At 57.2% G+C, this 57671-nt stretch carries 50 protein-coding genes, 3 tRNA genes and 1 pseudogene (1 of these 54 running past the window's edge); 20 read left to right on the top strand and 34 right to left on the bottom strand.

Features of this window, described 5'->3' with window-relative positions; genetic code table 11:
* A protein-coding gene (locus tag ABIE32_RS19370) for a sensor histidine kinase (protein ID WP_429018535.1) crosses the window boundary here: on the bottom strand, window positions 1-807 show its beginning. 849 nt of this gene lie to the left of the window's left edge; the window shows 807 of its 1656 coding nt (coding positions 1-807); the start codon lies at window positions 805-807; its stop codon lies beyond the left edge, outside the window.
* A gap of 677 nt (window positions 808-1484) precedes the next feature.
* Here ABIE32_RS19370 and ABIE32_RS19365 point away from each other — a divergent pair.
* Together ABIE32_RS19365 and ABIE32_RS19360 are read left to right on the top strand one after the other, a co-directional pair.
* On the top strand, window positions 1485-1610 hold the full coding sequence (locus ABIE32_RS19365) for a hypothetical protein (protein WP_429018544.1): 126 nt from the start codon (window positions 1485-1487) through the stop codon (window positions 1608-1610).
* A gap of 11 nt (window positions 1611-1621) precedes the next feature.
* Window positions 1622-2874 (top strand): IS3 family transposase gene (locus ABIE32_RS19360; protein ID WP_429018532.1). Its coding sequence is split into 2 segments (ribosomal slippage): window positions 1622-1889 and window positions 1889-2874, totalling 1254 coding nucleotides; the frame shifts between segments, so codons are not numbered across the junction.
* On the opposite strand, the pseudogene ABIE32_RS19355 reads toward ABIE32_RS19360, so the two are convergent.
* The 3 genes and pseudogenes from ABIE32_RS19355 to ABIE32_RS19345 form a co-directional block, all read right to left on the bottom strand.
* Window positions 2819-3156: pseudogene (locus ABIE32_RS19355) on the bottom strand (IS3 family transposase); the annotation flags it as partial. The gene ABIE32_RS19360 and the pseudogene ABIE32_RS19355 overlap by 56 nt on opposite strands.
* Window positions 3157-3262: 106 nt before the next feature.
* Window positions 3263-3339 (bottom strand) — tRNA-Arg (locus tag ABIE32_RS19350).
* 171 nt (window positions 3340-3510) lie between these two features.
* A tRNA-Ser gene (locus ABIE32_RS19345) sits at window positions 3511-3600 on the bottom strand.
* 688 nt (window positions 3601-4288) lie between these two features.
* Between ABIE32_RS19345 and ABIE32_RS19340 the strand changes: the two genes are divergently transcribed.
* From ABIE32_RS19340 to ABIE32_RS19300, 9 genes are read left to right on the top strand one after another with little or no spacing between them, the layout of a single operon-like run.
* The gene (locus tag ABIE32_RS19340) at window positions 4289-5278 is read left to right on the top strand and encodes an FAD-binding oxidoreductase (RefSeq protein ID WP_429018529.1); all 990 of its coding nucleotides are present in this window, start codon (window positions 4289-4291) and stop codon (window positions 5276-5278) included.
* A gap of 12 nt (window positions 5279-5290) precedes the next feature.
* Window positions 5291-6064: a glucose-1-phosphate cytidylyltransferase gene (gene rfbF / locus ABIE32_RS19335; RefSeq protein ID WP_429018526.1), complete on the top strand. Its 774-nt coding sequence runs from the start codon at window positions 5291-5293 to the stop codon at window positions 6062-6064.
* A gap of 7 nt (window positions 6065-6071) precedes the next feature.
* On the top strand, window positions 6072-7157 hold the full coding sequence (rfbG, locus tag ABIE32_RS19330) for a CDP-glucose 4,6-dehydratase (RefSeq protein ID WP_429018523.1): 1086 nt from the start codon (window positions 6072-6074) through the stop codon (window positions 7155-7157).
* 28 nt (window positions 7158-7185) lie between these two features.
* A complete protein-coding gene (gene rfbH / locus ABIE32_RS19325; RefSeq protein ID WP_429018520.1) occupies window positions 7186-8499 on the top strand; it encodes a lipopolysaccharide biosynthesis protein RfbH in 1314 nt (437 codons plus the stop codon).
* A 3-nt stretch (window positions 8500-8502) separates the two neighbouring features.
* Window positions 8503-10212 (top strand): thiamine pyrophosphate-binding protein, encoded by a 1710-nt coding sequence (locus ABIE32_RS19320; RefSeq protein WP_429018517.1) that lies wholly within the window; start codon window positions 8503-8505, stop codon window positions 10210-10212.
* The gene (locus ABIE32_RS19315; RefSeq protein WP_429018514.1) at window positions 10209-11144 is read left to right on the top strand and encodes an NAD-dependent epimerase/dehydratase family protein; all 936 of its coding nucleotides are present in this window, start codon (window positions 10209-10211) and stop codon (window positions 11142-11144) included. The genes ABIE32_RS19320 and ABIE32_RS19315 overlap by 4 nt, the downstream gene beginning before the upstream one ends.
* Window positions 11131-11535 carry a GtrA family protein gene (locus ABIE32_RS19310; protein WP_429018513.1) on the top strand — a complete coding sequence of 135 codons (405 nt, stop codon included), beginning with the start codon at window positions 11131-11133 and terminating at the stop codon, window positions 11533-11535. Before ABIE32_RS19315 ends, ABIE32_RS19310 begins: the two co-directional genes overlap by 14 nt.
* On the top strand, window positions 11528-12493 hold the full coding sequence (locus ABIE32_RS19305) for a glycosyltransferase family 2 protein (protein ID WP_429018510.1): 966 nt from the start codon (window positions 11528-11530) through the stop codon (window positions 12491-12493). Before ABIE32_RS19310 ends, ABIE32_RS19305 begins: the two co-directional genes overlap by 8 nt.
* Complete coding sequence (locus tag ABIE32_RS19300; RefSeq protein WP_429018507.1) at window positions 12480-14768, top strand: DUF7024 domain-containing protein; 2289 nt, start codon at window positions 12480-12482, stop codon at window positions 14766-14768. Before ABIE32_RS19305 ends, ABIE32_RS19300 begins: the two co-directional genes overlap by 14 nt.
* A gap of 221 nt (window positions 14769-14989) precedes the next feature.
* Here the strand turns inward: ABIE32_RS19300 and ABIE32_RS19295 are convergent.
* The 6 genes from ABIE32_RS19295 to ABIE32_RS19270 form a co-directional block, all read right to left on the bottom strand.
* A tRNA-Ser gene (locus tag ABIE32_RS19295) sits at window positions 14990-15074 on the bottom strand.
* Between the two features lie 328 nt (window positions 15075-15402).
* Window positions 15403-17337 carry a hypothetical protein gene (locus ABIE32_RS19290; RefSeq protein ID WP_429018505.1) on the bottom strand — a complete coding sequence of 645 codons (1935 nt, stop codon included), beginning with the start codon at window positions 17335-17337 and terminating at the stop codon, window positions 15403-15405.
* 301 nt (window positions 17338-17638) lie between these two features.
* Window positions 17639-18703, bottom strand: coding sequence for an ACR3 family arsenite efflux transporter (gene arsB / locus ABIE32_RS19285; RefSeq protein ID WP_429018502.1), 1065 nt, complete (start codon window positions 18701-18703; stop codon window positions 17639-17641).
* A 5-nt stretch (window positions 18704-18708) separates the two neighbouring features.
* On the bottom strand, window positions 18709-19215 hold the full coding sequence (locus tag ABIE32_RS19280) for an arsenate reductase ArsC (protein ID WP_429018499.1): 507 nt from the start codon (window positions 19213-19215) through the stop codon (window positions 18709-18711).
* 6 nt (window positions 19216-19221) lie between these two features.
* Window positions 19222-19719, bottom strand: coding sequence for an ArsI/CadI family heavy metal resistance metalloenzyme (locus ABIE32_RS19275; RefSeq protein WP_429018496.1), 498 nt, complete (start codon window positions 19717-19719; stop codon window positions 19222-19224).
* A gap of 11 nt (window positions 19720-19730) precedes the next feature.
* Entirely contained in the window at window positions 19731-20054 is a 324-nt protein-coding gene (locus ABIE32_RS19270; RefSeq protein ID WP_429018494.1) for an ArsR/SmtB family transcription factor, read from the bottom strand.
* Window positions 20055-20403: 349 nt separating this feature from the next.
* On the opposite strand from ABIE32_RS19270, the gene ABIE32_RS19265 reads away from it, so the two are divergent.
* On the top strand, window positions 20404-20628 hold the full coding sequence (locus ABIE32_RS19265) for a hypothetical protein (protein WP_429018491.1): 225 nt from the start codon (window positions 20404-20406) through the stop codon (window positions 20626-20628).
* Between the two features lie 28 nt (window positions 20629-20656).
* Entirely contained in the window at window positions 20657-20923 is a 267-nt protein-coding gene (gene infA, locus ABIE32_RS19260) for a translation initiation factor IF-1 (protein WP_429018488.1), read from the top strand.
* A gap of 232 nt (window positions 20924-21155) precedes the next feature.
* Here infA and ABIE32_RS19255 read toward each other — a convergent pair whose 3' ends face one another.
* Window positions 21156-22541, bottom strand: a complete 1386-nt coding sequence (locus tag ABIE32_RS19255; RefSeq protein WP_429018542.1) for a PLP-dependent aminotransferase family protein — start codon at window positions 22539-22541, stop codon at window positions 21156-21158.
* Window positions 22542-22717: 176 nt separating this feature from the next.
* Between ABIE32_RS19255 and ABIE32_RS19250 the strand changes: the two genes are divergently transcribed.
* Complete coding sequence (locus tag ABIE32_RS19250) at window positions 22718-22951, top strand: hypothetical protein (protein WP_429018485.1); 234 nt, start codon at window positions 22718-22720, stop codon at window positions 22949-22951.
* A 477-nt stretch (window positions 22952-23428) separates the two neighbouring features.
* Window positions 23429-25906, top strand: coding sequence for an autotransporter outer membrane beta-barrel domain-containing protein (locus ABIE32_RS19245; RefSeq protein WP_429018483.1), 2478 nt, complete (start codon window positions 23429-23431; stop codon window positions 25904-25906).
* A gap of 168 nt (window positions 25907-26074) precedes the next feature.
* On the opposite strand, the gene ABIE32_RS19240 is transcribed toward ABIE32_RS19245, so the two are convergent.
* Complete coding sequence (locus ABIE32_RS19240; protein ID WP_429018481.1) at window positions 26075-28846, bottom strand: hypothetical protein; 2772 nt, start codon at window positions 28844-28846, stop codon at window positions 26075-26077.
* 1259 nt (window positions 28847-30105) lie between these two features.
* Here ABIE32_RS19240 and ABIE32_RS19235 point away from each other — a divergent pair.
* Window positions 30106-30762 carry a uracil-DNA glycosylase family protein gene (locus tag ABIE32_RS19235; RefSeq protein WP_429018479.1) on the top strand — a complete coding sequence of 219 codons (657 nt, stop codon included), beginning with the start codon at window positions 30106-30108 and terminating at the stop codon, window positions 30760-30762.
* Window positions 30763-30806: 44 nt separating this feature from the next.
* Here the strand turns inward: ABIE32_RS19235 and ABIE32_RS19230 are convergent, their stop codons facing one another.
* The 12 genes from ABIE32_RS19230 to ABIE32_RS19175 form a co-directional block, all read right to left on the bottom strand.
* A complete protein-coding gene (locus tag ABIE32_RS19230; protein WP_429018476.1) occupies window positions 30807-32306 on the bottom strand; it encodes a LamG-like jellyroll fold domain-containing protein in 1500 nt (499 codons plus the stop codon).
* 136 nt (window positions 32307-32442) lie between these two features.
* Window positions 32443-33558, bottom strand: coding sequence for a YeeE/YedE family protein (locus ABIE32_RS19225; protein WP_429018473.1), 1116 nt, complete (start codon window positions 33556-33558; stop codon window positions 32443-32445).
* Between the two features lie 62 nt (window positions 33559-33620).
* Entirely contained in the window at window positions 33621-35348 is a 1728-nt protein-coding gene (gene soxB / locus ABIE32_RS19220; RefSeq protein WP_429018471.1) for a thiosulfohydrolase SoxB, read from the bottom strand.
* 80 nt (window positions 35349-35428) lie between these two features.
* Window positions 35429-36082 (bottom strand): sulfur oxidation c-type cytochrome SoxX, encoded by a 654-nt coding sequence (gene soxX / locus ABIE32_RS19215; protein ID WP_224151587.1) that lies wholly within the window; start codon window positions 36080-36082, stop codon window positions 35429-35431.
* Between the two features lie 12 nt (window positions 36083-36094).
* The gene (soxA, locus tag ABIE32_RS19210) at window positions 36095-36910 is read right to left on the bottom strand and encodes a sulfur oxidation c-type cytochrome SoxA (protein ID WP_429018469.1); all 816 of its coding nucleotides are present in this window, start codon (window positions 36908-36910) and stop codon (window positions 36095-36097) included.
* Window positions 36911-37051: 141 nt separating this feature from the next.
* Window positions 37052-37363, bottom strand: coding sequence for a thiosulfate oxidation carrier complex protein SoxZ (gene soxZ, locus ABIE32_RS19205; RefSeq protein WP_224151585.1), 312 nt, complete (start codon window positions 37361-37363; stop codon window positions 37052-37054).
* A gap of 23 nt (window positions 37364-37386) precedes the next feature.
* Window positions 37387-37842, bottom strand: a complete 456-nt coding sequence (gene soxY / locus ABIE32_RS19200; protein ID WP_224151584.1) for a thiosulfate oxidation carrier protein SoxY — start codon at window positions 37840-37842, stop codon at window positions 37387-37389.
* 69 nt (window positions 37843-37911) lie between these two features.
* Window positions 37912-39018, bottom strand: coding sequence for a c-type cytochrome (locus ABIE32_RS19195; RefSeq protein ID WP_429018465.1), 1107 nt, complete (start codon window positions 39016-39018; stop codon window positions 37912-37914).
* Window positions 39002-40351 (bottom strand): sulfite dehydrogenase, encoded by a 1350-nt coding sequence (gene soxC, locus ABIE32_RS19190; protein WP_429018462.1) that lies wholly within the window; start codon window positions 40349-40351, stop codon window positions 39002-39004. Before soxC ends, ABIE32_RS19195 begins: the two co-directional genes overlap by 17 nt.
* Window positions 40352-40406: 55 nt before the next feature.
* Entirely contained in the window at window positions 40407-40709 is a 303-nt protein-coding gene (locus ABIE32_RS19185) for a c-type cytochrome (RefSeq protein WP_429018459.1), read from the bottom strand.
* A 220-nt stretch (window positions 40710-40929) separates the two neighbouring features.
* Window positions 40930-41418 carry a hypothetical protein gene (locus ABIE32_RS19180; protein ID WP_429018458.1) on the bottom strand — a complete coding sequence of 163 codons (489 nt, stop codon included), beginning with the start codon at window positions 41416-41418 and terminating at the stop codon, window positions 40930-40932.
* Window positions 41415-42281 carry an MBL fold metallo-hydrolase gene (locus ABIE32_RS19175; RefSeq protein ID WP_429018539.1) on the bottom strand — a complete coding sequence of 289 codons (867 nt, stop codon included), beginning with the start codon at window positions 42279-42281 and terminating at the stop codon, window positions 41415-41417. The genes ABIE32_RS19180 and ABIE32_RS19175 overlap by 4 nt, the downstream gene beginning before the upstream one ends.
* A 320-nt stretch (window positions 42282-42601) precedes the next feature.
* On the opposite strand from ABIE32_RS19175, the gene ABIE32_RS19170 reads away from it, so the two are divergent.
* Complete coding sequence (locus ABIE32_RS19170) at window positions 42602-43018, top strand: DsrE family protein (protein WP_224151579.1); 417 nt, start codon at window positions 42602-42604, stop codon at window positions 43016-43018.
* Window positions 43019-43084: 66 nt separating this feature from the next.
* Here the strand turns inward: ABIE32_RS19170 and ABIE32_RS19165 are convergent, their stop codons facing one another.
* The 4 genes from ABIE32_RS19165 to ABIE32_RS19150 all read right to left on the bottom strand — a co-directional run bounded on the left by ABIE32_RS19165 (window position 43085) and on the right by ABIE32_RS19150 (window position 46942).
* Window positions 43085-43390 carry an ArsR/SmtB family transcription factor gene (locus tag ABIE32_RS19165; protein ID WP_429018455.1) on the bottom strand — a complete coding sequence of 102 codons (306 nt, stop codon included), beginning with the start codon at window positions 43388-43390 and terminating at the stop codon, window positions 43085-43087.
* Between the two features lie 169 nt (window positions 43391-43559).
* Window positions 43560-45074, bottom strand: coding sequence for a tripartite tricarboxylate transporter permease (locus tag ABIE32_RS19160; RefSeq protein WP_429018452.1), 1515 nt, complete (start codon window positions 45072-45074; stop codon window positions 43560-43562).
* Entirely contained in the window at window positions 45074-45664 is a 591-nt protein-coding gene (locus ABIE32_RS19155) for a tripartite tricarboxylate transporter TctB family protein (protein WP_429018450.1), read from the bottom strand. Before ABIE32_RS19155 ends, ABIE32_RS19160 begins: the two co-directional genes overlap by 1 nt.
* Window positions 45665-45979: 315 nt before the next feature.
* On the bottom strand, window positions 45980-46942 hold the full coding sequence (locus ABIE32_RS19150) for a Bug family tripartite tricarboxylate transporter substrate binding protein (RefSeq protein WP_224151575.1): 963 nt from the start codon (window positions 46940-46942) through the stop codon (window positions 45980-45982).
* 158 nt (window positions 46943-47100) lie between these two features.
* On the opposite strand from ABIE32_RS19150, the gene ABIE32_RS19145 reads away from it, so the two are divergent.
* From ABIE32_RS19145 to ABIE32_RS19135, 3 genes are all read left to right on the top strand, one after another.
* Entirely contained in the window at window positions 47101-47796 is a 696-nt protein-coding gene (locus tag ABIE32_RS19145) for a response regulator (protein ID WP_429018447.1), read from the top strand.
* Window positions 47797-47943: 147 nt separating this feature from the next.
* Window positions 47944-49323: a sensor histidine kinase gene (locus ABIE32_RS19140; protein ID WP_429018537.1), complete on the top strand. Its 1380-nt coding sequence runs from the start codon at window positions 47944-47946 to the stop codon at window positions 49321-49323.
* Window positions 49324-49333: 10 nt separating this feature from the next.
* On the top strand, window positions 49334-49726 hold the full coding sequence (locus ABIE32_RS19135) for an RNA-binding S4 domain-containing protein (RefSeq protein WP_429018444.1): 393 nt from the start codon (window positions 49334-49336) through the stop codon (window positions 49724-49726).
* A 98-nt stretch (window positions 49727-49824) separates the two neighbouring features.
* Here ABIE32_RS19135 and ABIE32_RS19130 read toward each other — a convergent pair whose 3' ends face one another.
* From ABIE32_RS19130 to ABIE32_RS19105, 6 genes are all read right to left on the bottom strand, one after another.
* The gene (locus ABIE32_RS19130) at window positions 49825-50268 is read right to left on the bottom strand and encodes a type IV pilin protein (RefSeq protein ID WP_429018442.1); all 444 of its coding nucleotides are present in this window, start codon (window positions 50266-50268) and stop codon (window positions 49825-49827) included.
* Window positions 50269-50282: 14 nt separating this feature from the next.
* Complete coding sequence (locus tag ABIE32_RS19125) at window positions 50283-53903, bottom strand: pilus assembly protein (RefSeq protein WP_429018439.1); 3621 nt, start codon at window positions 53901-53903, stop codon at window positions 50283-50285.
* Window positions 53904-53999: 96 nt separating this feature from the next.
* Window positions 54000-54833, bottom strand: coding sequence for a pilus assembly PilX family protein (locus tag ABIE32_RS19120; protein ID WP_429018438.1), 834 nt, complete (start codon window positions 54831-54833; stop codon window positions 54000-54002).
* Window positions 54834-54853: 20 nt separating this feature from the next.
* Window positions 54854-55816, bottom strand: a complete 963-nt coding sequence (locus ABIE32_RS19115) for a PilW family protein (protein WP_429018436.1) — start codon at window positions 55814-55816, stop codon at window positions 54854-54856.
* Window position 55817: 1 nt separating this feature from the next.
* Complete coding sequence (pilV, locus tag ABIE32_RS19110; RefSeq protein ID WP_429018434.1) at window positions 55818-56486, bottom strand: type IV pilus modification protein PilV; 669 nt, start codon at window positions 56484-56486, stop codon at window positions 55818-55820.
* Window positions 56474-57031 (bottom strand): GspH/FimT family pseudopilin, encoded by a 558-nt coding sequence (locus ABIE32_RS19105; RefSeq protein WP_429018431.1) that lies wholly within the window; start codon window positions 57029-57031, stop codon window positions 56474-56476. Before ABIE32_RS19105 ends, pilV begins: the two co-directional genes overlap by 13 nt.
* Between the last annotated feature and the right edge of the window lie 640 nt (window positions 57032-57671).

The raw sequence follows: 57671 nt of genomic DNA, 5'->3' as shown, positions 1-57671 counted from the left end.
GGATATCAGATATTTTCTTTGTGCATCCGTAGCATCATTGAGTAGCAGTTCGGCATATCCAGAGATAGTTGCGAGGGGTGCCCGAAGATCATGACTAATAAAACCCAAGGTTTCTGTCTTTTGTTGATCTTTCACCTGGGCATCGACAATCGATTTTTGCTGTAGTAAATAATTTCCGTTGATCATTAAACAGATGGCGGTGATTGGCATCACTGCGCAAAAAACAAAAACGTAAACAATTTGAATATAAGAAGATTCCCTTGGGTCGGAGGGTATCAGGTCAGGTATAAATAAAGTGACAAATCGAATCAAATAAATCAAGCTTTCGATGGCAAGCGAGGTCGCAAGTAAGCGATTAACGAAAGACTTTTCACCATATCGAATAACGGTGATGAATTGAATAAAGACAAATACAAACAAAAAAGAAGTAAAGCTCATCAGTCTATACTGATAATTCGCATTACCCCACATAAACCAAAGAACCAAGATCTCAGAAATTAGCATGCAGGGTATGATAAAATACCCTATCAAAGGCCGGCCATAAAACCTTCTGATGCCAAGGGTTTGCACGGCCACACCTAGCGTCAATAAGCCATTTCCAGCAGAAGAGTAAATTGTTGGATTATCACCAAACCAGCCGACATATAAGCACACTGCTAAAGTAGCAATTAAAAAACCAAGTGTGTATAGCCCAATTCTCTTAATGCCAATTTGGCGAGTATGGTTGGACAAAAGCAGAGGAATAAGTGCGAGCCCTGAAACGAAGGCGGACGTGGCAAAGAATAAATTGTAATTAATCGCGATCATCTTGGACCCGTTATCAGACCACCCTCAACACATTCTAATAATGCCAATAGCCATTAATGGGCGCATGGAGTCCATGCCAAGTATGAAATTGACACCGACTATGCGTCGTCACCAGACATGCACAGGGGCTGCCACACATCGGCATTTGGATGCGCCCATGCAAGGCCCCTGATTGGGACACACTCATAAATAGGAATCCTTGCCATTGGTGCAGGTGGATGGATGGCTGCTTAGCGATCACGAAGGACACAACTGTTCTTATTGCTAGCAGCATCACATTGTCGCTTGGACGATGCGGCCTGCATAAATGGGCATTCCCTTACTGAGCTTGTTGTGACAGACATACAACGCCGGGGGTAGATCGCTAAGCCCGCTGATGAAGGCTCAGTGGTGGCATGTCATGCCTTGACTATAGAACGGTCACGCGTCAGGAGAGTGAGATGTGAGGTGCATCTAGAAGGCGACCGTTCAAGGCAAGTCATGTCCCTGATAGCTTGAAGGGGGCTATGCATCAAGGATGCATTTAGGAATCGACTGCTACTTGCAGGTAACGCTGCAAAGCAAGCATTGACTATCGAGCCACGAACGACAGCAACGGGTCGAGGCTGTGTGAAAACGCTTGGCCGCTCACGCTTCAAAATTTAAAATCACAGCACCCAGTTTTAGCGAGGTGACCCATGAAGCGATTCATTGAAGGCCAGGCCCGCGAGCAAGTGACCTTGCTGCCCGAGTGTCTCGATGACTTTGTGGGCGCTGAAGTTGAAGTTCCCCCATTTGACCGGACACCTTATATTTCTAGATAAAGGAGTCCACCATGCCAATCAAGCAGGGAGCCTATCCGGCGGAGTACCGCCAACAAATCGTGGAGCTGGCCAACGCCGGACGCAGTCATTCAGACCTTGCCAAGGAATTTGGCTGCCACGCCACCAGCATCGGCACTTGGGTACGCCAAAGCAAAATTGATGCTGCAGGTGATGTCAGTCCAGATGCACCACTGACGACCGCCGAGCGCCAAGAACTAGCAGCCCTTCGTCGTGAACTGCGACAGGTTAAGCAGGAGCGCGACATCTTGGCAAAGGCTACGGCCTGGTTTGCACACAAAAGCGAAGCAGGCACGCCGTCTACACGCTGATTGCTGCGAACCAGGCCGCCTTTCCCATCGATGCCATGTGCAAGCATCTGCAGGTGAGCACCAGCGGCTATTACGAGTGGCGCAGCCGCTCGCCCAGTGCTCGTCAACTTGCCAATGCTGCCCTGTGTGCGCAAATCACGCAGATTCACCAAGCCAGTGATGCGACTTACGGAGCCCCGCGTGTGCACGCACAGCTGGGCCACATGGGGCAACGGGTCAACCTCAAAAGGGTTGAGCGCTTGATGCGCGTGATGGGCTTGCAAGGCGTTAGCCGCCGCCGGGGCTTTGTGGTGACCACCAAGCGCAACCCAAGTGACAGACCTGCGCCGGACTTGGTGCAGCGCTGTTTCACCGCAGCTGACATCAACCAGCTGTGGGTGGCTGACATGACCTATATCCCGACATGGCAAGGTTTCTTGTATCTGGCAGTTGTCGTTGACGCATGCAGTCGCAAGGTCGTTGGCTGGGCCTTTGGCACAAGAATGACAGCGGACTTGGTGATTGCAGCGCTCAATATGGCGCTGTACACCAGGTGCCCCGAGCAAGTCATTCACCACAGCGATATGGGCAGCCAATACACCAGCATCGCCTTTGGCAAGCGCCGCGAGCAAATGAAGGTTCGCCCCTCCATGGGTTCGGTGGGCGACGCGTATGACAACGCCATGGCTGAAAGCTTCTTTGCCACGCTCGAGTGCGAACTCATAGACCGCAGAAGCTGGCCCACCAAGGCGCAGGCGAGGCTGGATATCTTTAGCTGGATTGAATCTTGGTACAACCAGCACCGGTTGCATTCGGGGCTGGGATACCTGTCACCTGCAGAGTTTGAGAGAAGGAGGAAAGACGTCCAACCAGACACCGTTAAACCAACACATCAAATCATCTGCCAACCAGAGCCCTTCTGGCCTCAGGGAATGCCTCACGCACCCAATTGGTAAGCGTTCCACGACCGGGGTAGCCCAACGCCCTCATGGTGGCCGCGATGCATCGGTCATGGGTGAGGTAGTGCTCGATGGCTGCGGCCTTCTGCGCCTGCGAGAACTTTGATATGCGGCCTGCATAGCCCGTCGGTAGGTCTAAGCGCTGCAGATACTCGCGATGCCAGCCCTTTAGGGCATTCTTGCTTGGGTAACCCAACTGCCTGATCGTGGGCCTGACTCGCAAGCCTAGCTTTATGTATATAGCTCAACAGCTCGGATTCTGTCTTCGTAGGAATACATGAACTACCTCCTGGTAGTCCAAGTTTTTGTCCGCATCCCCCTTACAGTCCAAGACATCAAAACGAAAAAGCCTCAGAGCATTGCTACTCTGAGGCTTGACGTGTTTTGGTGCGGCTGGCAGGAATCGAACCCACGACCCCTTGGTTCGTAGCCAAGTACTCTATCCAGCTGAGCTACAGCCGCTAATTTAGCAATTCATCATCAGCTTATGATGAATGCATTTCGACAGTTTAAAAAGAACCATACCATTCCCACTTTAGCTCCATCGCCAAACAACACAAGGATGTTTTTTGTGGTACTTTATGTGGTACAGATTTTAAATTCTCCTGGAACCCATTGATTTTCAATGAAACTTGGCGGAGAGGGAGGGATTCGAACCCTCGGTACGCTTGCACGTACGCCTGATTTCGAGTCAGGTACATTCGACCACTCTGCCACCTCTCCGCAGCGCCGAAGCTGAGATTATAGCAGGCAATTTGAGGGTCTCGGGAAGAAACGTGGGTTTCTGAAAAATTGATGTGCTGGAGGGCGATCAGCCCGCTCATACGCAGCATCTTTGTCTCTGCAATCACCGCCCGACTTGTGGGGAACTCCCGGGGTGGGTAGCAAGAAAGGGCGGAGCTGAGGGGCGCCGCAAGCAGCAACAAACAGTGCCCGCCCCCAATGGATTCTTCTACTGCGGACCCAAATAGCAACTAAGCCGCCCAACACCAACGTCTTACCTTGTGCTGATCTAAGGCGGAAGGTCAATGGGGGAGAGCACGAAAGCGTTCCCTCTGAGCTGATGAAGTGGGTGGTCGACTGGGAAAGGCTACCGGGGTTGGTTCAACGGAGGAAAGCGGAGACCTTAGCCTACTTCTCCGAGTCGCCTGTGGGCGCAGAGATGCGCAAAGATAATGGCGAAAGCATGCAGAAAAGGTGACGCCCGCACGCAGCATATAATTTATGTTTACAGAATGAACTTACCCACAGCAGCGACCTGGTGCCGTTATCACCTCCTAGGCTGCAAACTACACATATCCAGGAGTGCAAGGGCTCCACGTGTCAGTCATGATGTCCGCGACTGACAGTGCGTCGCCTGCGGCCTGGCGACTTATCGTATTCAGCATAGGCAAGCACTTCAGCGCGATAAATGGCTTCAGTAAAACTTCAAAACGGTAAGACATTCAGTTCCGAATTTGGCATCTCACTGCTCGACAGTGCCAAGGCCGTCGGCATCACCCTGGAATACAGCTGCCGCACCGGCCGTTGCGGCATTTGCAAGACCACCGTCGTATGCGGCAAAACTGAAGCCTTCCGTGAAGAAACCTCGCTGACCGCCGAAGAGCGGGCTGCCGGGATGATCCTGACCTGCTGCCGCCACGCCACCAGCGACGTGGAAATCGACGCCGAAGACCTCGGCGCCCTCAGCAACATCGTGGTCAAGACCGTCCCTTGTCGTATCGACAGTCTCACCCGCTTGGCCGACAACGTGGTCGAAGTGGTGCTGCGCGTACCGCCCACCGGCAAGCTCAACTACCTGCCGGGCCAGTACCTGGACGTGATCGGCGAAGGCGGCCTGCGCCGCAGCTACTCCATCGCCAACGCCCAGCGCGAAGACGGCAAGCTGGAGTTGCAGATCCGCGAAGTCGAACAAGGCATGATGTCCCAGTACTGGTTCGGCAGCGCCAAGCACAATGACCTGCTGCGCCTGGAAGGCCCACTGGGCACCTTCTGCCTGCGCGATAAGGACGTAGGCACTATCGTCTTCCTTGCCACCGGCACCGGGATCGCACCAGTCAAGGCCATGCTCGAGCAACTGCTGGGTAACCCGGAACTGGCCGCTGGCAAGAAAATCTACGTCTACTGGGGTGGGCGTCATCCCGGCGATATCTATTGGGCCCCTCAGCTCCAGGGGCTCAATGCCGAATTCATCCCGGTATTGTCGCGCGCCCACGCCGACTGGCAGGGGCGCACCGGCTACGTGCAAAAGGCACTGCTCGAGGACGACATCGAGCTTGCTGATGCGGTCATCTATGCCTGCGGCTCGGAGGATATGATCCACTCCGCCCGTATCGCACTGACCGCCGCCGGCTTGCCGACCAAGCACTTTTACTCCGATGCTTTTGTAAGCTCAAACTAACAAGGATAAGTCATGAAAGCAGTCATTTTGGCAGGGGGGCTGGGCACGCGGTTGAGCGAAGAGACCGGTACTCGCCCCAAGCCCATGGTCGAAATCGGTGGCAAGCCGATCCTCTGGCACATCATGAAGATGTACTCCTCCCATGGCATCAATGACTTCATCATCTGCTGCGGCTACAAGGGCTACATGATCAAGGAGTACTTTGCCAATTACTTCCTGCACACTTCGGACGTCACCTTCAACATGCGTGACAACAGTATGGAAGTGCACGACAAGCGTGCCGAAGACTGGAACGTGACCCTGGTTGACACCGGCGAAACTTCGATGACCGGCGGTCGCCTGCGCCGCGTGGCCAACTATGTGCGCCACGAAGAAGCCTTCTGCTTCACCTACGGTGATGGCGTCGGCGATATGGACATCAGCGCCACCATCGCCTTTCACAAGCGTCACGGCAAGGACGCAACCCTGACCGCCACTTACCCGCCAGGGCGTTTCGGTGCGCTGGACATCAGCAACGGCCAGGTCCTGAACTTCAAGGAGAAGCCTAAGGGCGACGGTGCCATGATCAACGGCGGCTTCTTCGTGCTTTCGCCGAAGGTGCTCGACCGCCTGAGCGCCGACAGCACCGTGTGGGAGCAGGAGCCGCTGATGGGCCTGGCCGACGACGGTCAGCTGATGGCCTTCGAGCACGCCGGTTTCTGGCAGCCGATGGACACCCTGCACGACAAGAACCTGCTGGAAAAGCTGTGGCAGAATGGCGCCGCGCCGTGGAAATCCTGGGAATAACGCGAACATGAAAGCTTCCGTCTCTGCCGCCTTCTGGCAAGGCAAGAAGGTCTTCCTCACCGGCCACACCGGCTTCAAGGGCAGCTGGCTGGCCCTGTGGCTGCAGGGCATGGGCGCGAAGGTAAAGGGCTTTGCCCTGGCTCCGCCAACTTCCCCTTCGCTGTTCGAACAGGCGCAGGTCGAGCGCGGAATGCACGCCTCGCAGATTGGCGACATCCGCGACCTGGCGGCCATCACCGAGAGCATGACGGCGTTCGACCCGGACATACTGATCCATATGGCGGCTCAGCCGCTGGTGCGCCTGTCTTATCGTGAACCGGTGGAAACCTACGCCACCAACGTGATGGGCACCATCCACGTGCTGGAAGCCGCGCGCCAGTGCCCGAGCCTGCGTGCAATCGTCAATGTCACAACCGACAAGTGCTACGAAAATCAGGAATGGGAATGGGGCTACCGTGAAAACGAGCCCATGGGTGGCCACGACCCCTACAGCAACAGCAAGGGCTGCGTCGAGCTGATCACTAGTGCCTACCGCAACTCGTTCTTCAACACCGAACACGCAGCGGCCATAGCCTCGGCACGCGCCGGCAACGTGATCGGTGGCGGCGACTGGGCTGATGACCGGCTGATCCCCGACATCCTGCGCGCCGTGGCGCAGGGCGAGCCGGTGGTGGTGCGCAACCCCAAGGCTACCCGCCCTTGGCAGCATGTGCTGGAGCCGCTCAGCGGTTACCTTGTGCTGGCCCAGCAGCTATCGGAGCATGGCCACGCCGTCGCGCAGGGCTGGAACTTCGGGCCGCGCGACGAAGACGCCCGCTCAGTCGAATGGATCCTCGACCACATGGTCCAGGCGTGGGGTGATGGAGCTCGCTGGCGGCTGGACAACGACCCGCAGCCGCACGAAGCCCGTTACCTGAAACTGGACATTTCCAAGGCCCGCACCCACCTGAAGTGGGAGCCGACCTGGAACCTTGAAACCACCTTGACCCACATCGTCAACTGGCACCGCGCCTGGCTTCAGGGCGCTGACATGCACACCCGCTGCGTGGACGAAATCAGCAGCTACATGGCCGCCATGGCTTCTGGCGCCTAAACAACTATCAGCTTGAGCAGGAACTACTATGACCCCCGATATGCTCCGTCAGGAAATCAGCCAGCTCGTCGAGCGCTATGCCCAGATGGCCCTGGCGGCCAAACCTTTTGTTGGGGGCGAAACCGTCATCCCTCCTTCGGGCAAGGTGATCGGCGCCCGTGAACTGCAATTGATGGTCGAAGCGTCACTGGACGGCTGGCTGACCACCGGCCGTTTCAACGCGCAGTTCGAGAAAAAACTGGCGGAATTCCTCGGCGTCAAATACCTGATCACTGTCAACTCGGGTTCGTCTGCCAACCTGGTAGCCTTCAGCACCCTGACTTCACCCAAGCTGGGTGAGCGCGCCATCAAGAAAGGCGACGAAGTGATCGGTGTGGCCGCCGGCTTCCCGACTACCGTCAACCCGATCGTGCAGTTCGGCGCCATCCCGGTGTTCGTCGACGTCGACATGGCCACCCACAACATCAATGCCGACCTGATCGAGGCCGCCATCACCCCGAAAACCAAGGCCATCATGCTCGCCCACACCCTGGGCAACCCGTTCAACCTGGCCAAGGTCAAGGCGATCTGCGAGAAGTACAACCTGTGGCTGGTCGAGGACTGCTGTGACGCCCTGGGCGCCACCTACGACGGTAAGCTGGTCGGCACCTTTGGCGACATCGCCACCCTGAGCTTCTACCCGGCGCACCACATCACCATGGGTGAAGGCGGTGCGGTGTTCACCAACAACGCCCAGCTCAAGCTGATTGCCGAGTCGTTCCGTGACTGGGGTCGTGACTGCTACTGTGCCCCAGGTTGCGACGACACCTGTGGCAACCGCTTCGGTCAGAAGTTCGGCAGCCTGCCGCAAGGTTACGACCACAAATACGTGTACGCCCACCTGGGCTACAACCTGAAGATCACCGACATGCAGGCCGCCTGTGGCCTGGCCCAACTGGACCGTGCACCGGAGTTCATCGGAACCCGCAAGCGTAATTTCAAGCTGCTCAAAGAGCGTCTGTCGAGCCTGAGCGACTTCCTGGAAATCGCCGAGCCAACCCCGAACAGCGAGCCGTCCTGGTTCGGCTTCCCGGTCACTCTGAAGGAAAGCGCCGGGGTCAAGCGTGTCGACCTGCTGAAGTTCCTCGATCAGCACAAGATCGGCACCCGCCTGCTGTTCGCCGGCAACCTGATCCGCCAGCCATACTTCCACAACGTGGAATACCGCGTGGTCGGCGAGCTGACCAACACCGACCGAACCATGAATCAGACCTTCTGGCTAGGCGTGCAGCCTTCGCTGGGGCAAGAACACTTCGACTTCGTCGGTGAAAAGCTGGAAGAATTCTTCGGGATCGGTTTCTAACTTATGAAAGCTTCAGATGCAGTAGCAAAAGTTCTGGCGGACCACAACGTCCTCTATGGTTTTGAGCTCATCGGTGGAATGATCGCCCATCTGGTGGACAGTATTAACTTGCTCGGCAAGACCAAGTTGGTATCCATGCACCATGAGCAAGGCGCGGCCTTCGCTGCATCTGGGGTCGCCCGTGCGACCCACCACAAGGTTATGGGCGTGGCACTGGGCACCAGCGGCCCAGGCGCCACCAACCTGATCACGGGCATTGCCGACTGCTGGCTGGACAGCCATCCATGCGTGTTCCTCACCGGGCAGGTGAACACCCACGAGCTCAAGGGCGACCGCCCTATCCGCCAGCAGGGTTTCCAGGAACTCGACAGCGTGGCACTGGTGAGCAGCATCACCAAGTACGCACACCAGATCACCCACGTCGACGAACTCATTCCGAGCCTGCTCAAAGCGCTGCGTATTGCGCGAGAAGGCCGTCCAGGGCCGGTCCTGCTGGACATCCCCATGGACATCCAGCGCGCCGAAGTCGATGAGGTGGTACTCGACCAATTGATCAAAGCCAGCCTGGCCGTCCCCGTGGCCGAATCCCAAGGCTCGTTCGGCGAGGTCTGGGCCGCGTTGGCCAAGGCGCAGAAGCCGCTGTTCCTGATCGGCGGCGGCGCTGTCAACTGCCCTAACTTCAGCCGTTGGCTGAGCCAGATTGGCAAACTGGGTATCCCCCACGTCGCCAGCCTCAAAGGCGCTGAAAAGCTCACCGCCAGCGAGCATTACCTGGGCATGCTCGGGGCCTATGGCACCCGCGCCGCCAACCATGCGGTGCAAAACTGCGACCTGCTGATGGTGTTCGGCAGCCGTATGGATGTGCGCCAGACCGGCGCCAAGACCGAAACCTTCGCCGCCAATGCACAGGTTATCCAGTTTGACCTGGATGCCGCGCAGTTGGACAACCGGGTCAAGGCGCAGCAGTCGATCCAGGCCGAACTCGACAGCGTATTCGTCGACTTCATCAGCCATGCCGCCACGCTGCCAATGGCGCCAGCGGCCTGGCGCACGTACCTGGCCAAGGTGTTCGCGCAGTCGTTCGCCGATGAGTATGCGGACTGGAGCGTCAGCCCGTTCGCCCTGTTCAGCACACTCAACGAACTGACCGCTGACCGCACCTTGGACTACGTTGCCGATGTCGGCAACAACCAGATGTGGGCAGCGCATACCCTGCGCCTGGGCCCCAATCAGGCTATGCACCACTCCGGCGGCCTGGGCACCATGGGCTTCGCCATCCCGGCCGCAGTTGGGGTGAGCATCGCCGGTGACAAGCCGGTCATCGTCATCACCGGTGACGGCGGCGCGCAGTTGAACATTCAGGAACTGGATATCATCGCCCGCGACCAGTTGCCGATCCTGACCATCGTCATGAACAACCACTCACTGGGCATGGTGCGTGGCTTCCAGGAAATGTACTTCGAGGGGCGCAACTCGTCGACCTACTGGAACGGCTACACCTCGCAGTTCAAGGCCTTGGGCGAGGCGTACGGCATCCCGTCGCACAGCGTTATCGACCTGGCTGCCTTCAACGCCGCGGTGACCGAGTTCCTGGCCAACGGCAAGCCGATGTTGATCGAAGTGTTGATGCCCGATGCCCGCGAATGCCGCCCTCGCCTGGAGTTTGGTCGGCCGATCAATGAGCAGTCGCCGCTGATGGACCTGGGCCGATGAAGCTGGCGATTCTCGGGGCCAGCAGCCACATTGCCAAGGACCTGGTTGCCAGCATTGCCGCACACACCGCTTACGCCTGCACCTTGTTCGTCCGCGCGCCTGGCGCGCTGGATGCCGAGCTGCGGGCCATCGCAGCGCGTAAGGGCTTTGTCGTCAGCGACTATGCCGGCTTCGACGCCAGCTGCCAGTTTGACGCGATCATCAACTTCGTCGGCGTTGGTGACCCGGCCCGCGCGGTACAGATGGGCAAGGAAATCTTCACGGTCACCGACCAGTACGACAACCTGGCGCTGGATTACCTGCGCAGCCGCCCGGCGTGCCGCTACATCTACCTGAGCAGCGGCGCGGCCTACGGCAGCAACTTCGCAGCCCCCGTCACTGAAGCTTCGCACGCGGTCTTCCCGATCAACGGCCTGCGCCCGCAGGACTGGTACGGTGCGGCCAAGTTCCAGGCCGAATGCCGCCACCGCGCGGTGCCTGAGGCGGCAATCGTCGATGTGCGAGTGTTCAGTTACTTCAGTCACCGACAGGCCCCGCAGGCACGCTTCTTCCTCAGCGATATCCTGCGGGCGCTGCACGCTGGCAGCGTGCTGGAAGTGGCGCCGGACGACATGCTGCGCGATTACCTGACGCCGCCCGACTTTCTGCAGTTGATCGACCGCATCCTGCAAGCGCCGCCCTACAATGCCGCCATCGACTGCTACAGCCAGGCGCCGGTGGGCAAGTTCGAGTTGCTCGCAGCACTCGGCGAAACCTTCGGCCTGCGGCACAGCGTCGCCGGTGACCTGGCGCGAGTCAACGCCACCGGCCCTAAGGCCCATTACTACTCCCACAACCGTAGAGCCGAGCAGTTGTTCGGCTATGTGCCAGGCGATTCGTCGCTCAGCGGTGTGGTACGCGAGATCAGGCAGCAGCTCAATGCAAGACACTGACCCGTCACTTCCCTGGATACGCCGCCTGCTACAGGTGAAGCTGTTTCGCTTCCTGCTGGTGGGCGCGATGAACGCGGCGTTCGGCTATGGCTGCTTTGCCGGTTTCCTGTACCTGGGCCTGCACTACAGTGCCGCCCTGCTGCTGGCCACCGTGCTGGGCGTCGCCTTCAACTTCAAAAGCACCGGGGCCCTGGTGTTCGGCTCGAAGAACAACAAACTGATCTTCAGGTTCGTGGCCGGGTATGGCGTGGTCTATGGCACCAACGTGGTCGGCATTGCGGCGCTCAAGCTGCTGGGTGTCGACCCCTACCTGGCAGGCATGGCATTGATCGTGCCCATGGCCCTACTCTCTTTTGTCATCAATAACAGGTTCGTTTTCAATTATGCGTAAGCTGATCAGCATAGTGACTCCCTGCTACAACGAAGAAGCCAATATCGATGAGCTTTACCAGCGCATCGTCGAGGTCATGTCACGCCTTGATTACGATTACGAACATGTATTCATCGACAACTGCTCGACCGACGGCAGCCACGCCAAGCTGCACGCCCTGGCCGCGCAGGACAAACGCGTCAAGGTGATCTTCAACGCACGTAACTTCGGCCATATCCGCTCGCCTTACCATGCCCTGCTGCAGGTCAATGGCGACTGTGCCGTGCTGATCGCCTCCGACCTGCAAGACCCGCCCGAGATGATCGAAGAGTTCGTCAAGAAGTGGGAGGAAGGCTTCAAGACTGTCATGGCGGTGAAGCCGGAGAGTGAAGAGTCGCGCGTGATGTTCCTGGTGCGCCGCGCCTACTACCGCTTCGTCACGCGCATTTCAGAAGTACCGCTGGTGCAGAACGCTACCGGTGCCGGCCTGTTTGACCGTGCGGTGCTGGACATCCTGAAGAAGATCGACGACCCGTATCCGTACTTCCGCGGCCTGCTGTGCGAAATCGGCTTCCCGATCGCCACCGTTCCGTTCAAGCAGCCACGCCGTCAGCGCGGCATCACCAAAAACAACTTCTACACCCTGTACGACATCGCCATGCTGGGCATCACCAACCACTCCAAGGTGCCCCTGCGCCTGATGGTAATGGGCGGTGGCTTGCTCGCGGGCCTGAGCCTGCTGGCCGCGTTTGGCTTCCTGCTGGCCAAACTGCTGTTCTGGAACTCGTTCCAGATGGGTATCGCGCCGTTGCTGATTTCGCTGTTCTTCTTTAGCTCGGTGCAAATCCTGTTTCTTGGCATGCTGGGGGAATATCTGGGGTCGGTGCATACGAAAATGCGCAATATGCCGTTGGTGGTGGAAGCCGAGCGCTTGAACTTTGACCAGTCGGGCGGAGCCGAAGACCATGACCGCACGTAATTCGGTACCTGCAGACGAGACACTGGAAGCCGCACCACCACTGACCTTGCGCGAGATAGTGGTAGCTGACTGGAAACTGATCCTGCTCGGTGCGCTGGCATCGTTCTTTCTCGCCAGCATTCTGACAAGTGGGATACCCGAGGGGCTGGTCCCCAACCTCTCAGCGCCATACAGCTATGGCGGCGATGGACTGTTCCATGCCTGGATGGCCCAGCGCGTTCACGAAGGCTGGTTGTTCGAGAACGCTCGCAGCGGTTATCCGTTCGGCTCGAACTTCTTTGACTTCCCAGGCTCCGACGGCGGCGATCACTTGATCGTCAAGTTGACCGCCCTGCTGACTGGAGGCTGGGTTGGCGGCGTCAACCTCTTCTACCTGCTCGGCTTTGCCACCTGTTTCATCGCCACCTATGTAACGGCGCGCGGTTTCGGACTGAACCGCAGTTTTGCGATGGCGACCGGTGCGCTCTACACTTTCGTGCCGTTTCACTTCCTGCGCTTGCCGCATCTTTTTTATACGTGGTACTTCGTTGCGCCTTTGTTCTTCTACCTGGCGTTGACTATCTACCGTACCCCCGCCAAGGTGCCTGGCGCCCGAACAACCTTGGGCAAGCTGGCACTCGCTGCCCTCTGGATGGTGGTACTGGCATCGTTCGGTGTCTATTACGCTCTGTTCGGCATCATCATGCTGGCGCTGGCTGGCATCCTCAGCGCGGTGCGCTCCGGGCATCTTCAAGGTACGAAGAAAGCTGCGCTGCTGTGCACGTTCGCCGTGGCAGGGGTACTGCTCAACGTTGCACCTAACTTGGTCGGCAACTTCACCGAAGGCAGGAACCCGGAGGCCGCCCAACGCTTGCCGCTGGAGTCTGAAATTTACGGTCTGAAGTTGATGCAATTGCTGATACCCAGGGGAGACCACCGTTCTTCGACGCTGCGAGAGGTGGCTCGGGAGTACAGCAATTCGCCGCTGAACAACGAAAACTCCACATCCTCTCTAGGCATTATTGGCTCAGCAGGATTCATGCTCTCCTTACTGCTGGTGGCACTCGCCCCAGCACGCCTGAAGGTCGATGAACGGCTGCGTTTGCTGGCGGCCATCATCTTTGTACTGTTCATGTTTGCCACCATTGGGGGCCTGGGCTCGCTGTTCGCGCTGGTGGTGTCGCCGTTGATCCGAGGTTGGAACAGGATCAGCATCTTCATCGCCTGCGGGTCGATACTGTTCTTCTTCGTGGCCCTGCAATGCCTGCTGCACAAACGCCCACACTACACGCGCTATAGCGTGGCCATTGCCTCGGTGCTGGTGCTGTTTGGCCTGTCTGACCAGACTGCTTCTGTGTGTCAGGACTGCAATGCCAAACAGAAGGTCGCGTTCGAAAACGACCAGCAGTTTGTCCAAAACATCGAGAAGGCGCTACCCGTAGGCGCGGCCATCTACCAATTGCCCTACATCGGCTTCCCAGAAGTGCCAATCATGCACCGACTGCTCAATTACCAGATGATGACCGGCGTGCTGCATTCCTCGGCACTGCACTGGAGCTTCGGAGGTATGAAAGGCCGCCCGGGGGATCTGTTCTATCGGTCTCTGGCCAAAGAGCCGCTGTCGCACCAGCTTGAGGTCATCCGTCGGCTTGGATTTGATGGTATCTACATTGATCGCCGTGGCTATGAGGATAACGGTAATGCCGTGACCGAAGAGCTGACGCAGTTGCTGCACATGCCGCCAACACTTGAGCATGCCAGCAAGGAGATCGTGTTCTTCAAGCTCAACGACCGTGCACATCCGCCCATCTCTGGCCTGACGCCGAAGCAGATCATGGCGAAAGCCCATTATTTTGCGGACGCCTTCGGGGCGCGCTACCCCGGTGACATGGCCAGCGGCATCGACTTCTCCAAGCCCGGCCTGCCTGACTTCATCGCCAGCACCAGCGGGCTTTCTGGCGTCGAGCCGTGGGGACGCTGGTCCGATCAGGGCAAGACCACCTTCGAGTTCGTCCAGTCGCTGCCGCAGCGGTTCACCTTGGTGCTAAAGGCCCACGCGTTTGCCTCCAACGCTAGCAAACCGACAAAGGTCGAAATCGGTCGTCATACTTACGACATTCAAGTGACTGCGGGTGATTCAGAAATACGACTGGTCGTCGACCTGCAGGGTGAGAACACCAACCGCATCACCTTCATCCCGCCGGCCCCCATTCCGCCGCACAAGGTGGACAAAAGCAATAACGACCAGCGGACCATCGCTCTTGGTTTCGTGTCGATGAGCATCGACATCCAATAGTCGGCGGTAATCTGTAAGGTGGCGCAGCCCATGCACCACCTTAGAGGCTCAGCCAGACCTTTCACAGCAACTCGCAAGTGGACTGCCCCTGGTCAGAGGCAATCCAGACACCGTGGTTGCCAGCATGGGAGCCCCGCATACACCCAGAGCTACGGCAGGTAAAACGCAAGATAGAAATGCAAAACGGGCCACATGGGCCCGCATTTCATGAATTCTTAACCAGGAGGGAGGGATTTGGACCCTCGGTGCGCTTGCACGTACGTCTGATTTCGAGGCAGGTACATTCGACCACTCTGCCACCTCTCCGCAACGCCAAAGCTGAAGTTATAGTAGGCAATGTGCGCCCCTCAGAAAGAAACGCAAATTTCTGAAAACAGGATACCGCGGACCTGCTGCAATGTCCCAAAACATTTGACTTGTGGCGTCATATGGCTATCTTTGCGCATCTGGATTCTCGCGTTCATCGTCTGGCAGTTGAAGTTCGTGTCGCATAGCCAATGCGGCTCGGGCCGCATTGGGCTGAAGTCGTCGAGCATCTAAAGTAGCCGGGCTTGGTATATCACTGCAGCCAGTCAGTGGCTTCACTCCGGGCCTCACACCTGGTCTTGAAACGCTGCCCATGCAGTCGCTCGACTCAACGTCTGCGCAGCGCACCTGGTGAGCACGTTGCAGCGAATGTGACCAAGACAACGGAGAGCAGCATCAGCGCCCACTGACCCATTGATGAAACGGGTACCGCATCGCCAGGGTGGGCAGTCACATCATCCGTAACCTGCGCCTGACATGCACCCAGACAACCGCCTTGAGCGGGCGGAGTCACTATCGCAACATTGGTGACGGATCCAGAGGCAGACGGCAGTAGCCGCGCAGTCACGGTATACACCAGTTGCGAGCCTGCAGGAAAGGTCGTCACCTGCTCATTCAAAGCAGCGACACCGCTGGGCGCAGGACACAGTGCGCCACCTGCGGCCGCGCAAGTCCAGTCCCAGCTTTCGACACCTGCAGGCATTGCGTCGTTGAGCAAGGCGCCACCCGCAGATGTCTGGCCCGTGTTCGCCACGGTCACTGAATAGATAGCCGAGCCACCAGGGATGAGAGCAGCACCCAAGCGACTCTTGGCGACAGAAATCTGCGGCACCCGTACCACTGGGGCCTCCGACACGATCAGCGTTGCCTCGGCGTCTCGCACAGGCGTCAGATTTTGTGCATTCGTTACCACTGCTGCTGCAATGCGGTCGTCATAGCTGCCGGGCTCGATACCCCGTACTTCCAGGACGGTGGTGCAACTCTGTCCTGCAGCCAACTCCACGCCAGACAGACTCAGTGAGCTTCCGGCGGGCGAGTTCAACACACCCGCGCAGCTGTTACTTACAACAACTCCCGTGAACTGCAGGTTCGCAGGAAGCGAATGGGCATAGGCCAGATCCGTAATAACAGGTGTCGTCGCGAGAGGGTCACAACCTTGCGGCCCCTGCAGCGTGACAGCCCACTGTGTGGTTTGACCGGCGACGATGCTCGAAGGACTGAATTGCATGCTGACGCTCAGGCTCGGATCGTCGCTGTCGCCAGGCGCGGTGACCATGACGCTGTTGTTGCATGCGTCGCGTGTCAGGAAATAGCTGCGGCCGTCCGAGGTGACCTCTGGAGCACTGAAATTGCCTCCATTAGGCAATCCGTTGACCAGTACATTGACGCCTCCTGGGCCATAAATGCGAGCCGGAGAGCTCCAGCTGACTCCGCCATCAGCAGACTCCACGTACCAAAGATCCTTCTCCAGCGCTGCAGTGGTGTTGTAGTCTGCAAAGTTGTAGTAAGTGCCCAGCACGCTTCCCATGCGCAGTGTTCGACCTGCGTTGTACACCAGCGCACGGGTGCCTCCCGGCGGGAGCGGCAGAATTTCTGAAAAAACGGTACCCGCAAAAAGATCGGCTTCCAGTGTCTGCTTGGGGATGCCCGCGTCTGTGGCAGGACGTGGCGTGGTCAGCGGTGGAGATGCCGCAAGGTTCACACCGTAGCGCCCCAGATTCCCTCCCCTCGATCCAGGCAGCGCACCCGCCTGTGGCACATGCCGTAAATAGATGAAAGAATCCTCCACACCGAAAGCGCCGATATGGAATCGGCCAGGTCCTGTGCTGGTGCCGCAGGTCTGAGATGGCAAGGGCCCGATGGGCGTAACGGCCAAGCTGCCAGGGTTGGACCCGATACGCCAGATGCTGGTGTTGTAGCTGTACCAGTTCTGACCGGCTTGGTTTTGATGCCAGACGGCCATCAACCACTCGCCACTGACCTTCGAGACCCGCACGAATGTTGCAATCGGTTCTGTCGCAGGGATGCTGTTCGCACCACAAGCCAAGGCCCAGTAATTGGCGGGAGGCTGCAAGACTCCTTGCGTCGTAAATGCAAGGCCATCCACGGAAGTTGCATGGATCATCTTGCTGATGAAGGAATCAGCGCCATTTTTGATGAGCCAGAGGTGGTAGGAGCCATCGTCAGCGCGCACTACGGAATTGCGCAAGCCACTACCCGAAGTTTTGGTTCCCAGCGGCACGCCGTCGAGAGTAACAGCCACCGTGCTCGAAGGAAAAACGACAGGGCCCGCCCGGACGACTGTGGAGGCCAGCAGCAACAATGCCACTGCAGACGCGGCGATACGCGCGTCACGGCACACTCTTGCCAACAAGTACAAGCAAAGCAGCCGGGCATTGGTATGGATCAGCACCGTTGTCTCCTGCCAGAGCACACAACTCCAAACCGCCGAGTGGGTTTGATGCCCGTTGATACCCGGGCTAGCTCTTGCGGGATCATACCTTTGAAGCTCAGAAAAAGGTAGACGGGCGCCTCAAGCCGAAAGTCGTGCCCGCGTGCAATACCTATGCTTCGTACCAGTCCCGTGTTCGGTTCACTACGCGCACGACCAACAACATGACCGGAACTTCAATCAACACGCCTACGACGGTGGCCAAAGCTGCGCCCGATTGCAAGCCGAACAGGCTGATGGCTGCGGCCACCGCCAGCTCGAAGAAATTGGACGCACCGATCAGGGCCGATGGGCAGGCGATGCTGTGCTTTTCGCCCACCGCGCGGTTCAGCCAGTAGGCCAAGGCCGAGTTGAAGAACACCTGAATCAGGATCGGCACGGCCAGCAGCGCAATTACCAGCGGCTGCTGCAAGATGGCGCTGCCCTGGAAGGCAAACAGCAACACCAGGGTTGCCAGCAGCGCCACCATCGACCAGGGGCTGATGGCCGCCAGCACACGATCAAATCGCGCTTGCCCTTTGACAAGCAACCTACGGCGCAGCCACTGCGCAAGGGCCACAGGCACCACGATGTAGAGCAGCACCGATACCAGCAGTGTTGCCCAAGGTACTGTGATGGCCGACAGACCCAACAGCAAACCCACCAGAGGAGCGAACGCGACAATCATGATCGCGTCGTTAAGGGCAACCTGTGACAGCGTGAACAGCGGATCACCCCCGGTAAGACGGCTCCAGACAAATACCATGGCCGTGCACGGGGCTGCAGCCAGCAGGATCAACCCGGCGATGTAACTGTCAATCTGCTCCGCCGGAAGCCACGGCGCAAACGCATGGCGAATGAATACCCAGCCAAGCAAGGCCATGGAGAATGGTTTGACCAACCAGTTCACGAACAAGGTAACGCCGATGCCCTTCATGTGGTGGCGCACCTCGCTCAGCGCGCCAAAATCCACTTTGACCAGCATGGGGATGATCATTACCCAGATCAGCAGGCCCACCGGCAAATTGACCTGGGCCACCTCCATGGCACCGACGGCCCGGAACAGGCCAGGCAACAGGTGACCCAAGGCAATGCCGGCAACGATGCACAGGAACACCCAGAGCGTGAGGTAGCGTTCGAAGACGCTCATCGAAGAACTGCCAGCCTGCAGTGAGGCGGCGCCACAGGTTTGGTTCATGGCGTTCAGTGTGTGGAGAGTTCGCGTGCCGTGTTCTGCAAGGCCGCCTGGTGGAGCTTGTCAGCAGGCAGGTTCACCAACAGCTCCAGGCGTTGTCGCATCTGGAGCATGGTTTGCCAGAAGGACTCCCGCTTCACCTCGGGCGGCGCATCGCCTTCGGAAGGATCAGCGTACCCCCAATGCGCCGTAGCCGGATGGCCAGGCCATATGGGGCACATCTCGCCCTTGGCGTTGTCGCACACGGTAATCACCAAGTCCATCTGAGGCGCATCGGGTCCGGTGAATTCGTCCCAGCTCTTGCTACGCAGGCCTTCCACGGCAATACCTGCGCGCTGCAGTACTTCCAAGCCCAGGGGGTTGGGTTGCTGGTTCTCGCGAGGGCTGCTGCCCGCCGAATAGGCCTTGAAGCGACCTTGGCCCATGTCATTGAGCAAGGCCTCGGCCAGGATACTGCGTGCCGAATTATGGGTGCACAGGAACAGCACATTCAGGGGAGAGACGGCATTTGTCATGGTGGTTCAGCAGCAAGCCTTTGCGGTGTGGGCCGTGGCGCGAGGCTCGCAGCAACTGGATGCAGCAGCAGGGGTGGCGATTGCAGTTGAGCAGCAGGCAACCGCAGCAGGTGCACAAGCTACCGACTCGTTGAACACCGGGATGCTACCCAGCGAATGAAAGTGCTCCCAGGCCACACCTTGCGGATCGGTGATCCAGTGCTTTTCACTGCGGGCATAACAGCAGGTGGTTTCGCCTTCATCGAGCATTGCCATGTCGGCCGCTTCTGCCCGTGCCTTGAGTGCACCCAGTTCGGCTGCATCATCGACCTGGAAGCCCAGGTGATCGAGTCCTGCCCTGGCATGGCCACGGGTGGAGATGGCGAAATTGACGCGCGGGTCTTCCAGCATCCACTTGGCGTAGTCACTTTCCACGCGGGTGGGCCCGGCACCAAAGAGCCGGGAATGGAAAGCGATGTTCTGGGGCAGGTCATCGACGTGCATGTGAACGTGAAAGCGCTTCATTGTGTTGTCCTTCAGCAATTGCAGGATGTGACAGAAGCAGGGCCGCAGGCAGCGCCCTGGCAGCAGTTTTCTGTGAGGTAGCCAAGCAGGGAATTCATGGTCTCGAACGAGGCGCGATACACCAGATTGCGCCCCTGACGCTCCTGGGTAATAAGCTCGGCATTGGTCAACTCCTTGAGATGGAACGACAAGGTGTTGGCGGCAATGCCCAACTGCTCCGCCAGTACGCTGGGTGTCAAGCCTTCAGGACCCGCGACGACCAACGCACGGAAGGCGCGCAAGCGAGCCTCCTGGGCCAGGGCTGCAAGGGAACGGATGACTTGAGTTTCTTTCATATTTCAATAATTCAACTTTTATTGAATTATTGAGCAAAGCATGCAACATTGCAAGCCCTTTCAAGACTACCTGTGGTTCATATGCGAGCACCCAGCCGCATTTGGACTGCTCCTGACCAGCGGCAGTCTAAAAGCACATATTTGACATCTGTGATAGACTGAGCCGCAGATCTGGGCATGCTTGCCCCCTGATTCGATCTAATTCAGTGCTGGGTTTCTCACGCCCTCCTCGCGCACTGTCCTAGGCAAGCTACAAGCCATAATAAATTCCTAGGTTCGGCTTTTCCGTATTTCTGTTTTTATTTCTGGCGCACAGAACTCCACTGAGATATATGTGGAGCGCGCATCCATGTTTAAATTTATCAAAGACACCCAAAAAATATCTCGCTATTTCATCTCGCCAGGAGTTTGCAAGCAAGCTGATGGCAAATTCAAGTCTGCCGTATCACTGAAATCCGGCCAAGGCTCACTCGCTCAAGACACCGTGTACACCTTCTCCAGGCTATTTGAGACAGCTCAGGAGGCGGTTGATCACGCCAGGCATGAAGGCATTCATCTTGCCCTCATGAAATAAGGCCCCAGGCCATCATTAAGGATATCCATTGAGCAAAGAAGACCTAATTGAAATGCAGGGGAAGATCGAAGAAATTCTTCCTGATGCAAGGTATCGAGTGAATCTTGATAACGGCCATTCGCTGGTTGCGTATACGGGCGGCAAGATGAGAAAACACCGGATCAAGATCATTGCCGGAGACAACGTAACCGTTGAAATGTCCCCCTATGATTTAACCAAAGGGCGGATCACCTTCCGGCATCTGGCGCCTCGATCAGGCCCCGCCACGGGGTCGAAGAATTTCCATAAACGGTAGACATGCAAGCGCCCTCCCTCGGAGGGCTCTTTTTTTCGCATGTCACCAAGTGCCTCGGACAGAGCCCTTGATAGATTGTCGCTTCGCCGCCTTGTCCAACTGAAAAACACCAAGCAGAGGCGCCCTGCGATCACTCGAAGCGTATGTCTTTGTACAACCCGGTTTATGCTTATTAAAAGGAGTACCGTGGGGTTAGGCAATCCATCTTGATTCGCCGCAATAGACCGAAGGCCTACATGTTCAAATTGGAACCGAACGACTCGGGCCGCCGTGCAAGCAGATGAGACAGCCGTTGAAGGCCCGCCTGCAAGCGCCCCCGGTCCTTGATGCAACCCAAGGAGATCCGAATTGCATTCACGGATCCACTCCCCGTTGCGAATGCCTCTGCCGGTGTGACTGCGATACCCTCGCTGCCAGCCGCGCGCGCAAGCTGGACAGAACTCCAATAGCCCGGCAACTCCAGCCATACATGCAGGCCGTCTCCAGCGCCATCGTATCGACCGGCCAGAATATCCCGCGCCATCCGATGGCGTAGACGCGCTTCTTTGCGCACCCCATCCATCAATCTGTCAGCCGAACCATCAAGAATCCACTGAGTGGCCAGTGCGGCCATCAGGGGAGCGTCCATCAGCGCAAATGACCTCAGGGCGACCAGGAAGCGTTCGCGCTCTTGCAGGTCAGGTATCAGCACGAAGGCCACACGCAAGCCGGGCGTCAGGCATTTCGACAAGGTCGAGATGTAGTACACCTGCTCCGGGACAAACGTGGCAATGGGTGGCGGCGGGGCATTGGCGAGGAGCCAGTAGGGATCGTCCTCGACGATGCGCACCTGCCAGCGCTTGGCGATGCCGGCGATTTGCCTGCGCCGGTGTTCTGGAATAGTAACGGCGGTCGGGTTTTGCAACGTCGGATTGAGGTAGACCAGCCCAGGCTTGTGCAGGCGGCACGCTTGCTCCAGCATTTCGGGCACCATCCCACACTCATCCGCCTCCACTGCAATGATGCGCCGGCCGAATTGAGCCACTGCGGCCCGCAAGCCGGGATAGCTCGCAGCTTCTGCCAGGATCGCGTCGCCAGGTTCCGTCAGCGCAAGAATCAATGCAGCGATCGCCGCTTGCGCACCTGGACAGACGACAAGCTGCCCAGAATCCAGATGTCCAAACATTGGTCTAAGCCATTTGACTCCAGCCTTGCGGTCGGAGTCGCTTCCCCCGCCCAAGTGGTAAGTCATCAGCAAGTTGGTATCTGCCCGCATCAATACTTGCGACAACCCTTGCTTCAACATGTCGTCGAAATCCACGCCATCTGGCGGCGGCGGGGTATTCATGCTCAAGTCAATGATCGAGGTCAATTCGACTTTCGGCGCCGCAACATAGGTCCCTCGAGCGCCGCGGCCCTCCAGCAGGTTACGGCGCCTGGCCTCGTCGTATGCGCGTGTAACCGTCGTCAAATCCACTTCCAGAAGTGCTGCCAACTGGCGCTGCGGAAGCAGCCGGTCACCCGGCTTCAGCACCCCTTCTACCAGTGCCGCCTGCAACGCATCCGCAATCTGCAAAAAACGTGGCCCGCCGTGCGCGGCCAATCGCGGCAACCAGCCTGGCAAATTTTCATCTCGCATGGTTTTCGACTGGGACAATTTGTCTCCATGTATGGAAATTGCTTGTAAGTAATATGCCTCAGAACGTGCAGCAGCCCCATCCTTGCATGGCGGTCGTTGGCGTTTCACCGCGTTCCTCTGGGAAGCAGTGCTCTTCACGATAGATAGTGTCAGATCACAGGCCGGAAATATTCAAAATGATCGATTGGATCCCCATAGTCTTCGTTACCTTCAAGGTCCTCATGTTCGGCACATGCATGTTCTTTGCCATCAAGTGGCACTACGACCAAGGAGCAAAGGGAAAGGACAGGCGCGCCGTGCTACGTGCAGGCAGCATGGTGGTGGCAGTCTTCGCACTAGCACTCCTCGGCCTGGGGCTCGTCACGTTCACCCTGATGAGGATGCTCGGTTTGGACTTGAGCTTCCCATGATGGCTCAGAATGGTTGGCAGATACCCAGTGATGGGTCAGTCCTTCCCCGATACGGCTGTTGAACTGCATCAGCAGCAGACGGTGCTGAGATCGCCATTGACAATCAACATCGGGCATTGCGGTGAGGCTATCCACCGGCAAGCCGCCAGCTTTACAAAGCTGGCGATGCATTAAAACTGAAACAGATCCAGCAGCGACATTGGCCGAATCGCACCCATAGCCGAGCTCAAAACAGCAAACAGCTTCTTGGTTGTTAGCAGCGAGCCAGCCTATCCAGCTGAGCGGTTTTCACGGGATCGGCGGAAATCAGCAGCTGCGAGTGGATTGCCCCTGACCAGGGACAGTCCAGCCCACAAAGATAGATCACTGCTTCAAGAAATACGTCAACCATAGCAAAAACAAAACTTTAAAAGTTGACAACATGTTAATTTGACGCATATGAACCATATGCCGATGTATTGGAGAGTTCGATCGAACTTGAAGCTCAAGGCTGTCATTGCAACAGCATATGGAGCTTTTGCCCTACCCGTGACCAGTTGGGCGATTTGTGTTCCGCCTTCACCCATGGGCGTCGCAAATGGCTCTGTGCTATGCAGTGGAGCTACTGCAGGGCAGTATCTGATCAACGCCACCAATGTACAGTTCACCAACGACAGTTCCGGCGACATGACGTTGAACGGAACCAGCATCGGTTTGATCTATGCGCGCGAAAATACGGCCAATGGTGTCTCGGTCATCAACCAGGGCAAGATGACATGGAGCGGCGCACTCTACCAAACTCCCTCTGGCGGAGGGAGAGCACTGGCCAACATTGGGTATCTGAACGCCAACAATTTCAGCAGCGCAAGCTTCACGAACGCCAGTGGCGCCAGCCTGACGATGACCACGGCAAGCCCAGCTCTTGCCAATAGCGGCCTCGATACCGTGGCGGTTGCAGCAAGTGCGGCCAACAGCCTGGCAACAGTCACCAATGACGGCTCCATCTCACTCACCAATACGGCCACCGGCACAAGCGTGTCGAACAATGCCATTGAAGTGCTGGCACAGAATTTCTCCGTCACCAACTCCGGCCCGGTGAGCGTCGTCTCCTCCGCCAGCGCATTCACCAGCGGTTTACAGCCTCGCATGTGGAACCCTGCCACAGGAGGCAGCGGTACTACCACGAATTCAGGCCAAATCAATATCACCAATACCAATACAACGCGCACAACAGGCAGCGTCGGTATCTATCAGCAGGCATCCATCAATTCGCTGGCCGAGAATAGCGGCAGCATCACCATCACCAGTTCGAGCCCCCTGGTAACCTTTCCCATCGGAGGCATCGGTAACGCTGGTTATGCCAACAGTTCAGGTTTTGTGCGAATCAACAATACCGGCAGCGTCGTAATCGACAGCCCGAGCAATTACGTCTATGCCGCCCAATCCGGCACGTCTAGCAACGCCAACCCGATGACCATAGACAATAGTGGACTGCTCGAAATCAAATCCAGCACAGCCATCCCTGACGCCTCCTTTCGAGCCGCAGTGATGGTATTGCCCCGTACCGCTGGTCTGACGGCATTGCAGACCATCAACAATACTGCCAGCGGCATCATTCGTGCCGACGCACAAAGCTATGCGGTAGTGGTGTATGAAGACACTCCGGTCCACCTGAATAACGGAGGGGTCATTACCGGCAAGGTGTTCATGGGCACTGGTGCCGATGAGCTTATTCATACCGGTGGCACCATCACCGGCGATATCAATCTGGGCAATGGCAACGACACCATGCGAGCCAGTGGAGGCGCGCTCATAGGGATCACCGCCATGGACGAAGGCGATGATGCGCTCACGCTTGCCGCAGGCGTGGATATATCTCAGGTTCCGCAGTTCGATGGCGGTACAGGCACCGACACCTTGACTTTGGATGGATTGGCAATGCGGGGCTTTACCGGCAGCAGCAACAATCTTGCCAATGGGAGCAATCTGACGCTTTGGGAAACCATTCATCTTGCCAACGCGGCGACATTGCAACTCTCCGGCGATCTGTTTGAGAACAGTGCGGCAGCACAAATCAACATTGATAGCGCGGCCACTCTGCGCGCCAGTGATGTGCCCGGTACGTTTCATGTTTACGGCAGCGTTGCCAATAACGGCACCATCACCTTGGCCGACACGAGCCCTGCAGCAGATGACCGCATCACATTCACAGGCAGCTTCAACGGCATAGGCAGCAATGTAGTGGCACTGGATACTGTGCTGGGTGACAGCAGTTCTGCATCTGACTTGCTGGAAGTGAATGGCAATACGGGCGGTGTCAGCACCTTACGTATTGCGAACGCAAATGGGCTGGGTGCAGCCACCACGGGTAACGGTATCCTGGTGGTCAAAGTGGACGGAGCATCCAACGGCGTCTTCACACTAGAAGGCGGATCGATCACAGCCGGACACTTCAGCTATACGTTGCACCAGGTAGGCAACAACTGGTATCTGCAATCCCGCTTGCTGACTCCCGCCGTCAGCGTGGCATGCAACCCAGTGGAGCTATTTGACTCTGCCAATCAAGTAAGCACCTGCACTTTAACGCTGACCCATCCAGCTCCGCCGCAAGGCCTCAGCGTGAATCTGAATCTGCCAGCATCCAACCCGCGCTATAGCACAACGTGTACACAGCCGATTCTGGTGCCCGCAGACTCCCTGTCTGTAACCTGCACGATCATGGCAACCCCGAACACAGTTGCCAACGATGGAGACGTGATTGCAGAGCTTTCGGTTGCAGCCGCCACGGCGGGATCCTATGACATTACTGGCTCGCCCGCGCAGGTACTTGTCAAAGACGACGACAAGCCATCTCCGACAACGCCCGCACCTGTTCCGACCATGGGAGGGTACGGCCTGCTATTACTATCCCTGGGGGTGGGCGGTGCCGGCTTCTTCTTTGCCCGCCGCCAAAGGCGCCACCCAAAAGTGCACTAGCCCACAGGGGTGAACACACGCTCAGTGGCTGCTCCGTGAGCTTACAGCCATCGCCAACGCCTCTGCTGCTCCCATGATCTCAAGTAACTACACAGAGGCTGAAATCTGAGGGTCAGCGGCGAGATCCACTGACGCCTCACTCCGAGCTTCCCCTGTAGCCCTTCCAGATCAATCAGATCGAGAACGGCGCAGACGCAGTAGAGCCATTCCCCCAATTACCAGTGACATCAGCGCCAGCATCCAGCGTGCATCCATGGGGACAGGGGCTGCACCATCCACGGGTATCGGATCGGCTTCTAGCACGGTGACGGCACTGATGGCCTTGTTGTTACCGACCTCAGGGTCGCTGGTTTCGGAATATGCGGTGGTCACTAACATCACCGGGCCTGACTGCTCTGCCTTGAATGTGGTGGTGCAGGTGAGCACGGCGCCCACCTGAAACTGAGGCACCGGGGCTGATGGCGTACATACCGTGGCCGCCCCCACAGGAGCGCCTGTTACGGAACAGGTGGCATTGACGCCATAGTCCGGGCCCTGGTTGGTACAGCTGGTGACCACCGTGACATCGGAGCCCTTCTGCACTTCCTGCGAAGCAGCCCCGGTCGCCACCATGTCTGCAAACACGCCTGGCGAAGAAACCGTGCAGGCATCGCAATCACCTACGGAGCTGGTAACGGTATTGATGAATGTAGGCGTCAGTACCGGAGGAGTGATGGTCAACGTGAACTGCTTGGTCACGGTACCACCCGGTGCCACGGTGATGCTGGTTTGCTCGCAGGTCGAGCCTTCGGTGGTGCATCCGGGCGAGGTGCTCCAACCCTCACCCACCCCGGTGTAGGTCGCTCCATTGGGCACCGTCTCTGTCAGGTCGGTGGTAGCGGCTGTGCCTCCGGAATTGGTGACTGTGATGTCATATACCAGCACATCGCCATTGCGCAGCCTTTGCCCCTGATACGGTGCCCCGTTTACCAGAGACAGTTTTTTGGCGGTGGCCGGATGGGCTGGCGTATGAACGTTCAGAATGGCCTGGGCTTGGGCGGTATTGACAGCACCCTCTGCAGAAGTGACACCCCCGGCGGGAATGGTGTTTACATGCGTGCCCACCGTAGAAGAAGTCACCATCCATCGCAATTGGCAGGATGCGCCAGCTGCGAGAGTGCCACCAGATAGCGTCAACTGGCTGTTGCCCGGCGCCGTAAGGCTGCCAAAACAGGTATTGCCGATCAGGTTTCCTGTTGCAAAGACATCAGCAGGCAAGGCATCCGTGACACTCAGAGAATGCAGGTCGATGCTGGAGTTGGCGTTGCTCACCGTGATTGTGAGCAGACTGGAGCCGCCCGAGCCAATACTCGCAGGCGAGAAACTCTTGCTCACCGCCACCGCAGGCGCTACCACCTCCGTTTTGGCACTGGTGCAGCTGAAGCGAGAGGCATCGCAACTGGCACCCGGGGTACCGCTAGATGACCCGCCACTTGGATCCGTAGACGCATAGTTGGTGACCACCCCCGTGCTGGTTGCAACAGCTCGGAGCGTGAACGCGCCGGTACCTCCTGCAGCAATACTCGATTGCAACCTGCAGGTGAGCAATGCACCCGCAGCGCTCGGCAGCGCGCCACAGTTGGCGCCATTCACTGAAAGTGCTTGCATATTGGCCGGCAACTGTTCGGCAATCACTGCGCTGGGCACGGCCACACCCAGCCCGTTGTTGACAGTGAACTGGTAGTCGAAGGCCTGTCCCATCGCCACCTTGGCTGGGCCCGTCTTGCTTACGCTCACCTGCCCGCTGCTCTGGCTGATAACGGTACTGGAGTTGTTGTCTGGATTCAGGTCATTGGTCGCAACGGTCGCAGTGTTCTTGATGCTCAGTGCATTGGCTGCAGCCCTTACCGCAAATTGGTAAGTGAGATAGCTGCCCTGCGAGGGCGCGCTCGACGGATCACCCGCAGTGGTGTTCACTGGCAGCAGGCCCGTCGTCATCACCCAGGCATTTCCGTTGTTCGAACTGCCACCGCATTGCGCGGAACCGGAGGCCGTGCAGGTGGGGCCGCTCAACAGCGTAACGTTGCCTGGCAAAAGATCGGCAATGGGAATGCCGCTCACCTCCGTCGGGCCATAGTTCCAGACCGTGATGGCGTAGTTCAGCGTGCCACCTTGCGTAAACTGAGCGGGGCCGGTCTTGGACACGCCAATGTCGGCCAGGGTATTGGCGCAGCTGGCATAGGATTCGGGTTTCGATGGATCCAGCAGATTAGCTGCCGGGATGATCTCTTCGATGCCACCCGGTTTCACCCATTTCATGCGCAGGAAATTCAAACCACCCCTGTTGTTCCAGTAGACACGCATGGCATAGCAGCTGTTGTCCTGCGACGCAACAAAATTGCCTGGGATGTCGGGAAAGGAAGTCTCGCTGGTATAGGAGCTCAGCCCACCGACAGGCACGTTGTAGTCAAAGTTGCGGTAATTCGATGCCGAAGCTGCTGAGAAATTGGTGGAAAAATCCACCTGAAGATCATCATCGTGCGCGGCCTTGAAGGTATAGGTCCCAGAGCTGGGAAAACGCACCAGGGTATAGGCTACCCGCCCCTGAATCTGGCTCGCGCATGGCGCATTGCCTACACGGGTATTGCATAACTGCTGTTCGTTGCTTGACCAGTCCAGGTCATCCAGCTTGCCCGAAGAGGCAACATTCTGAGGGCCGCCGCTTGCGAGATTGATCAGATTCGACAGCGCCCTGGAGCCATCGTTGTTGCCATAGTTCGGAGCTACGGGCGTAGCACCGACAGGCAGGCTATTGCGCCCCCGGTAGTTATCGAACAGTACAGTGGCGCCAGCAAGATGTGGAACAGTTGCCGCCAACAATACAGCACAGGTGGTAGCAATCCGTGCGCGTGCGCCGGTTAATAAGGGATGTGGATGAGTCAGCGCCGCAAGGTTCGCCATGGCCTAGATTCCTTCTGTGTTGAAAACAGATACTCCGTCTTCAGGCAGCTGAAGCTGCTGTTATCGTTTGGTCCCGCATCTGCAATGAACCTTCTCTTCCGCCCATTGGGGCAAACCGCTCGAGCCGCACGAATGCGTATGCGCTGCGTTCACCACATTGACTGCTACGCTTGGGGTTTGAAGATAGACAGATTCATTGAAAACAATGGACCAGCTTTGTTTGAAACTGCCATTTCTCAAATCATTATTTTCTACAAAAGAAACAATAATGATTATTATGAAATATATTGTTTCAAATTCAAATCACGCGTATGAGATTCAAATCGCAAGGGGTTCGCCGGCTCTCGGAGACCCGCCGCCGCACTCTTGTCGTCAGCGCCACCTTCGCCGTTCATCCAGGGGGAGACTTTCCAATACTCCAGTTGTCAGGCACGCACGCCCAGCTATAACGCAGCTCCATGGCAATGCAAGCGCCTTGGGCCTCATAGAGCCCAATTTATTTCAGCAACTGGATTGGCGTTGGTGTGCTTAGCTTAGGTCCTCTGGGGGTGTTGAAGCGTTCCAGCCGCGTTTTCAGCGTCTGGATCGGAGCCCCGTTGCGAGTACCGAAGACTTGAGGCGACTACTAATTTTTTGGTATTCATTAGTAGTCCAAGCGATTCGATCGTCAGTTCCTTCTCCAACTTTCAATGGAGGAGGGAAACCGCAGTGATTGAACAATCAAACAGACTGCCCCGCTTTGGAAAAGTTCCCTCGTGTGAAAACAAGGCGACGGAAGGGTTCGTCTCGTGCGTGAAAAAAGCCGGTGCTGATGAAGCTGCCAAAGAAATAAAAGAGAGGGAGGGGGTGTTCTCTCTGGCCCGGCGCAAACTGCTACAAATTCGCACCAGAATACCGGTATAAGCAAGCGCGCTCTACCGCAGGAAGGAGTGATCGGCTGAAATTGACAATCCCTTGCAATTGAGACTGCAACCACCAGTGCGCGGCATAGGATCGCGATGGTGTTCCCCGCCTTTCGTGAGCGGGTTGCGACAACACCTGGCTTCCCATACCAGAGCCCTGCGCACTCTTTGATAACCTCGACCTCATAATCAGGCCATGATCTGCACAGCCGAGCACCGAAACGCCTTTGAGGATACCGTCAGCCATTTAAGCGGGAGACTTTCGAAGATGAACCCGCGTGATACCAGCAGTACCGGCGGCACGAATGGAAATACGCTACCTCGACACTCCAATACATACAACCAGGGGCATTTCCTTTGAATGCCGTCTTACAAAGCCCTACTCCGCTGGATGTGCTTGCAGACGAAATACGCAAGTGCAGGATCTGTCTTGAGCATCCCGACAAGGGCCGTGTCCTGAACCATGAACCGCGCCCCGTCTTCCAGCTATCCGCTTCCGCCCGCATTTGCATTGCTGGGCAGGCACCGGGCATACGTGCGCATGAAAGCGGTATCCCGTTTTCCGATCCATCTGGTGTGCGCCTCCGGCAGTGGCTGGATATCGACGCGAACACTTTCTACGACGCTCGCCGTATTGCCATACTACCGATGGGATTCTGTTTTCCCGGTCTTGACACTCACGGAGGTGATCTGCCACCCCGGCCGGAGTGCGCGCGCACCTGGCAAGATCGGCTGATGGCGCAATTGCCCGACTTGCGCTTGTTACTGCTCGTCGGCGGCCATGCACAACGCTGGCACTTGCAGCGCCTGCGCGCGCCCAAGGAGCTTGCCCGTCTGGGTGTGAACGATACCGTTGCACATTGGCGCAGCATCTATGACAACCCTGCTTTCACACCGCGCTGCGTCCCGCTTCCCCATCCATCGTGGCGCAACAGCGGCTGGCTCAACCGCAATTCCTGGTTTGAATCGGAATTGCTCCCCGAGTTGAGGCAAGCCGTGCGATCACTGCTGTGATCGCACGCGGGCCATTCTCTGCGCCAGGCCTGAACAGCATTCCTTCAGTGGTCGCGCCACTTCTGCACCATCACCTGCTGTACCTTGCCCTTGAAGAAGAAGCGCCGATCCGTGGCACCTTGCGGATCTGCACCGATGACAACCGGGCTATTGTTTTGCGTGACACCACCGGTGACTGCGATGGAAGGGGTTCGCTCCGTATTGTTGACCCACAGACGCACAGCACCGTTGCCATCATAGGCACCGACGATGAAGTATGAATCGGTGCCATTGAATGCCGTCATGGGCACGGATGCGTAGTGGTAGCTGCCGTTGGCATGCACCCCAAAGCGGAGCAGGCCGGCGTTCTGCTCCAGGGCAAAGCCACCGCTGTCGCTCTTGGCGATGATGCTGGCTGTGGTGGCGGGGTTCAGATCGTCAAAATTCACCACGGCAGTGACAAGATAGCCGCCGGCAGCGTCATTGTCAGCATCCCAGGTCGTCAAGCTCTGGCCGCCAGCAAACACCATGCTCCCACCCACCCTGTCTTCATCGCTGGCCGCATCCAGCCACTCCAGTGCTGGTGTGCTGGCTCCGGCTGCCAACGGATAGCCGGTGCCACTGGTTCGCTGGTAGTTCAAGGGATAGCTGCTTTGTTGTCCGGCATTCAAGTACACCAGCGACGTATTCTCCTGTACCAGCGAGCGGACATTGCTTGGCTTGGCAGCATCAGCCAGGTCGTAGTCGGTGGTCAGGAAATCCACGTCCTCGCGCAAGGCCGACAAATACGCCTCTCCCATGCTCGCCGGAATGGTGTAGAGCCCTACGCCGATCCCGAGCGTCTTGGCCTGTTGGATTTTTCCGAACAGATCGCCAGTGCGGTACTCCAGTTCCACACCGTCAAAACCGAGGTTTTTGGTGGTGCGAATGTTGTTGCGGATATCGCTCTCCACCAGGGTATGCAATCGGATGTGGTTGCGAATTCCAGAAAACTCCGAGGTCGCCAGCATCTGTTTGGCGCGCACCAGATGCTGATGCCGACCATCCATGAAGGCGCGCAGGAATGCGGGCCTTGCAGCAGTGGCATAGTTGCCGTCACGAATGGCGCGGAGCACCTGCAGCATCATTGCATCACTCTGCGCAGTCGTGGTAAATTTTTCCTTCACTTCCAGGAACAGCATGCGATCGCTTTGCTGCAGAGCCGTGTTGGCCAACGAGGCCTCCAGGCTGCCGCGCGGTAACTCGCTGTCGCCGTGCTCGACGTAGACTTTGCCATCGGCATGGGTGGTCAGATCCAACTCCACCAGATCAAAGCCACGCGCCAGTGCTTTGCCCACCTTGGCCTGTGTAGCCGCCAGCGTGTCTCCATAACAGTTGTGGCAAGAAATCGCCACGGTATTGCCCAGGGGCGATTGGGGCAATGCACGCCCCACCCCAGCCCAGTAGGCTGAAGCAGTGGCTCGTAATTCCGCAGGTTCGGATCGCAGCGCCATGTCTTCACCACCGCCACAGGCAGATAGCAGAACGGTCGCAAGGCTCATGAATGCCAGCTTGGTTGCAGACATAGGCTCTCCATTCGATATAGAAAGCTGCAACCATGCCAGGGACCGGTAACAGCCTGATGACACCCTTGTTCCAACTACGCCTTGCTGACACCCTTGCTCCTGGGTGCCTCTTCACCCCTACTGGTGAAGCTTGTCGCTATCTGGCTTCCTTCCAGGCCAGATAACGCAATGCCAGAACAGCGCCCGCCACAATGCCGGCCACGGACAAGAAACTTCCCAACTGCAAGGTGGAAAGCGCACTGATGCCCTGACCAATGGTGCAGCCCATTGCAACTACACCTCCTACGCCCATCAGGGCGGCACCAGCCAAATGCCTCGCCAGGTCGGCAGTGTTGGCAAAGCCTTGCCAGCGAAAGTCACGCCGCCACAGCGCATGCAGGAAAGCCCCTGCCACCATTCCAGCCACGCTGGCGATGCCCCAGGTCAGCACCTTGTTGCGGTCGCTGAAGAACAAAAGCCAGTCCAGGGTATGCGCCAGCGGAGTCACGAAGCTGAAAGCCTCGATGCGCCCGGTGTAGGTAGCGGCATACACATGCTCCAAGGTCGCAGGATGCTCCTGCACATTGCCGACATACCCGCCCAACCACCATGCGGCAACCACGCACAGGCCGACAACAGCCCCTCCCGCAAGCACGTGAAGATCGCGCCCCTGCCTGCCCCTTGCGCACCAGGCCGACAGAAGCAGCAGCAAGCCGAGTCCTCCCCCCATCAGGCCTCGTGCCAGTAGCGGAGGCCAGCCCGCAGCCCCGGCCACTACCTCGGGCAACAAGGCGGGCGAACTGAAACCGATGTGCATGCTATCGAGCCACCGCGCACGGGCCACCGCCGTGATGCCTTTGAGCGTTGCAAAAGCCGCGACCGCAATGACCAGCAGAACGACCAGTGACTTGAGATTGCCGCCGCCCAACCGGGTGAGATTGCGCGCCCCGCAGCCAGACGCCAGCACCATCCCGACGCCAAACATCAAGCCTCCCACCATGGAAGAAAGCCACATCAGTTGCGCGCCCGCATACAGCGTGTCCGCAGCCGATACCCCTGCCCACAACACCAGAGCGGTAAAGCCGCACATGGCAACGCCGACGGCCATGGCCCACTGGCGCACGCGCATCCAATCGCCCAGGTAGACCACATCGCTGATCGCGCCCATGGTGCAGAAGCGGGTTTCGCGCATGACAAAACCCAACACGGCGGCCAGGAAAAAAACGGCCACCAGGATGGTGGCCACTAAAGTATCGAACTCTGCGGGGCTCATGTCCGCTATTGGAGCGGTTCTATCGCGTTTTAGCAATGCCCGCTAGCCCTATATTGTCGCGCTCAGGCCAGCCCCTGGTTGGGCTTCACGTTCAGCAGACCTGGTTCATTAAGCGAACGCGGCTTGAGCACCTTCTGGTCCTTCAGCCACGGCTCCACCACTTCCCAGATCTGCTGGTTGCCCGCACTCTTCGCTTCTTCCGCCACAGGCGCCCATCCCGCCACCTTGTATTTCTTGTCAGCCTCCAGCAACTCGCCCTTGAGCCGCATCTCGGCGATGCGCGCCCCTGCCTTTGCTGTCGGGTCGCACTGGTACTGCAGGCCGCCCACACGCACCATGTCACCGCCCTGCTGGTAATAAGGGTCGGGGTTGAACAGGTTGTCAGCCACATCCTCCAATACGGTCTTGATGGTCGCGCCGGTCATCTCGGTTACCGTGGCATACGAATAGGTCGTTGCGGTCATGTCCATCAGCCATTCTCGCGTGATGTCCTGGCCCGCCAGCAACGATGTTCCCCAGCGGAAACCGGGCGAAAATGCAATCGGCGCATCCTGCACCGCCATCATGGCATCCAGCAGCAGTTGGTCACCCGTGCCGTTGAAGTTGCCACGCCGATACAGGGTTCCATCAGTACGCGCCAGCACCTCGTTCAACCGCGATTCGTAAGGCGCACGGATCTTGGTGATCAGCGCCTCCATCTCGGTATCGGCAGGCAGGATGTTGGCAAAGATCGGCATCAGGCGGTACTTGAAATCGCGAACCTTGCCGTCCTTCACATCAAAATCCAGCACGCCCAGGAACTTTCCGTTCGAACCGGCGTTGGTCACAATGGTTTTGCCGCCCGCGTTCTCGACAATGGTCGGAATGGGCATGCCATCATGCGTATGGCCTCCCAGGATGGCATCCACCCCACGCACGCGGCTCGCCATCTTGATGTCGACATCCATGCCGTTGTGCGACAGAACCACAACGACCTTGGCCCCCTTGCTGCGTGCCTCATCCACCATCTTCTGCAGGTTGTCGTCCTGAATGCCAAAGCTCCAGTCCGCCACCATGTAGCGTGGATTGGCGATCGGCGTGTACGGGAACGCCTGGCCAATGATGGCGACGGGAACGCCATTCATCTCGCGGATCACATAGGGCTTGAACACCGGATCGCCAAAATCTGCGGTCTTGACGTTCTGCGCCACAAAGTCGAGCTTGTTGCCGAAATCCTTCTCGATGATCTGCTGCACCCGCTCGATGCCATAGGTAAATTCCCAATGACCAGTCATCACATCCACGCCCAGCAGCTTGCAGGCATCCACCATGTCCTGGGCGTTCGTCCACAGCGAAGTGGCCGATCCCTGCCAGGTGTCGCCGCCATCAAGCAGCAGTGCCCCAGGGCGCGAAGCCTTCATGCGCTTGACCAGAGTAGACAGGTGTGCAAAACCGCCTACCTTGCCGTAACGCTTGGCTGCTGCCTCAAAATCCAGGTAGCTGAAGGCATGCGCACTCGCGGTTCCGGGCCGAATGCCGCAGGACTGCAGCAAATGTTCGCCCACCAGATGGGGTCGCTGGTTCTTCATGGCACCGATGCCCAGGTTCACGCTCGGTTCACGGAAATAAATGGGTTTGAGCTGCGCGTGGCAGTCGGTCATGTGCAGCAGCGACACATTGCCAAATTGAGGCACATCGTACAGCGCCTTGTCAGAGGTGGCGCTGTCAGCCCAGGCGTAGCGCTGCAGGCCCATGCCACCGACGCTGGCTGCCGCCAGCACTTGCAGAAATTCGCGTTTGGAGAGGCTCATAGTGATAAAAATAGCTGGTAGCGCGCTTTCACCAAGCGCTACCAGCTATTGTTTTCATAGTGTTGATAATCCGGCCGACTTCAGCGGTTGACCGGAGACTTGGGATCCACCAGCAGGGCCACCACATCGCGCACCTGCGCTTCGGTCAGGATGCCCGCATGGCCAAAACGCGGCATGCCGGAGCAGGCGTTGTAGGCCTTGGCGTTCCAGACCTTGCCCCAGGTGTACTCCACAATGGCCTTGGACTCGGCACTGCCGGGATCGGTGATGCCGCGAATCTTGCCGTAGTTGTAGAGCGAAGGGCCCAGCGTGCCGAACGAGATTTCTTCCTTGCTGATCTGGTGGCAGTTGTAGCAGTTGCCACCATTGGCGCTGCCAGCCTTGTCGGTCCAGGTCATGCCTCGGCCGTTCTGGGCAATTTTCTCTCCCTCTCTCCAATCACCGACCAGCTTGCCGTCCTTGGGCCACTGCACGGTTTTCAGGTTGGCAGCTTCAATTGCCGCGCTACGCTTGGCGTCCAATGGTACGCCCGCCACATCGGCGGCACTGCAAGCGGCATTGGATTCATCCTGCTGCAGGCGATCCACCTTGGCGATACCCTGATCGCGGAACGACGATGCCACGGCCTGCTGGGTCAGGGCATCCAGATTTGCGCTGCTGTCCACAGATGCACACCCCAGCACGATCAAGGACGACGCGATGCCCGCAATGGGCAACCAGTTTGCTTTTGACATGGTTCCCCTCCTTCAGCGCTTGATGGACGGCGCAGTTGCCTTGCCGTCCTTGCCATTGACACCCATGTACACCCCCAGAGCGACGGTCACATCACTGGCGTAACCAGGGTACGGAAATCGCTGCTGGCGATAGCAGTCATTCAGGCGCCTCTGCATGCTCCACAATTCGCCAGACGAGACTCGGTACGCGGGCCATGCACCAAAGCCTTCCGAGGCACCCGGGTTCTTGGTCAGGTTAGGCAAATCCTGCAGGCGGATGCGCTTGCCATCCGCACCATGGCAGGAGGCACAGGCAAAGTCATGAGGGCCGCCTCGCATGAAGAACAAACGCTTGCCCATTTCATAGGCCTGCTTCTCCTGCACATGGGTTTGCGGCAGGTTGAAGGCCATTCCCTTGGACTGCGATGCAATCCAGGCGACGAGGCCTTCCATGTTCTTCTGCTCATCCTTGCCAAAAGGCGTAGCGGCAATTTTTTTGGCATCGAGGCCTTGCTGCTTTTCCATGCAGGTCAAGAGGCGCGACTCCAGATCCTGCACCTTTGCGGTGTCTGCAAAATAGCGGGGCAACTCCACAAACGCGCCTTTGACCACGCCTGGCCCCTTGCCCAGGTCACACTGTTCCAGCGAGGCGTTCTTGGGGCCGCGTCTTTGTTTCCACAACTCCTCGCCTTTCATCTCGAACAGCTCGGCGGGATTTCCGTCCTGCAGCATTTCGCGGTATTCGGCAATGCCATCGGCGGTGCTTTTCTGCGCAACGGCAGAGGCACTGGCCAGCAATGCCAGAGCGGCAGAGAAGGCCAGTTTCCCGGCCCGGTTGGTTTGTCTCATGGGGCACCCCTTTTTTGTTATCTGTCAAAGAAGGCAGACAGCGCGGCGTCTACCCAGGCAAAGTGCACTGCCGTGTGGCGGATCCTGCCGCAGTTGCCGCCGCAAGGTCGAGAAAGGTTCGTCCTTGCGCCGTTGCAGCCATCAGCTCACCGTGGCTTCATCGGTTCGCGTCTCTCCCTTGTTGTCCTTCCAGGACACCGATATCTTGTCGCCCGCCTTGGCGCCTTTGACGACAAACTGCAGAAATGGGTTCTTCGATACCGCAGGCCCCCATTCAGCCGTCAGCACGGGCTTGCCATTGAGTGACGCGGTCACTTCCTGGATGAACCAGGCCGGAATGGTCTTGCCTTCCCCATCCTTGCGTTGGCCGGTTTCCATCTCGTGGGACATCAACACCCGCACCGTGGTCTTGTCACCCGCTGCCTGGGCGCGAATACGCATTGGATCTGCCATGTCTATCTCCTTGTTGTCTCGTCTTAGCCGCCGCAGCCACCCAGGGTGACCTTCACTTCCTTCTTCGCAAACAGTGCCTTGCCATCCGCGGTGATGGCAACCGCATACACGTCCGAAGACTGGCCCAGCTTGGCGCGCGTGAGAAAGTTAGGCTCGACAGCATCATTCACATCAAAGGCGGCCACCAGGGTGTTCGGATTCTTCTCGACCAGCACCAGAAGGCGCTTCACATTGGGCAGGGTGGTGGCAGCACCAATGGGCACGACTGCGCCGTTCTCTGCAATGTCTGGCGCGGTCAGGCTGACATCCTTGCTTTCCTCGGGCGCCGCAGCGCCCATGGCCTTGATCACATCCGCCACGGTCTTTGCATCAAACGCGGTCTGGTTGTAGGCTGCCAGTGCTGCACGGGGCAGCAGGCCCGCTGCCAGCAGCAAGCCGGTAACGGCTGCGGAATGTTTGAGTGCATCTCTGCGGTTCATGTCTCAGTCTCCTTGTAATACGTGAATATGGGAATGGCCCGATGCGTTCAGTCGCCAGCAACAGGCCTGCTACGGCTTTGCCGCAGAATCACCCGCCAGCCAACCGGCAATCGCCTGGGCATCATCGTCGCTGATTCCGGGCTGCGGCGGCATGGGCATTGACCCCCACACACCCGTGCCGCCCGCTTTGATCTTGCCCAGAAGATAGTCCTTCTTGCCGGGGTATTTCTTCGCGATCTCGGCAAATCCCGGGCCCACAATCTTCTGATCCATGCCATGGCAGGCAATGCAGGCGTTTTTCTCCAGCAGCGCGGTAGGTGCTGCAGCCTTGCCTGCGCTCGCACCCGCCTTCGTCTCTGCCTTGCCAGACTTGCCATTGCTGCCGTCGGTTTCAACACCGCGCTGCGCACCCACCAGGCGGTTTTGTGCCGCCAGGTTGCCGTGGTTATTGCTTGCATGCGCAGGCAGGGCCGACCGCACCTGTGGCTCGGGGCCGCAATTGCGCATGCAGGCTGTGGCGCGCACATCCGGCTGGCCTGCTCCTTGCTTTGCACCGTTCGCAAATTCGTTGCCTGGCCACAGCCCGTGCTGGGTGGTCATGCCATTGCGATTGGGCATTTTCTGCTGCACTTGGGCAATGTTCTTGTCGCTGAGCGTGTAGTCATCGGGAACCACACCGCCCAGGTTGAGCAGGTAGGCGGTTACCGCATACACCTCTTCCGTGGTCAGCGTCTTGGGGGCATTCCATGGCATGGCGCGGTTGATGTAGTCCCACAGGGTCGATACCGTGGCTACCTTCATCATTGTGGTCCGGCCTGGAAAGGCGGGGTCCTTCAGTCGCGCTGCATGGCCGGTCTTGATGTCCTCGGCTGTGGTGCCGCCAATCAACGGGCTGAAGACCTCGTTCGATTCGCCAAAGACCCCGTGGCAGGATGCACACTTGGCCTCCCACACATCCATGCCTTTCTGCACCGAGCCCGAGCCTGGCGGCAGTCCTTTGAAATCAGGACGTACGTCGATATCCCAGGCTTGTACTTCCTTGGAAGTCGCCTCCCGGCCAATGCCTTGAAAGCGCTCTCCTGTTTTTCCAGCAGTTTGCGCAAACGCTACTCCATTGATAGCAGTCAGCACAAACAGGGCATACCCCATCAGTCTTTTTTTACGCAAGCTGAACATTGGCCACCTCCCCATTCGCATGCACCGCCCACGACTGGATGGCGTTGTTGTGGTAGATGGAACGCGTGCCGCGGACGGCCCGCAGCTGCTGATAGGTAGGCTGCACATAGCCGGTCTCGTCCATCGCCCGGCTCTGGATGATGCATTCCTCGCCATTCCAGGCCCAGTCGATGTTGAAACGCGTGAGGCATTTTTCCATCACAGGCCCTTCGAGGCGAGCCGTGCGCCAGTTGCGACCGCCATCCACGCTCACATCCACACGCTTGACCTTGCCGCGCCCCGACCATGCCAGCCCTGTGATGTTGTAGAAGCCCTTGTCGAGCAGCATCTGTCCGCCCGAAGGCGTGGTCACCACGCTCTTGCATTCCTGAATGCTGGTGTACTGGCGGTGCTGGCCGTCCGGCATCAGATCCACATAGTGCACCGCTTCGTCTTTAGTGGCGTAGGGCATGTCGCCCACTTCAATGCGACGCAGGTACTTGACCCAGCTGACACCTTGCACGCCTGGCACCACGAGGCGCAGCGGATAGCCTTGCTCGGGACGCAGCATCTCGCCGTTCTGGCCATAAGCCACCAGCACTTCACCGGACGTGATCAGTTCCACCGGAATGGTGCGCGTCATCGAAGATCCATCGGCGCCCTCGGCCAGAATGAACTTGCCCTTTTTCAGATCGGCCCCGGCCATTTCGAGCAAGGTGATCAGCGGCACACCAGTGAACTCGCTGCACGAGAGCATGCCGTGCGTATATTGCACCGTCGGCACAGCCACATTGCCCCATTCCATCCCGGTATTGGCGCCGCACTCTATGAAGTGAAAGCGCGACACCGAAGGCAGGCGCATGATGTCATCCATCGTGAACACCTTGGCGCTCTTGACCAGACCATTGACCATCAAGCGGTGCTTGGAGGGATCAATGTCCCACCAGCCCTGATGGTGGCGCTCGAAATGCAGGCCGCTCGGCGTAACAATGCCAAACAGAGATTGCAGCGGCGCAAACGATACCGAGGCCTGCTTGGTCTGTGTGAGCCCGGGGCTTTGCCTACGCTGCACATTGGCCTCGTACTTGGAAGGTTTGCCATAGCCATCGGTCACTACCGGCTGGCCCAGGCCCTTGCTGTGGGCAGGCAACTCCAGAATGTTCGGGTCTCCATCTCCCGCCGATGCCTGTTGCGCATGCACGGAAGCCGCCACGGTGCCTGCAGCAGCGGCAAATGCACTGCGTATGAAGTCGCGCCGCCCAGCCTTCGCCTCTGCAAACACCGTACCCACCGCCTGTGGAGGTACAAAATTCTCTGGCGCCTTGCGCACCCTGCCCATCAGCTGGCTCCGCATATGCTCCCTTTCCAATAGCAAGCTTTATCCGAGAAATAAGCGATGGTCGCTTGCCTTACTTGGAACCACCCAGAATCCAGGCAGCCAGTGTGCTGGCATCTGCATCGCTGAGCGCTGCTTGCGGCGGCATGGGAACCGCGCCCCACTTGCCAGAACCGCCCGCCTTGATGCTTTTGGCGAGCTGAGCTTGTGCATCGGCCTGGCCTGCATATTTCTTTGCCACATCCCGATAGGCCGGGCCCACCAGTTTCTTGTCGACGCTGTGGCAGGCCATGCATGCATTCTTCTGTGCCAGGGCCAGATTGGCCCATGCGGGAGCTGCTGCCAACCCGCCCCCCACCATGACGGCTCCTGCCATCCAAACACTTCGAAGTTGTCTCATCGCTTCACCTTTATTTATATATAAGCATATTTTTATTTATCGAAATATTAGAGAATTCTGGCCGCTCGCATGACTAGGTGATACCCGCGTTATCCCATATATGAATAACGAACTTCAGGTTTTCAGCCGTGCCGGTACAGGCGCGGTGTTACTGCATCGGGCTCCATACCATTGAACAACGGCGTGGCCCGTCGGGTTAGATTGCAGACTTGAAAGATGTACGCGCCTGCGCAAGACGTTCGTCAAGGTATGCGCCGTAGAAGTCGGAAGTGGAACCCGCCGTAAGCCTAGGGACCAATTCCTTTCCGCCACAGCCGTAGAACAATACCGTCGGCGCAACCTCAATGCCCAGGTCCTTGACCACCTGTCCATGGGTCGTGGCTCGCCCCGCCCAGTCGCGCAAAGGCATGCGTGACAGAAAGTGGATCTGCGTTACCACCGCACCGTCCTTGCTGGCAGGAAGCAGGTAGTTTTCGCGCGCCACCTTGCAAAATGGGCAACCATGCAAGGTAGCCAACACCACCAGCGGTTGGCCTTGACGCACGGCCAACGCCAGGCTTTGGGGCAAATCCGCCGCCGTAGGCAGCAGCTGCTCCGATGCATCCAGTGTCTGGGCCTGCACTGCCCAGCTTCCTGCTGCCTGGCTGATGAGCAATCCCAGCATGGCATCGCGTCGGCGGATCATGGTTTTTCCTGCTCCATCAGCAAATAGGTGTTGTACGCGTTCATGCGGTTGGCCTCCTTGAACAGCGGATACTTCTCAAAGCGCGACCAATCGGTGGATTTGTAGGCTTCGTCAAAGGGGTCCAGATTGCCTGCAGCCTTGGCCATGGATTCGCGCAGGTAGTTGAGATAGTCGCGCGTCAGCTGCATGTCGACCTTGGGATCATTCGATGCCGGGCCGTGACCTGGCACCATGACCTTGACGGGGAGCTTCAGCAGGTTGTCGAGCGCGGCAATCCAATGGCGGCTGTCGGCTTGGCCGACGTAAGGAATACGGTTGCGAAACACCACATCCCCAATGAACAGCACACCGCTTTGCGGGAGGAAAATCGCTGTATCTTCCGGCGTATGGGCAGGCCCCATGTGCTGCAACTGAAACTGCACTCCACCGATCGTGAACACACTGTTGTCTGCGCTCACCCATTCATCTGCATTCACCAGGTGGGTGTCGGCATCGATCCATGGCGCCAGCTCCGTGCGGGAGGCCGCCAGGCGCAGCGTGGCCGTTTCGGAGTTGATGTACTCTCGCGCCAAGCCGTTGGCAATGATCTTGGCACCAAGGGCCTTGAAGACCTGCAGGCCATAGATGTGGTCAGCGTGGTAATGCGTCAGCAGCACGGTGCTGATGGGTTTGTTCGTGATCTGCCTGATTTTCTGCACCAGCGTCTTGGCCAGTGCGGGAGAGCCCAGCGCATCAATCACCACCACGCTGTCTTGCGTGATGACGAAGCCAGCATTGGAGATAAAGTTCTGGTTTTGCGGCGAACCCAGCGCCGACAGGCCCTGCACGTAGTACACATCGGGGGCTACCCGTTTGACTTCCATCGAGACGGCTGCTGTCGCCGCGCCCGGCGAGCCCTGTGATGGATTGCCCGCCGCTGTGCTTGCAGTTGTGGCCATCGGCATTTCAGGTGCTCCATCCGTGCCGTGCGCCTGCGTGCTTGCAGCGCTCCAGCCCAGCACCCATGCAAAAGCGTAAGCCCATTTCACCCGTGTTGCCACCATGCTTGACTCCTGTCTCCACCCGCCGTTCACTAGAAATCCTAGGTACTGTTACTGGCTTTGCAAAGCAATTGCCTGTTGCTAATATAAGTTACCAGCGATATTTTGGGGCTGGAGATACTACCAATGCAAAGGAGCCTCCCATGAAACGCCTGTTGTGTGCCGTCTTCCTGTCCTTGATGGCAGCCGTCGGCTTTGCCCAGGACAAGGTCAAAGTGGTCTACCACGTCAATACTGGCGTCGAAACTGCAGCAGCCATCCTCAACAACATCACCAACGAGCTCAACGCTTCGCCCACCGACAAGATCGTGGTGGTGACGCATGGCCCGGGAATCGATTTCCTGCTCAGTGATGCCAAGGACAGCAAGGGCCGCGAGTTCAGCGGACAGGTGAGCGCATTGTCCGCCAAGGGTGTGGAGTTTCGCGTGTGCAACAACACCTTGCAGAGCCGCAAGATTGACGCATCGAAGCTGCTGATGGAAACCCAGGTGGTGCCGTCCGGCGTAGCCGAAGTCGCCCGCCTTCAAGCCAAGGAGGGCTTCGTGTACTTGAAGCCCTGATCGCCCTGCATCATCAGCAAAAAAGGCAGCCACCGGCTGCCTTTTCACATTTTGCGGATGGAGCCTTCAATCTTCCATGGCAATCTGCAGACAGACGCTGCGGCACATCTGCACCACCTTGTCATTTGCAATGTAGTAGTAGATGCTGACCCCCTCGCGCCGCTTGCCCAGCACCCCTGCCTGGTACAAGGTGTTCAGGTGTTGCGACATATTGGGCTGCGTGGTGTTGATCGATGTCAGCAGTTCGGACACGTTCTTTTCACCATTGCACAGCGCGCTGATGATCTTGAGCCGCATGGGCGCGGCCATGGCCTTGAATAGCTCTGCGGCGCTTTCATACACGCCGTCGTCTTCCATCTCTTGCGATTCCATGCCCGCATTCCTTCCATCTGCAGCGACTGACCAGCTTTCCGGCCAGGCCACCATACCTTGCCGGTACACCACTATATAGCAGAGCCCATGCAATGGCCTGATGCCTTTGCACGCTCTCCATGAATAAAAAGGCGCCCGTCCGGGCGCCTGAAAGTAGATGGCCGATGCCTCATGCCGAAGCCGGCATTGCGGCCTTTTTGCTCCCTCTTGCCTTGAGCACGCGTGGAACAATCAGCACAGCCAGCACGATGATGATCAACGCCAACGACATGGGCCGCTGCCAGAAGATGCTCCAGCTGCCTTCCCCAATGGCCACGGCGTTGCGCATTTGCGCTTCAGCCAGCGGCCCGAGAATCATGCCAACCACCACCGGTGCAGTCGGAAAATCAAACCGGCGCATCACCACACCCAGCGCACCGATAGCCAGCAACAGGTACAGATCAAACGTGCTTTGGCGCATGCCATACGCTCCAACGGTCGCAAAGATCAGAATGCCAGCATACAGCTGCGGCTTGGGAATCTTGAGCAGCTTGACCCACATGCCCACCATGGGCAAGTTCAGCACCAACAGCATCACATTGCCGATATAAAGCGATGCGATCAGCGCCCACACCAGCGCAGCCGAAGTGGTGAACAATTGCGGACCCGGGTTGATGCCGTAGTTCTGGAATGCACCCAGCAACACGGCGGTGGTGTTGCTGGTAGGAATGCCCAGCGTCAACAGCGGAATCAACGCCGCTGTGACAGTCGCGTTGTTGGCGGCTTCCGGGCCTGCAACGCCTTCGATGGCGCCGGAGGTACCAAACTCTGCCTTGTCTTCGCCCTTGGCCAGCTTCTTCTCGGTGGCATAGCTCAGAAAGGTCGGAATCTCCGTACCGCCAGCGGGAATGCAGCCAAAGGGCGTTCCAATCACCGTGCCGCGGATCCATGCAGGCACTGAACGCTTCCAGTCGCGACGCGTCATGTGCACGCGGCCCATCTTGTTCTGCGAGTCACGCGTCTTGCCCTCGTACAGCGCGTAATACAGCACCTCAGCCACGGCAAACAGGCCTACCGCCACCAGCACGATATCGATACCGTCCAGCAACTCCGGTTTGCCCATCGTATAGCGGGCCGTGCCAGTGATCTGGTCCATGCCGATGCAACCAATGGCAAGACCGAGAAACAGCGCGGTCATGCCGCGCAGGCTACTCTTGCCGAGCACCGCACTCACGGTGGTGAAAGCCAGCACCATCAGCATGAAATACTCCGGCGGCCCCAGCTTGACTGCGAAGTCTGCAACATAGGGGGCGAACAGCGTCACCACCACGGTGGCAATGGTACCGGCCACAAAAGAGCCAATGGCCGACGTGGCGAGCGCCGCGCCAGCGCGGCCGCTCTTGGCCATCTTGTTGCCCTCCATGGCCGTCACCATGCTTGCAGTCTCGCCCGGCGTGTTCAGCAGGATCGACGTGGTCGAGCCACCGTACATTGCGCCGTAGTAGATACCGGCAAAGAAGATCATCGAGGCGGTGACTTCCACCTTGGCAGTAATGGGCAGCAACATGGCCACGGCTACTGCAGGACCGATGCCGGGTAACACGCCCACTGCCGTACCCAGCGCGCAACCGACCAGCGCCCACAGCAGGTTGACTGGCGTCGCTGCGGTAGCGAAGCCTTGGAGCAATGCGTTGAATATTTCCATCACAGCCACCCTGTTTCCGTCAGACCCGGCAGATTGATTGCCAGGAATTGCGTGAAGGTCCAGAACACCGGCGCGGAAATCACCGCTCCGGTGAACAGATCCGTGCCAATGGTTCTGGCGCTGCCCGCATGGGCTTGGCCAGAGGCGCGACGCAAGCCCTGTGTTGCCACGGCGTAGCACAGCGTACAGCTGACGATGAAGCCCAAGGTGGTGATGAGCGCCGCGTTGATGAGCAAGCCAGCACATACCCAGACCAGTGCGCCCCAGTCGCCGTGCTGCGCACCGTCCGGCGCGTCCAGGTGACGGTAGCCGCCACTCAGCGCTTCCCAGCACAGCCACAGCCCGCACAGACCGAGCACGCAGGCGGCCAGCCAGGGCAGGAAATCAGGCCCGACGCCGCTGTAACCGGCTTGGGATGGGATGTGCAACGCACCCCATGACAGCAGGCCCGCCACCACCAGCACAGCAATGCCAACGGCCAGTTGGGCCGCCGTGCTTGGCTGATTGGCGTGTTCAAAACCAGGCTCCGCGCCTGACGAATTATTGGCAGCGGTACCGGCCGCTGCATGGGGATCTGCCATTGGGCTCATGTCGGCGTCTCCTTTGTCCTTTGGAATGGTGCACGGCAATGTTGGATCATGGACTCTGGGGTGCAGGCGGGCCCGAACCATCGCCGCAGAGAAGCGACGCTGTGCAGCAGCAATGCAGTGCGCTGACCACATCGCATCTCAATCCACCATCGGCAGGCCGCCTGCCCACAATCCACAACCTGCTTCCAGCACCTGAAATCTTGAGAAAAACAAGTCCTGGCGCTTATCCGCCAAGCGCCAGCAGCTATCTTTTTAATAAACAGAGAATCTGAGAATTGCTCCTGGCGGAGCAGAACCGCCAGGGCAGCACAAGAATCAGGACACCATGCCTGCGCGGGTCATCGTGTCTTTCAGGCTGGCAAATTCCGTCGATACAAACTTGCTGAAGTCATCGCCCGCCAGCCAGGCGGCTGTCCAGTCGTTCTTCTTCATCGACTCGGCCCAGCTCTTGCTCTTCATGGCTTTGTCCAGCATGTCGATCAGATTCTTGCGCTGCTCCGCACTGATGCCGGGGGCACCATACACGCCGCGCCAGTTGCCGATCTCCACATCAATACCCTGCTCCTTGAGTGTGGGAACATCCACACCCTCCAGGCGTTGTGCAGCCGTGACGGCAATCGGCTTCATCTTGCCAGTCGAGATGTATTCGGCAAATTCGCTGAAACCGCTGCCTCCGACGGTGACATTGCCACCCAGGATGGCGGCAATCGCCTCGCCGCCGCCACGGAAGGCAACGTAATTGATCTTGGCGGGATCCACGCCCACCGCCCGTGCAATCATCGCAGCAGCAATGTGCTCGGTCGATCCGCGCGAGCCGCCGCCCCATTTGACGGAGCCCGGATCCTTTTTGAGCTGCGCCACCACATCTGCCATGGTCTTGAACGGCGAATTGGTAGGCAGCACAAAGACGTTGTATTCGCTGGTGAGGCGAGCCAAAGGCGTCGCCTGGTTCAGATCCACCGGCGGCTTGCCGGTGATGATGCCGCCCAGCATGACCGCACCCATCACCATCATGGCATTGGCATCGCCCTTGCTGCCATTGACGAACTGCGCAAGGCCAATGGCACCGGCCGCGCCGCCCTTGTTGTCGTAGGTGACCGAGCCAGCCACGCCGGCGTCCTGCAAGGCCTTGCCCAGTGCACGGCCCGTGGTGTCCCAGCCACCACCAGGGTTGGCAGGCAGCAACATTTTCAGATTTGCAGCAGCATGGGCGCTGAGCGGCAAGGCTCCGGCAGCAGCCAATGCCAGCATGGATTTAAGGAACTCGTCACGACGCATGATTGTCTCCTTGGAAGATGTTGTAGATGAACTGATGATCGTGGCAATACCTGTCAAATGGCTGTCACGCCTGCGCTGATTCACTAGGGGAAACACCAAGAGATCGGGGGCCGCACCCACGGTACGAACAGCCTTCAATATGGTGCAAACTTGCTGGCATGCACCTGCTTTTGATCGAGGACGATGCCACCATGCAGACCACCCTGCAGCGCACATTGCAGCGGCGCGGCATGGATGTCACTCCCATTACCGACGGCGCAGCCGCGCTGCATGCCTGGCGCCGGCTGCGGCCCGATGCCGTACTGCTGGACCTGAGCCTGCCCAATATGGATGGGCTGGACATCATTGCCCAGGCACGAGCAGAAGGCCTGGCCACACCCACCCTGATCCTGACTGCGCGCGGTACGGTAGGCGACCGTGTGCTCGGCCTCAATTCCGGCGCTGACGACTATCTAGCCAAGCCATTTGACCTGGATGAACTGGAGGCCCGCATCCGCGCCCTGGTGCGGCGGTCGCAGCCCACTGCACCAGACAGTGCCACACCCGCCACAACGGCCGCCGGGAGCCTGCGCTATGACAAGTCCGCCGAGGCCTTTTACTGGCATGACGCCATATTTGAGCTGACACCAAGGGAAGTCGCCTTCCTCAAGACCCTGATCCAGCCCATGGGCCAGGCTGTCACCAAGGAGCGCCTGTTCGCCGCCGTGTTTGCTGGCGAGCCTGACGTGCAGCTCGAAGCGGTCGAAGTCGTGGCCTACCGTCTACGCAAAAAACTGGCCCCTACCGGCATGCAGCTGATGACCTTGCGCGGCCTGGGCTACCTGCTCAAATCCGGCGGTACTCCAGCCGAATAGCATGCCACCTCGTACGACCTGCAAGACATGCCCACGCCAGCCAACACTGCAAAGCCAAGCTCCAGTAGCCCCCATACGGCCAGCAACTCGAATAGCTCCATCCGCCGAAATCTGTTGCTCGGTATTCTGCTGCCCGTGGTCATCTTCATGGTCTACAACACCAGCAGCCTCTACCAGCAGTCGCTCCAGTCCCTGAACACCGCCTATGATCGCAGCTTGCTGGCATCGGCCAAGGTAATTGGTGAGCAGTTGACCGTGCAAGGCTATGACGAACTGGCCATTGTCGAATCCACCGTCCCCTACTCCGCCCTGGAGGCCTTTGAGGCGGACAACCAGTCGCGCCTGTTCTATCGCGTCTCCACGATGGCGGGCGAACTGATTGGTGGCTTTGCCGAACTTCCACTGTGGAGGGGCCGGATCGCCCAGCAGCCGCCCTATGCGGCACTGGTGGACTTCTACAATGGGGAGTTCCGAGGCATGCCTGTTCGCATTGCCGCGCTGCTGCAACCTGTAGCCAGCGCCAACGGACGCGGCATGGCCATCGTGCAGGTGGCAGAAACACTGCAGATCCGAGAATCCCTGGCCCGAGAGATTCTGCTGGGCACCTTGTTCAAGCAGGCGCTGCTGTTTGTCTGCATTGCATGTGTCGTCGTGTTCGTGGTGCGCCGTGCCACCCTGCCCATCCTGCAATTGAGCGAGCAACTCAACAGCCGCAGCAACGATGATCTGCAACCGCTGAAAGTGCCACCCGCCACCCCGGTCGAAGTACTGCCCCTTGTGGACTCCACCAACCACGCCATGGCTCGCCTGGCTCATCTGCTGGCACACCAGAAACGCTTTGTGCGCGATGCATCGCATCAATTGCGCACGCCACTGGCTGTGCTCAAGGTTCAAGTGCAATCGGCCCTTCGCGGCGATGTGGAGCCACTCCAGGCCTTGCACGAAATCAACAGCACGGTGGGCCGCGCAACCCAGTTGGCCAATCAGATGTTGTCGCTCGCAAAAGTAGAGCAGTTGCAGCAGTCGGAACAGGCACAACCTGTCAGCTTGACCGAGATCGTGCGCGACATGGTCATCGAGCTATCACCCTTGCTGGCCGAAAAGAACCTGCAGTTTGAACTGGTGAGCGAAGAGCTGACGCTGCTGGCCCACCCCTGGATGCTGCGTGAGCTGGTACGCAATCTGCTGCACAACGCCATACAGCATTCACCGCATGGTGCGCCCTTGCAGATCAGGTTGGCCATTGAAGAGAATCACCCGATTCTGCGCGTCAGCGATTGGGGAGAAGGCGTATCCCCGGCGGTACAGACACGCCTGGCAGAGCCTTTTGTCAGCGGTACACCCAATGGCGGATCAGGCCTGGGCCTTGCCATTTGCCGCTCCATCTGTGATGCGCTTCATGCACAACTGCACTTGCGTAACCGCCATGGCAACGGCGCCATTGAAGGATTCGACGCTGTAGTAGAGTTTGCTTTAGTAGCCAACACATCCCCACCTTCCTCACATGTCCATATCCGACACCTCTGACAGTGAATCCATGCGCATCGACAAATGGCTGTGGTGCGCGCGCTTCTACAAGACACGCGCCATCGCGGTGGAAGCCATCAGCAAAGGCCATGTGCGCGTCAACCAGACCAGCGCCAAGCCTGGCAAAGAGGTAAGAGCAGGCGATACCGTGGAACTGCAACAGGGCAACATCCCCAAGACTGTGGTCATCGCCGCCATGGCCCGCACCCGGGGGCCCGCTCCCGTCGCACAGGCGCTTTACACCGAGACTCCCGAGAGCATTGCGCAGAGGGCCGCGCTGGCCGAACAACGCCGCCTGGCCCCCGAACCCGCCAATACGCTCAAGGATGGCCGTCCCACCAAGCGCGACAGACGAGAGTTGCAAGGACTACGGGATTGGGGGGATCGGTGGAGTGCGGAGTGAATGGCCCAAAATAGCCTTTGAGCCTTCCTTTAAATGAACTAAATATTAACCACTCAATCTTTTTTGAAATAAAGGCAATTAGCTTTTAAAAAATTTTACTACTTACCCCAGCACTCAGTAACAATAGCGCCTGATGTAACATCCTTCGCCCCTCTTAGGCCTGTATTAGTGAGCGTGTAATTACCACACTTATCATTGGCTTGCGATCCTTTGGGGGTTGCTGTCAAAGTAAAGGCAACTCCATCAGTAGATGCCGAACTGATGGTATAGCGATCTGAAGGTGTTTTAGAGTAGTTATCAGGAAGGCCGTTTGAAGAGAAGTTGGCCGCGAGAGGATAGGTTCCTGTTGCCGTAGCCGCCCGCTCCATCCATTGAGCAGCCTGCAGCAAAGCAGCGCGCCCTTCGGCCCTGTAACCGCGACGAATATATTCGTTGTAACTGGGCATTGCAATGGCTGTGAGAATGCCCACCACCGCCACCACGATCATCAGCTCAATCAATGTAAAGCCGCGTTGGTGCATCAGCCTGTTTCTCTTTTGCATTCTTTGGCCTCCACTCATTTCAGTTGACGCCAGCTCGGACGCAGCGATTGCTCAGGCATGCGCAGAATGCGTTCTGCGTCATCGCGCAGGCATTTTTCACCCCTACACGTACTCACATCCAGCATGACGGTCTCGGACGATGCAATTTGCGAATGCGAGCCCTTATCCACCTGTACCCGCGAAGCATTGTCGTTGTCCGCAGCGCTATAAGTACCATTGCCTGCTGCATCAATCAGCTGAATGCTGGGCTTTGCTCCATCCATGATATTGAGCATCGTGCGGTACTGACGCTCCGAATCGACCGAGGTGGATTCGCAGCTTTCTTTGGTCACATCCACATCCGAGCCTTTGGCCGGCACCTGGCTATACACCATCAAGATATTTGTGTTGTCATACATTTCCATGTTCTTCAGCAGCCGCTCACCCACTGCTGGCAAATCCATGTACCACCCGTTTTTCGCCGTCAACCAGTATTTGGTTTGCGTATCGTCTGTCTCATACAAAGCAACATCTTCCACGATGCGGCCAGCTCCCGCTGCGGCACCGGTGCCTGAGATATTGGCGGCTGCAATTGAACGCTTGACCAAGCCAGCCGTAGTCACACCTGTACCGAGGGCCGCAGGTGTTGGACATCCGCTGAATGTGCAAACCTTTAATTGCTTTTTCGTCTCATCAGCATAACGCAACTGATAACGGGTGTTATCCAGTACCGAGTACAAGGTCTGAACCTCGACACTGTTGGGGTCGTCTGTCGTCACATTACGCCCTGTGCCAAAGGACACCATCATGCCACCCACAGCCTCCACCTTGTCAGCCTTGCAAGACTTGATACCACCCACCGTTTGAAACTCCAGGCATTTCTTGCGGTCATTGGCCCGCACGGTAGGAGCCACCGTAATGGGTTGAACATTGTTACGTGCGCTCGATCCCAAAGAGGACGGCCCGCGCGCGGTAAACAATGGATTACCGCTGAACGCAACTCCCCAGTCCCCAGCGCTGTCGCTCGTCAAGTCAAACTTCCATATATTACCCAGATTGTCACCAGCGTAAACAATATCGACGCGGCCGTCACCGTTCAGATCGATCAGTCGAGGCGCAGAAAGGCCATTGTCTTTCGCGTTACCAGTACCGGCAGTTGCTGTTGTAGTTGGAATCCGCAACAACTCTCGGCTACCGTCCAGATATTGCACCAACAATACTGGGCGTTGATTGGTGCTGTTGTAGCCATTTCCCATGACCGCCGCCCAGCGCCCATTGTTCATGCGCGTAATCTGAGTTGTTCGCATGGGGTCGTTTTCATCCAGCACTGGCTTGGCGATAATGTGCCCGATGTCCTTATCCTCATCTGCAGCTTTTTCGCAGAAAGTCTTCTCGGCTGAGCCATTGGTGAAGGAAGCGCAGTTGCGCAGATCAGCCGTTGCGCGTGTACGGTCCACCTTGACCAAAGTACTCGCATTGGTCTCTGCAAAACCAGGCGCAAGGGAAGCGCTTCCGGTCACTGGGTTCGTAACATCCAGTACAAAATAGCCCTTACCACCCGCGCCCAACGTGCCCACCAACAAGGTTCGCCAATCAGGCTGGTAAAAAGAGCTGCTGCCTCCGGTGATCACACCGCCCAATTCGACATCACCCGTCATAGGCGAGCCATCTACATAGTATTTATGGCTGTAGCTAGGGTCAGCCAAATCTTTCAACGACGCGATAACGCCTTGTGGGACGTAGGCGATTTTCTCGGCGCCGTCTGTAGCAGAAAATCCATGCAGCATGCCATCGTTGCCTCCCACATAGATCATGGGCGTGCGGTTCTTTTGCGCGCGCACAAAATTGCTATACCCCTGCAGCGCGTATGTGCCAGCTGGCGCACCTACATACCAAACACCGGAATTGATAATGTCGCCCTGAACACTTTCGCGCTTGCGAAATGGCTGAGTAGAAGTCGATCCACCATCTGGCGCTTCGTAGGCTCGTACTCCGCGGATATAACCCAATACATCTTGGCCGCTAGTGGCCAGTGGTGAAGCTGTATTCAAGCCTAATTTCGCATTTTGTGCCGTACTCAGATATGCTTGGCTGGTAGACCACTTAAAGGAGACGCCACCTTTTTCTATCGCAGCTGATCCTGCTGTTACGAGCTGGTCGCTCCAACTCAAAATTAAACGATTGTTTACATTAACAGCATCCAATAGTTGTGATGTATTTTTCCCGCTCCATCCTAGTGTAACAGTCCCATTTTTATTCACCGTTTCTGCTTTTACATAACCCTTCCATGCATTCAGGGGTTCATAAACGCCAGTATAAGTACCTACATCATAGCGAGAGGCATTAGAGCCGCTTGCCGCAGTCGATGTTGTCTCTCCTTCATTACTGGTGTTGATTTGTCCAATAATCTCACGGAAAGCTTTTTCCAGATCCTGGCCTGTCATTACGGAATAAAAGCGACCACGCCCATTCAAAGCCGCATGCCAAAGATCCAAGGCGCGGACATTTTCTCCGGTACTCATGTCCGGCCACTTTCGCGTACCTGTTACCAGATCAAGAAAGCTTTTATCATAGCCAAAAGGGACTTTTTGTGTAGGCGCAATGATGCTACTGGCCCCTGGCCAAGTGGTAGCATCATTACTAATACCAATAGTATATGTCACCATATGTGCCCAAGTGGCCGGATCGTAACGCGGGTTCCAATACCGATCCAGGGTCGCACTTTTACCAGCACTATCTACACCAAAATTTTCAGTTGCAGGCGCTTTTCTATAATCGGCACTCGGCTGAGCCGAACCAGTCAGACCACTTGTTTGCAACGGATTTGACCAACTGTAAAAGGCCCAATCTGCGAGGGTATTGCTGTAGGTATCGGCATACAGTTGGTTATTGGGCCTACCCGCAGCCGTAGTGCTGCCGTATACCGTTCCATCAGGCAACGTGATTGCTTTTGTATTGTCATCCCGAGAACCACCGGAAACCGTGCCATTCCATCGACCGTCAGTAAACATAATGTGGTAATTGCGCCGACATCCGAGATATTGGGTACTTGCCGCATCCGATCCGCCAGGATTGGTCGACCATGGGCTGCTCGCACTCAGACTCCGCCTCATATATGCATCTGCCTGACTGAACAAGAGATGAGATGGTGTTCCATTGACAGGCTTCAAGGAATCTACAAAGTTGAGAAAGTTCTTTCGCTGGGTGCCTGCTGTCGTCATGTCCCCTTGCAAGGGGCGCATGGAATTCGTCTTCATGGTGGCACTGTCGACGCTCTTCGCATCTGGCGAATTCCCGTTATTCCACATGGCTTGCCACGCCAGGCGGATTTTTTTATCAGGAAGCAGAGAAGTATCAGTAAAAACTTGCTTGAGTGCGTATTTCAACACATTGATACGCTTAGCTCTGGTATCCCATACCCCATTGGAGTCTGGCGCGGTAATAGTAGCCGAACCTACGGATGTATTGGTAATTTGCCAATCCATACTACCGGAATCATCAATCGAGATGATGACATTCGGGGCAACATAGGGTTCCTTGGTACCAGGAGGCCCACTGGCCAAATCAAGTGCCCAAGCCGCATGTGGAGCTGCTACCGCACAAGTTGCCAGTGCCAACAGATTTTTTCTAAAATGACGGGGGATTGTGCTATTCATGATTCCCATCTCTCTCTATCAATAATTTATTCGAAAAAATTTTTTATCGCTTGCACGGTATTGACTTATAAATTGATCAGTTCAGTGCAACCATTATCAGTCTTTAAGCTTTTGCCGTGCATAGGTCTGCTGCAATACCACCATGGAATTCTGTTTACGACCATAGGCAAGCGCTGTGGTGCGATAGATCACATTGGGGAGGAGATTGAGCGCGAGATAGTTATTGGCCGCACCAACAGACTTACTCCCATCAGGGTTGGTCGTTTCCGCCATGATCAAACCTGAGCTTTTGCTGCTTTCGTCATAGGGAAGAACTTCAACCCAATACCACCCGCCTCTGCCTGGCGCACTGCGGTCAGCCAAGATGGGATTGGCAGGCTCATCACCAGACCCCTTTAGTTTTGCCCCGGTAAACATGCCATAACGTGCACCAATGGTGCTGGCGGGACTGCCTTGGGTTCCCGTCATCTGCGCCAAAGTGATGCCTTTGGTTGAATCGCTATTGCTCCAGAAATCCTGCTTTCCGTTGCGTTTGGTACAAAGGCCATTGCGACACTTGATAGACAGCTCATCCAGATTCGCGAGGAGTGACCCGACGTCTTTTCCTTCCAGAGGAATCTGGTCCAGCGCATTATTACGGCGACATACCTTGTCATCGCTGCTGTCTGTTGTGCACTTGGACCCATCCGCATTCTGACCCCGAATATCAAGCTCTGCATCCTGCAATAGCGCCTGTGCAGCTTCAAATGCACGCTGGTAATCGGCGTCATTGCCTACAACCATTTCACCGAACAACGCGGAGCGCGACGCCCAGAGAGCCAAAAGCATTGACAGCATGACAAATACAATGACTACAAACAACGTGACACCGCGCTGATGCGAATGGCTCGGGTGACGCATATACCTATATATAAGAGATTTTTTTTGCATTGTTATTGCTCATTTCCCGCCTACAAAACACTGCCAACAAGTCCTTGGCTGCGTAATTGGTAGACATTACGAAATGTCATATGAATACGCCCTGCACGCGCAGTGCCCAACGGATTACCATTCATGTCAGAAGCACTAGCACTCGACATATCAACAGTGGAACCATCACAATCGGGGTAGTTGCTATTTTCAGGCAAGTCCATACGCTCATTACCAAACAATACCAAGCAAACCTCTACTCCAGTAACTCTCCCCCAATTCGCCCCCACGCCGGCAGCATTGACATACCGAATGGTTGGAGAGCCTGTTGAAGCATCGCTTTGCAGCAAATAGCGGACACTGAAGTTGGCAACGTTGTTTACAATCGACTGGGTGACCCCCAGGGTATTGGTACAGCGCAGATCCGTTCCATTGATTGAAAACCTGCTATCAAGCCTCATATAACTATTGTTATCTGCGCTGTCTTTGTCCTCCGGGCCACCTAGGCAATCGCGTGACAGCGACTGCGTCGCTGGGTCAGACGATTTCTCTGTAAAAACCGCTTCCTTATAACGACGGTAACCGAGATTGATGGAATTATCGTCACCACTAATGGTATCCACCTTCGGAGTAAACCCTCTATTTGCATTAGAAGATACCGCCTTGGTTTCAAATGCAACTGGCAATGCATAAAGATCAATATCTGTATTCGTGTTATTTTTCGGATTGAGATTGAGATACAGTGATCCGGCTTGTCGCAATTGCAAGCCAATTGTCCGAAATGCAAAGCCAGCCTGTTGCTGTATCAAGTTGGCATCGCTGACAGAGCCAGAGACACCTCGCGATACCATCAAAGCACCTCCAGCGACTGCAACAACCAGCAAGCCTATGGCAATACCAACCATCAGCTCTACCAGACTGACACCACGCTGGCTCCAAGCTCCTTGGTACCGCTTATTCATATGAATTTTAGGAAGATCAATCACAGCTACTATTTTTGGCATATTAAGTACCAGGACAGAAATAGCGAGTAGAAGAGCCAACGATGTATGGCGCGCAACGGGCACTGACTGGAATGTATTGCAAATGGCAGGTATAGCCATCCGGGCAGGCATTGGAAGTTTTATCCGCACCCGCTCCCGCACTCAGGGAACCGTCAGCGGCACGAACCTGGGTCGCGTCAGCCTGCTTCTTATCGTCCGATGAAAGACCAGCACGCTCATTCTCACGCCAAGCAATCATTACACCCAATTGGCGCCGTGTACCTGCAGTTGCATCTTTTTCCCCTGGCGCAATAAATATGCTAGCCTGACCAAGTGGCAAAGTGTTTTGTACCATCTCCTTCCAGAGGGCCAGATCATAAGTCGCCTGTGCAGAAGCATTACAACCAGAAGAACAATTACCCAGCGTTGGAAGGTTGGCGAAATTCGACACATAGCTGTCCAAATTGCTCAACGCATTGGGATTGATCTTCATGCGCTCGCTCAAATCCTCTATCAAACGAATAGCCTGCTCACGGCGCACCGTGTTTTGCGTGTCAGCGAGGGTACGTAATTGAACGCCAATGATCCCTAGAATACCAAGTGCTGAAACAACAATAGCAATCAGTGATTCAAGTAAAGTAATGCCGCGCTGGCGGTGATTTTTATTGGGCATTTTTTTCAGTCCGAACATGGAACATCTACGGCGGGAACTTTGCGAACACGCCCCCCTCGACTCATGCATAAGCCAATGGCCGAGGGGTCGGAGGCAGCCTTACCTTGCGGAAGGATGATGAACCCGAATGACGCCGCCGGCATACCCCACCGATCAAACGTGATGGATGCTGCGCTTTCAGAACGGGTTACTTGGATCTTGTTGGAAGTCAGAAATCCCTGCAAACGGGTATCTCCGCTATCGATGTCTCCGTTTGCATTAATGTCACTAAAAACGTACCAGCCACAATCCCAGTCGCTATTTCCACTGCCTAAAGCGCAACCATTAGTGCCGGTCGGCTCTTTCCGCAAGGAGACGTGACCACCTCTCTTGATGGCCTCCGAACGTGCGTAGTAAAGCGTTGACTGCAACCCTTCAAACGCCTGCATGGCTCGCCAACGTTCAATCAAACCAGTGAAACTCGGCGCTGCAATAGTGGCGAGTACAGCCATGATCGCGATCGTGACCATCAGCTCTACCAAGGTAAAGCCTGAGCTTCTCTTATGATGAAATTTATCGGTCATCAAATACGGTTCCCCGGAATAGCCTCAGAAAGGACCAAAGGCGGCAAAGTCAGATCCAGAGCGTCGGCCTGTGCTCGGGCCTTCCGCACGCCCATTGGCAGTGCCGCCTGCATCTGTGTGCCCCCCGGAACTCCAAAACCCCAGGTAAGAACAGATACAAGCGTGTTCGGGAGCGAAAAGTCCTTTAGCAGAGGGCCCGACCTCGTTGAGGACAAGATCATTTTTTCAAAATTTATGCAATTGATACATTAATCTTATCAACAATCATCTGAGCCTCTCGTGCCTTTCGTCAGCGGAACTCTTGCGTTGGTCGGACTGCAATGTCTTGTTTTCCATGGCCAGACAATCCTCGCGGTGCCGTCTTTCATTCTCCCGAGGATGCCGCTTCCCGTTTCGCTGTCCTCACAGCAACCGCTTAGACCGTGCCGGACTGCTTTATCAGCCAATGGATCCATGCTTGGAAGCAACAATTTTGGAGGAGTGCCGTCACACATTGATACCAGACGACAGGCGCCAGCTTGTGAGGGCCTATCCTTTGCATTGCAACGGCCTTGTTGCATAAATCGGTTTGGGACTGAGTCTCCCCAAACCCCAGACGTAGTTATGCCACGGCCACCGTTTGGGGCGTGCCCAGCTCGGT

This window comes from Comamonas sp. 4034 (assembly GCF_050434545.1).
GTDB lineage: Bacteria > Pseudomonadota > Gammaproteobacteria > Burkholderiales > Burkholderiaceae_C > Comamonas > Comamonas odontotermitis.
This window is presented reverse-complemented; position numbering and strand designations above follow the sequence as displayed.

What these genes read in the sequence shown, in the direction of transcription:
- ABIE32_RS19320 (WP_429018517.1), top strand. Translation starts at nt 8,503, where the DNA reads ATGAAAGCTTCAGATGCAGTAGCAAAAGTTCTGGCGGACCACAACGTC.
- ABIE32_RS19265 (WP_429018491.1), top strand. Translation starts at nt 20,404, where the DNA reads ATGTTTAAATTTATCAAAGACACCCAAAAAATATCTCGCTATTTCATC.
- soxZ (WP_224151585.1), bottom strand. Translation starts at nt 37,363, where the DNA reads ATGGCAGATCCAATGCGTATTCGCGCCCAGGCAGCGGGTGACAAGACC.
- ABIE32_RS19145 (WP_429018447.1), top strand. Translation starts at nt 47,101, where the DNA reads ATGCACCTGCTTTTGATCGAGGACGATGCCACCATGCAGACCACCCTG.
- ABIE32_RS19225 (WP_429018473.1), bottom strand. Translation starts at nt 33,558, where the DNA reads ATGAGCCCCGCAGAGTTCGATACTTTAGTGGCCACCATCCTGGTGGCC.
- ABIE32_RS19140 (WP_429018537.1), top strand. Translation starts at nt 47,944, where the DNA reads ATGGTCTACAACACCAGCAGCCTCTACCAGCAGTCGCTCCAGTCCCTG.
- ABIE32_RS19150 (WP_224151575.1), bottom strand. Translation starts at nt 46,942, where the DNA reads ATGCGTCGTGACGAGTTCCTTAAATCCATGCTGGCATTGGCTGCTGCC.
- soxC (WP_429018462.1), bottom strand. Translation starts at nt 40,351, where the DNA reads ATGCGGAGCCAGCTGATGGGCAGGGTGCGCAAGGCGCCAGAGAATTTT.
- ABIE32_RS19365 (WP_429018544.1), top strand. Translation starts at nt 1,485, where the DNA reads ATGAAGCGATTCATTGAAGGCCAGGCCCGCGAGCAAGTGACCTTGCTG.
- ABIE32_RS19250 (WP_429018485.1), top strand. Translation starts at nt 22,718, where the DNA reads ATGATCGATTGGATCCCCATAGTCTTCGTTACCTTCAAGGTCCTCATG.
- ABIE32_RS19125 (WP_429018439.1), bottom strand. Translation starts at nt 53,903, where the DNA reads ATGAATAGCACAATCCCCCGTCATTTTAGAAAAAATCTGTTGGCACTG.
- ABIE32_RS19165 (WP_429018455.1), bottom strand. Translation starts at nt 43,390, where the DNA reads ATGGAATCGCAAGAGATGGAAGACGACGGCGTGTATGAAAGCGCCGCA.
- ABIE32_RS19195 (WP_429018465.1), bottom strand. Translation starts at nt 39,018, where the DNA reads ATGTTCAGCTTGCGTAAAAAAAGACTGATGGGGTATGCCCTGTTTGTG.
- rfbG (WP_429018523.1), top strand. Translation starts at nt 6,072, where the DNA reads ATGAAAGCTTCCGTCTCTGCCGCCTTCTGGCAAGGCAAGAAGGTCTTC.
- ABIE32_RS19135 (WP_429018444.1), top strand. Translation starts at nt 49,334, where the DNA reads ATGCGCATCGACAAATGGCTGTGGTGCGCGCGCTTCTACAAGACACGC.
- ABIE32_RS19180 (WP_429018458.1), bottom strand. Translation starts at nt 41,418, where the DNA reads ATGATCCGCCGACGCGATGCCATGCTGGGATTGCTCATCAGCCAGGCA.
- arsB (WP_429018502.1), bottom strand. Translation starts at nt 18,703, where the DNA reads ATGAACCAAACCTGTGGCGCCGCCTCACTGCAGGCTGGCAGTTCTTCG.
- ABIE32_RS19175 (WP_429018539.1), bottom strand. Translation starts at nt 42,281, where the DNA reads ATGGAAGTCAAACGGGTAGCCCCCGATGTGTACTACGTGCAGGGCCTG.
- ABIE32_RS19170 (WP_224151579.1), top strand. Translation starts at nt 42,602, where the DNA reads ATGAAACGCCTGTTGTGTGCCGTCTTCCTGTCCTTGATGGCAGCCGTC.
- ABIE32_RS19130 (WP_429018442.1), bottom strand. Translation starts at nt 50,268, where the DNA reads ATGCAAAAGAGAAACAGGCTGATGCACCAACGCGGCTTTACATTGATT.
- ABIE32_RS19300 (WP_429018507.1), top strand. Translation starts at nt 12,480, where the DNA reads ATGACCGCACGTAATTCGGTACCTGCAGACGAGACACTGGAAGCCGCA.
- pilV (WP_429018434.1), bottom strand. Translation starts at nt 56,486, where the DNA reads ATGTTCGGACTGAAAAAAATGCCCAATAAAAATCACCGCCAGCGCGGC.
- ABIE32_RS19315 (WP_429018514.1), top strand. Translation starts at nt 10,209, where the DNA reads ATGAAGCTGGCGATTCTCGGGGCCAGCAGCCACATTGCCAAGGACCTG.
- ABIE32_RS19155 (WP_429018450.1), bottom strand. Translation starts at nt 45,664, where the DNA reads ATGAGCCCAATGGCAGATCCCCATGCAGCGGCCGGTACCGCTGCCAAT.
- soxB (WP_429018471.1), bottom strand. Translation starts at nt 35,348, where the DNA reads ATGAGCCTCTCCAAACGCGAATTTCTGCAAGTGCTGGCGGCAGCCAGC.
- ABIE32_RS19255 (WP_429018542.1), bottom strand. Translation starts at nt 22,541, where the DNA reads ATGCGAGATGAAAATTTGCCAGGCTGGTTGCCGCGATTGGCCGCGCAC.
- ABIE32_RS19240 (WP_429018481.1), bottom strand. Translation starts at nt 28,846, where the DNA reads ATGGCGAACCTTGCGGCGCTGACTCATCCACATCCCTTATTAACCGGC.
- ABIE32_RS19160 (WP_429018452.1), bottom strand. Translation starts at nt 45,074, where the DNA reads ATGGAAATATTCAACGCATTGCTCCAAGGCTTCGCTACCGCAGCGACG.
- ABIE32_RS19120 (WP_429018438.1), bottom strand. Translation starts at nt 54,833, where the DNA reads ATGCAAAAAAAATCTCTTATATATAGGTATATGCGTCACCCGAGCCAT.
- soxY (WP_224151584.1), bottom strand. Translation starts at nt 37,842, where the DNA reads ATGAACCGCAGAGATGCACTCAAACATTCCGCAGCCGTTACCGGCTTG.
- rfbF (WP_429018526.1), top strand. Translation starts at nt 5,291, where the DNA reads ATGAAAGCAGTCATTTTGGCAGGGGGGCTGGGCACGCGGTTGAGCGAA.
- ABIE32_RS19270 (WP_429018494.1), bottom strand. Translation starts at nt 20,054, where the DNA reads ATGAAAGAAACTCAAGTCATCCGTTCCCTTGCAGCCCTGGCCCAGGAG.
- ABIE32_RS19230 (WP_429018476.1), bottom strand. Translation starts at nt 32,306, where the DNA reads ATGTCTGCAACCAAGCTGGCATTCATGAGCCTTGCGACCGTTCTGCTA.
- ABIE32_RS19105 (WP_429018431.1), bottom strand. Translation starts at nt 57,031, where the DNA reads ATGACCGATAAATTTCATCATAAGAGAAGCTCAGGCTTTACCTTGGTA.
- ABIE32_RS19115 (WP_429018436.1), bottom strand. Translation starts at nt 55,816, where the DNA reads ATGCCAAAAATAGTAGCTGTGATTGATCTTCCTAAAATTCATATGAAT.
- ABIE32_RS19280 (WP_429018499.1), bottom strand. Translation starts at nt 19,215, where the DNA reads ATGACAAATGCCGTCTCTCCCCTGAATGTGCTGTTCCTGTGCACCCAT.
- ABIE32_RS19275 (WP_429018496.1), bottom strand. Translation starts at nt 19,719, where the DNA reads ATGAAGCGCTTTCACGTTCACATGCACGTCGATGACCTGCCCCAGAAC.
- ABIE32_RS19305 (WP_429018510.1), top strand. Translation starts at nt 11,528, where the DNA reads ATGCGTAAGCTGATCAGCATAGTGACTCCCTGCTACAACGAAGAAGCC.
- ABIE32_RS19310 (WP_429018513.1), top strand. Translation starts at nt 11,131, where the DNA reads ATGCAAGACACTGACCCGTCACTTCCCTGGATACGCCGCCTGCTACAG.
- ABIE32_RS19340 (WP_429018529.1), top strand. Translation starts at nt 4,289, where the DNA reads ATGGCTTCAGTAAAACTTCAAAACGGTAAGACATTCAGTTCCGAATTT.
- ABIE32_RS19185 (WP_429018459.1), bottom strand. Translation starts at nt 40,709, where the DNA reads ATGGCAGGAGCCGTCATGGTGGGGGGCGGGTTGGCAGCAGCTCCCGCA.
- rfbH (WP_429018520.1), top strand. Translation starts at nt 7,186, where the DNA reads ATGACCCCCGATATGCTCCGTCAGGAAATCAGCCAGCTCGTCGAGCGC.
- soxX (WP_224151587.1), bottom strand. Translation starts at nt 36,082, where the DNA reads ATGTCAAAAGCAAACTGGTTGCCCATTGCGGGCATCGCGTCGTCCTTG.
- soxA (WP_429018469.1), bottom strand. Translation starts at nt 36,910, where the DNA reads ATGAGACAAACCAACCGGGCCGGGAAACTGGCCTTCTCTGCCGCTCTG.